The organism is Enterococcus sp. FZMF, from assembly GCF_030263915.1.
Taxonomy (GTDB): Bacteria; Bacillota; Bacilli; order Lactobacillales; family Enterococcaceae; genus Enterococcus_D; species Enterococcus_D casseliflavus.
In genome coordinates this window covers 749,731-807,401 of sequence record NZ_CP127160.1, presented here as the reverse complement: position 1 = coordinate 807,401, position 57,671 = coordinate 749,731, and the positions used below count along the sequence as shown (strand labels likewise).

Annotated in this window: 61 protein-coding genes and 11 pseudogenes (1 of these 72 running past the window's edge); 14 read left to right on the top strand and 58 right to left on the bottom strand. The window is 34.7% G+C overall.

The window, feature by feature from the left end; all coding sequences use genetic code 11:
• Positions 1-121, bottom strand: a pseudogene (locus QN079_RS03965) (GNAT family N-acetyltransferase) (its annotated part extends 92 nt beyond the left edge of the window); the annotation flags it as partial.
• Between the two features lie 132 nt (positions 122-253).
• On the opposite strand from QN079_RS03965, the gene QN079_RS03960 reads away from it, so the two are divergent.
• Positions 254-862 carry a recombinase family protein gene (locus QN079_RS03960; protein ID WP_284592622.1) on the top strand — a complete coding sequence of 203 codons (609 nt, stop codon included), beginning with the start codon at positions 254-256 and terminating at the stop codon, positions 860-862.
• On the opposite strand, the gene QN079_RS03955 is transcribed toward QN079_RS03960, so the two are convergent.
• On the bottom strand, positions 859-1,785 hold the full coding sequence (locus QN079_RS03955) for a toll/interleukin-1 receptor domain-containing protein (protein WP_284592623.1): 927 nt from the start codon (positions 1,783-1,785) through the stop codon (positions 859-861). The genes QN079_RS03960 and QN079_RS03955 overlap by 4 nt on opposite strands.
• Positions 1,786-2,506: 721 nt before the next feature.
• Between QN079_RS03955 and QN079_RS03950 the strand changes: the two genes are divergently transcribed.
• A complete protein-coding gene (locus QN079_RS03950; RefSeq protein ID WP_002337512.1) occupies positions 2,507-3,496 on the top strand; it encodes an IS30 family transposase in 990 nt (329 codons plus the stop codon).
• 240 nt (positions 3,497-3,736) lie between these two features.
• Here QN079_RS03950 and QN079_RS03945 read toward each other — a convergent pair whose 3' ends face one another.
• From QN079_RS03945 to QN079_RS03915, 7 genes and pseudogenes are all read right to left on the bottom strand, one after another.
• A complete protein-coding gene (locus tag QN079_RS03945; protein WP_198764190.1) occupies positions 3,737-4,150 on the bottom strand; it encodes a type II toxin-antitoxin system death-on-curing family toxin in 414 nt (137 codons plus the stop codon).
• Entirely contained in the window at positions 4,147-4,383 is a 237-nt protein-coding gene (locus QN079_RS03940; protein ID WP_002287931.1) for an AbrB/MazE/SpoVT family DNA-binding domain-containing protein, read from the bottom strand. Before QN079_RS03940 ends, QN079_RS03945 begins: the two co-directional genes overlap by 4 nt.
• Positions 4,384-4,683: 300 nt before the next feature.
• A complete protein-coding gene (locus QN079_RS03935) occupies positions 4,684-5,265 on the bottom strand; it encodes a hypothetical protein (RefSeq protein WP_289230402.1) in 582 nt (193 codons plus the stop codon).
• A gap of 156 nt (positions 5,266-5,421) precedes the next feature.
• A pseudogene (locus QN079_RS03930) lies at positions 5,422-6,012 on the bottom strand (site-specific integrase).
• Positions 6,013-6,033: 21 nt separating this feature from the next.
• Positions 6,034-6,936 (bottom strand): EcsC family protein, encoded by a 903-nt coding sequence (locus QN079_RS03925; protein ID WP_208786346.1) that lies wholly within the window; start codon positions 6,934-6,936, stop codon positions 6,034-6,036.
• 31 nt (positions 6,937-6,967) lie between these two features.
• The gene (locus tag QN079_RS03920) at positions 6,968-7,756 is read right to left on the bottom strand and encodes an EbhA (protein ID WP_244319701.1); all 789 of its coding nucleotides are present in this window, start codon (positions 7,754-7,756) and stop codon (positions 6,968-6,970) included.
• Positions 7,757-7,946: 190 nt separating this feature from the next.
• A complete protein-coding gene (locus tag QN079_RS03915; protein WP_001015311.1) occupies positions 7,947-8,627 on the bottom strand; it encodes an IS6-like element IS1216 family transposase in 681 nt (226 codons plus the stop codon).
• Positions 8,628-8,710: 83 nt separating this feature from the next.
• Between QN079_RS03915 and QN079_RS03910 the strand changes: the two genes are divergently transcribed.
• A complete protein-coding gene (locus QN079_RS03910) occupies positions 8,711-8,914 on the top strand; it encodes a conjugal transfer protein (RefSeq protein WP_017370349.1) in 204 nt (67 codons plus the stop codon).
• Positions 8,915-9,216: 302 nt separating this feature from the next.
• Complete coding sequence (locus QN079_RS03905) at positions 9,217-10,407, top strand: IS256-like element ISLgar5 family transposase (RefSeq protein ID WP_289230399.1); 1,191 nt, start codon at positions 9,217-9,219, stop codon at positions 10,405-10,407.
• Between the two features lie 569 nt (positions 10,408-10,976).
• On the opposite strand, the gene QN079_RS16605 is transcribed toward QN079_RS03905, so the two are convergent.
• A complete protein-coding gene (locus QN079_RS16605; RefSeq protein ID WP_193393255.1) occupies positions 10,977-11,102 on the bottom strand; it encodes a hypothetical protein in 126 nt (41 codons plus the stop codon).
• Between QN079_RS16605 and tet(S) (QN079_RS03900) the strand changes: the two genes are divergently transcribed.
• Together tet(S) (QN079_RS03900) and QN079_RS03895 are read left to right on the top strand one after the other, a co-directional pair.
• Positions 11,087-13,027: a tetracycline resistance ribosomal protection protein Tet(S) gene (gene tet(S), locus QN079_RS03900; RefSeq protein WP_002405437.1), complete on the top strand. Its 1,941-nt coding sequence runs from the start codon at positions 11,087-11,089 to the stop codon at positions 13,025-13,027. The genes QN079_RS16605 and tet(S) (QN079_RS03900) overlap by 16 nt on opposite strands.
• Before the next feature lie 60 nt (positions 13,028-13,087).
• Positions 13,088-13,282, top strand: a complete 195-nt coding sequence (locus QN079_RS03895) for a cysteine-rich KTR domain-containing protein (RefSeq protein WP_425268363.1) — start codon at positions 13,088-13,090, stop codon at positions 13,280-13,282.
• 324 nt (positions 13,283-13,606) lie between these two features.
• On the opposite strand, the gene QN079_RS03890 is transcribed toward QN079_RS03895, so the two are convergent.
• The 10 genes and pseudogenes from QN079_RS03890 to QN079_RS03845 form a co-directional block, all read right to left on the bottom strand.
• The gene (locus QN079_RS03890; RefSeq protein WP_001015311.1) at positions 13,607-14,287 is read right to left on the bottom strand and encodes an IS6-like element IS1216 family transposase; all 681 of its coding nucleotides are present in this window, start codon (positions 14,285-14,287) and stop codon (positions 13,607-13,609) included.
• A gap of 74 nt (positions 14,288-14,361) precedes the next feature.
• Positions 14,362-14,472, bottom strand: a pseudogene (locus QN079_RS03885) (zeta toxin family protein); the annotation flags it as partial.
• Between the two features lies 1 nt (position 14,473).
• Positions 14,474-14,746 carry an antitoxin gene (locus tag QN079_RS03880; protein WP_002326825.1) on the bottom strand — a complete coding sequence of 91 codons (273 nt, stop codon included), beginning with the start codon at positions 14,744-14,746 and terminating at the stop codon, positions 14,474-14,476.
• 17 nt (positions 14,747-14,763) lie between these two features.
• Complete coding sequence (locus tag QN079_RS03875) at positions 14,764-14,979, bottom strand: peptide-binding protein (RefSeq protein ID WP_001835296.1); 216 nt, start codon at positions 14,977-14,979, stop codon at positions 14,764-14,766.
• A gap of 91 nt (positions 14,980-15,070) precedes the next feature.
• Positions 15,071-15,967, bottom strand: a complete 897-nt coding sequence (locus tag QN079_RS03870; protein ID WP_289230400.1) for a ParA family protein — start codon at positions 15,965-15,967, stop codon at positions 15,071-15,073.
• Between the two features lie 102 nt (positions 15,968-16,069).
• Positions 16,070-16,330 (bottom strand): annotated as a pseudogene (locus tag QN079_RS03865) (topoisomerase C-terminal repeat-containing protein); the annotation flags it as partial.
• A gap of 169 nt (positions 16,331-16,499) precedes the next feature.
• Entirely contained in the window at positions 16,500-17,237 is a 738-nt protein-coding gene (gene erm(B), locus QN079_RS03860; protein ID WP_001038795.1) for a 23S rRNA (adenine(2058)-N(6))-methyltransferase Erm(B), read from the bottom strand.
• A gap of 124 nt (positions 17,238-17,361) precedes the next feature.
• Positions 17,362-17,445 (bottom strand): 23S rRNA methyltransferase attenuation leader peptide, encoded by an 84-nt coding sequence (locus tag QN079_RS03855; RefSeq protein ID WP_001814874.1) that lies wholly within the window; start codon positions 17,443-17,445, stop codon positions 17,362-17,364.
• 48 nt (positions 17,446-17,493) lie between these two features.
• Positions 17,494-17,733 (bottom strand): peptide-binding protein, encoded by a 240-nt coding sequence (locus QN079_RS03850; protein WP_000635249.1) that lies wholly within the window; start codon positions 17,731-17,733, stop codon positions 17,494-17,496.
• A gap of 133 nt (positions 17,734-17,866) precedes the next feature.
• Positions 17,867-18,385: pseudogene (locus QN079_RS03845) on the bottom strand (topoisomerase C-terminal repeat-containing protein); the annotation flags it as partial.
• A gap of 47 nt (positions 18,386-18,432) precedes the next feature.
• Here QN079_RS03845 and QN079_RS03840 point away from each other — a divergent pair.
• The 5 genes and pseudogenes from QN079_RS03840 (at position 18,433) to QN079_RS03825 (ending at position 23,020) form a co-directional block, all read left to right on the top strand.
• The gene (locus tag QN079_RS03840) at positions 18,433-18,834 is read left to right on the top strand and encodes a protein rep (protein ID WP_160160814.1); all 402 of its coding nucleotides are present in this window, start codon (positions 18,433-18,435) and stop codon (positions 18,832-18,834) included.
• A 103-nt stretch (positions 18,835-18,937) separates the two neighbouring features.
• Positions 18,938-19,000, top strand: a pseudogene (locus QN079_RS16600) (tetracycline resistance efflux system leader peptide).
• A 33-nt stretch (positions 19,001-19,033) separates the two neighbouring features.
• Positions 19,034-20,410, top strand: coding sequence for a tetracycline efflux MFS transporter Tet(L) (tet(L), locus tag QN079_RS03835; protein WP_002294500.1), 1,377 nt, complete (start codon positions 19,034-19,036; stop codon positions 20,408-20,410).
• A 563-nt stretch (positions 20,411-20,973) separates the two neighbouring features.
• The gene (gene mobV / locus QN079_RS03830; protein ID WP_000119405.1) at positions 20,974-22,236 is read left to right on the top strand and encodes a MobV family relaxase; all 1,263 of its coding nucleotides are present in this window, start codon (positions 20,974-20,976) and stop codon (positions 22,234-22,236) included.
• Between the two features lie 223 nt (positions 22,237-22,459).
• Entirely contained in the window at positions 22,460-23,020 is a 561-nt protein-coding gene (locus tag QN079_RS03825; RefSeq protein WP_080112870.1) for a protein rep, read from the top strand.
• Here the strand turns inward: QN079_RS03825 and QN079_RS03820 are convergent.
• The 3 genes and pseudogenes from QN079_RS03820 to QN079_RS03810 all read right to left on the bottom strand — a co-directional run.
• Positions 23,013-24,023, bottom strand: a pseudogene (locus QN079_RS03820) (DNA topoisomerase); the annotation flags it as partial. The gene QN079_RS03825 and the pseudogene QN079_RS03820 overlap by 8 nt on opposite strands.
• A 151-nt stretch (positions 24,024-24,174) precedes the next feature.
• Complete coding sequence (locus tag QN079_RS03815) at positions 24,175-25,494, bottom strand: IS1380-like element ISSsu5 family transposase (RefSeq protein ID WP_002338419.1); 1,320 nt, start codon at positions 25,492-25,494, stop codon at positions 24,175-24,177.
• Positions 25,495-25,721: 227 nt separating this feature from the next.
• Positions 25,722-26,249, bottom strand: a complete 528-nt coding sequence (locus QN079_RS03810; protein ID WP_002294507.1) for a phosphoribosyltransferase family protein — start codon at positions 26,247-26,249, stop codon at positions 25,722-25,724.
• Positions 26,250-26,359: 110 nt separating this feature from the next.
• On the opposite strand from QN079_RS03810, the gene QN079_RS03805 reads away from it, so the two are divergent.
• A complete protein-coding gene (locus QN079_RS03805) occupies positions 26,360-27,550 on the top strand; it encodes an IS256-like element ISLgar5 family transposase (RefSeq protein ID WP_289230399.1) in 1,191 nt (396 codons plus the stop codon).
• 86 nt (positions 27,551-27,636) lie between these two features.
• On the opposite strand, the gene QN079_RS03800 is transcribed toward QN079_RS03805, so the two are convergent.
• The 22 genes and pseudogenes from QN079_RS03800 to QN079_RS16595 form a co-directional block, all read right to left on the bottom strand.
• On the bottom strand, positions 27,637-28,500 hold the full coding sequence (locus QN079_RS03800) for an aminoglycoside nucleotidyltransferase ANT(6)-Ia (protein ID WP_002294505.1): 864 nt from the start codon (positions 28,498-28,500) through the stop codon (positions 27,637-27,639).
• Positions 28,501-28,532: 32 nt separating this feature from the next.
• Positions 28,533-29,267, bottom strand: a complete 735-nt coding sequence (locus QN079_RS03795) for a class I SAM-dependent methyltransferase (protein WP_000662263.1) — start codon at positions 29,265-29,267, stop codon at positions 28,533-28,535.
• Complete coding sequence (locus tag QN079_RS03790; protein WP_000233000.1) at positions 29,248-30,117, bottom strand: nucleotidyltransferase domain-containing protein; 870 nt, start codon at positions 30,115-30,117, stop codon at positions 29,248-29,250. The genes QN079_RS03795 and QN079_RS03790 overlap by 20 nt, the downstream gene beginning before the upstream one ends.
• A gap of 14 nt (positions 30,118-30,131) precedes the next feature.
• Positions 30,132-30,356 carry a helix-turn-helix domain-containing protein gene (locus tag QN079_RS03785; protein WP_000205227.1) on the bottom strand — a complete coding sequence of 75 codons (225 nt, stop codon included), beginning with the start codon at positions 30,354-30,356 and terminating at the stop codon, positions 30,132-30,134.
• Positions 30,357-30,498: 142 nt separating this feature from the next.
• The gene (locus QN079_RS03780; protein ID WP_445971464.1) at positions 30,499-31,167 is read right to left on the bottom strand and encodes a recombinase zinc ribbon domain-containing protein; all 669 of its coding nucleotides are present in this window, start codon (positions 31,165-31,167) and stop codon (positions 30,499-30,501) included.
• Positions 31,168-31,945: 778 nt separating this feature from the next.
• Positions 31,946-32,698, bottom strand: a complete 753-nt coding sequence (locus QN079_RS03775) for a hypothetical protein (RefSeq protein ID WP_289230398.1) — start codon at positions 32,696-32,698, stop codon at positions 31,946-31,948.
• 315 nt (positions 32,699-33,013) lie between these two features.
• Positions 33,014-33,461 (bottom strand): annotated as a pseudogene (locus QN079_RS03770) (CatB-related O-acetyltransferase); the annotation flags it as partial.
• Between the two features lie 33 nt (positions 33,462-33,494).
• On the bottom strand, positions 33,495-34,028 hold the full coding sequence (locus tag QN079_RS03765; RefSeq protein ID WP_289230397.1) for a GrpB family protein: 534 nt from the start codon (positions 34,026-34,028) through the stop codon (positions 33,495-33,497).
• A gap of 124 nt (positions 34,029-34,152) precedes the next feature.
• Positions 34,153-35,616 carry an ABC-F type ribosomal protection protein Msr(D) gene (gene msr(D) / locus QN079_RS03760; protein WP_193809671.1) on the bottom strand — a complete coding sequence of 488 codons (1,464 nt, stop codon included), beginning with the start codon at positions 35,614-35,616 and terminating at the stop codon, positions 34,153-34,155.
• Positions 35,617-35,735: 119 nt separating this feature from the next.
• Positions 35,736-36,953 (bottom strand): macrolide efflux MFS transporter Mef(A), encoded by a 1,218-nt coding sequence (gene mef(A) / locus QN079_RS03755; protein WP_289230396.1) that lies wholly within the window; start codon positions 36,951-36,953, stop codon positions 35,736-35,738.
• A 385-nt stretch (positions 36,954-37,338) separates the two neighbouring features.
• Positions 37,339-37,425: pseudogene (locus QN079_RS16660) on the bottom strand (site-specific recombinase); the annotation flags it as partial.
• 288 nt (positions 37,426-37,713) lie between these two features.
• Positions 37,714-37,892: pseudogene (locus QN079_RS03745) on the bottom strand (YdbC family protein).
• A gap of 424 nt (positions 37,893-38,316) precedes the next feature.
• Positions 38,317-39,195, bottom strand: coding sequence for an AraC family transcriptional regulator (locus QN079_RS03740; protein ID WP_128470135.1), 879 nt, complete (start codon positions 39,193-39,195; stop codon positions 38,317-38,319).
• A 138-nt stretch (positions 39,196-39,333) separates the two neighbouring features.
• The gene (locus QN079_RS03735; protein ID WP_128470136.1) at positions 39,334-39,828 is read right to left on the bottom strand and encodes a nucleotidyltransferase domain-containing protein; all 495 of its coding nucleotides are present in this window, start codon (positions 39,826-39,828) and stop codon (positions 39,334-39,336) included.
• Between the two features lie 295 nt (positions 39,829-40,123).
• Positions 40,124-40,570: an aminoglycoside 6'-N-acetyltransferase AAC(6')-E526 gene (locus tag QN079_RS03730; protein ID WP_128470137.1), complete on the bottom strand. Its 447-nt coding sequence runs from the start codon at positions 40,568-40,570 to the stop codon at positions 40,124-40,126.
• A 189-nt stretch (positions 40,571-40,759) separates the two neighbouring features.
• A complete protein-coding gene (locus QN079_RS03725) occupies positions 40,760-41,452 on the bottom strand; it encodes an MBL fold metallo-hydrolase (protein ID WP_067424365.1) in 693 nt (230 codons plus the stop codon).
• Complete coding sequence (locus QN079_RS03720) at positions 41,443-41,832, bottom strand: cytidine deaminase family protein (protein WP_001041171.1); 390 nt, start codon at positions 41,830-41,832, stop codon at positions 41,443-41,445. The genes QN079_RS03725 and QN079_RS03720 overlap by 10 nt, the downstream gene beginning before the upstream one ends.
• Before the next feature lie 45 nt (positions 41,833-41,877).
• Complete coding sequence (locus QN079_RS03715; RefSeq protein WP_083204127.1) at positions 41,878-42,822, bottom strand: aminoglycoside phosphotransferase family protein; 945 nt, start codon at positions 42,820-42,822, stop codon at positions 41,878-41,880.
• 38 nt (positions 42,823-42,860) lie between these two features.
• Complete coding sequence (locus QN079_RS03710; RefSeq protein WP_289230395.1) at positions 42,861-43,451, bottom strand: GrpB family protein; 591 nt, start codon at positions 43,449-43,451, stop codon at positions 42,861-42,863.
• Between the two features lie 19 nt (positions 43,452-43,470).
• Complete coding sequence (locus tag QN079_RS03705) at positions 43,471-44,139, bottom strand: aminoglycoside phosphotransferase family protein (protein WP_289230394.1); 669 nt, start codon at positions 44,137-44,139, stop codon at positions 43,471-43,473.
• Between the two features lie 41 nt (positions 44,140-44,180).
• Positions 44,181-44,861, bottom strand: a complete 681-nt coding sequence (locus tag QN079_RS03700) for an IS6-like element IS1216 family transposase (protein WP_001015311.1) — start codon at positions 44,859-44,861, stop codon at positions 44,181-44,183.
• A 568-nt stretch (positions 44,862-45,429) separates the two neighbouring features.
• The gene (locus QN079_RS16595) at positions 45,430-45,555 is read right to left on the bottom strand and encodes a hypothetical protein (RefSeq protein ID WP_193393255.1); all 126 of its coding nucleotides are present in this window, start codon (positions 45,553-45,555) and stop codon (positions 45,430-45,432) included.
• On the opposite strand from QN079_RS16595, the gene tet(S) (QN079_RS03695) reads away from it, so the two are divergent.
• Together tet(S) (QN079_RS03695) and QN079_RS03690 are read left to right on the top strand one after the other, a co-directional pair.
• Positions 45,540-47,480 carry a tetracycline resistance ribosomal protection protein Tet(S) gene (gene tet(S) / locus QN079_RS03695; RefSeq protein WP_002405437.1) on the top strand — a complete coding sequence of 647 codons (1,941 nt, stop codon included), beginning with the start codon at positions 45,540-45,542 and terminating at the stop codon, positions 47,478-47,480. The two genes, QN079_RS16595 and tet(S) (QN079_RS03695), sit on opposite strands and share 16 nt — an antisense overlap.
• Positions 47,481-47,540: 60 nt before the next feature.
• On the top strand, positions 47,541-47,735 hold the full coding sequence (locus tag QN079_RS03690; protein ID WP_425268363.1) for a cysteine-rich KTR domain-containing protein: 195 nt from the start codon (positions 47,541-47,543) through the stop codon (positions 47,733-47,735).
• Between the two features lie 420 nt (positions 47,736-48,155).
• Here QN079_RS03690 and QN079_RS03685 read toward each other — a convergent pair whose 3' ends face one another.
• From QN079_RS03685 to mobL, 13 genes and pseudogenes are all read right to left on the bottom strand, one after another.
• Entirely contained in the window at positions 48,156-48,836 is a 681-nt protein-coding gene (locus QN079_RS03685; protein WP_001015311.1) for an IS6-like element IS1216 family transposase, read from the bottom strand.
• 40 nt (positions 48,837-48,876) lie between these two features.
• Positions 48,877-48,987 (bottom strand): annotated as a pseudogene (locus tag QN079_RS16655) (IS982 family transposase); the annotation flags it as partial.
• 413 nt (positions 48,988-49,400) lie between these two features.
• The gene (locus tag QN079_RS03680; protein WP_225582134.1) at positions 49,401-49,757 is read right to left on the bottom strand and encodes a hypothetical protein; all 357 of its coding nucleotides are present in this window, start codon (positions 49,755-49,757) and stop codon (positions 49,401-49,403) included.
• Positions 49,758-49,878: 121 nt separating this feature from the next.
• Positions 49,879-51,546, bottom strand: a complete 1,668-nt coding sequence (locus QN079_RS03675) for an FAD-dependent oxidoreductase (protein WP_213337177.1) — start codon at positions 51,544-51,546, stop codon at positions 49,879-49,881.
• A gap of 17 nt (positions 51,547-51,563) precedes the next feature.
• Positions 51,564-52,643 carry an ACR3 family arsenite efflux transporter gene (gene arsB / locus QN079_RS03670; protein WP_289230393.1) on the bottom strand — a complete coding sequence of 360 codons (1,080 nt, stop codon included), beginning with the start codon at positions 52,641-52,643 and terminating at the stop codon, positions 51,564-51,566.
• Between the two features lie 13 nt (positions 52,644-52,656).
• Positions 52,657-52,971 carry an ArsR/SmtB family transcription factor gene (locus tag QN079_RS03665; protein WP_289230392.1) on the bottom strand — a complete coding sequence of 105 codons (315 nt, stop codon included), beginning with the start codon at positions 52,969-52,971 and terminating at the stop codon, positions 52,657-52,659.
• Positions 52,972-53,618: 647 nt separating this feature from the next.
• Positions 53,619-54,044: a thioredoxin family protein gene (locus QN079_RS03660; protein ID WP_118214683.1), complete on the bottom strand. Its 426-nt coding sequence runs from the start codon at positions 54,042-54,044 to the stop codon at positions 53,619-53,621.
• Entirely contained in the window at positions 54,044-54,325 is a 282-nt protein-coding gene (locus QN079_RS03655; RefSeq protein ID WP_118214682.1) for a DUF2599 domain-containing protein, read from the bottom strand. The genes QN079_RS03660 and QN079_RS03655 overlap by 1 nt, the downstream gene beginning before the upstream one ends.
• Positions 54,326-54,696: 371 nt before the next feature.
• Complete coding sequence (locus QN079_RS03650) at positions 54,697-54,789, bottom strand: hypothetical protein (RefSeq protein WP_139016457.1); 93 nt, start codon at positions 54,787-54,789, stop codon at positions 54,697-54,699.
• Between the two features lie 426 nt (positions 54,790-55,215).
• Entirely contained in the window at positions 55,216-55,359 is a 144-nt protein-coding gene (locus QN079_RS03645; protein ID WP_221928441.1) for a putative holin-like toxin, read from the bottom strand.
• Positions 55,360-55,705: 346 nt separating this feature from the next.
• Positions 55,706-56,065: a transcriptional regulator gene (locus QN079_RS03640; protein WP_225582132.1), complete on the bottom strand. Its 360-nt coding sequence runs from the start codon at positions 56,063-56,065 to the stop codon at positions 55,706-55,708.
• A 795-nt stretch (positions 56,066-56,860) separates the two neighbouring features.
• Positions 56,861-57,052 (bottom strand): hypothetical protein, encoded by a 192-nt coding sequence (locus QN079_RS03635; protein ID WP_118214680.1) that lies wholly within the window; start codon positions 57,050-57,052, stop codon positions 56,861-56,863.
• Between the two features lie 16 nt (positions 57,053-57,068).
• Entirely contained in the window at positions 57,069-57,617 is a 549-nt protein-coding gene (gene mobL / locus QN079_RS03630) for a relaxase MobL (RefSeq protein WP_225582131.1), read from the bottom strand.
• Between the last annotated feature and the right edge of the window lie 54 nt (positions 57,618-57,671).

Below are 57,671 nucleotides of genomic sequence, written 5' to 3'. Positions count from 1 at the left end.
AATTTAATAGAATGCCTTGCATTCCTCGCTGTCGGGCTTCTTCTTCAATTGCCGACAGTAGTTTCCCGCCAACGCCTTGCTTTTGCACTTGATCATCCACTACCAAACCTAGGACATTAAAAAATTGCCCAGCAGAATAAACTGTTGAATACGGCTGTACCCTAAATACACATTGATATTATGTTGAAAAATCTAGCGTTCTGACGTATGATTAGGGTGTATTTTAAATGTTTAAGAAAAGTAGGAAATAAATTTGAAAATTGCTTATATTCGAGTTTCATCCATCGATCAAAATGAACAACGCCAAATTGAAGAAATGGAAAAGTTTGGCGCTGAAAAAATTTTTATAGAAAAGCAATCTGGAGCAACTATCAGTCATCGGCCAATTTTTCAGGAAGCTTTAGATTTTGTCAGAGAGCAAGATATTTTTATTGTAGAAGCCATTGATCGACTTGGACGAAATTATGACGAAATTATCGATTCAGTTAATTATCTAAAGAAGAAGAATGTGCGACTTATTATCACCAGTTTACCAATCATGGCTGAAGCAATCGGAAATCCTCTCCTGGATAAATTCATTAAAGACTTAATCATTCAAATCTTAGCCATGATTGCCGAACAAGAGCGTACTGAATCTAAACGACGCCAGGCACAAGGAATTAAGATTGCTAAAGCAAACGGCGTCTATAAAGGTCGTCCTAAGTTATACAGTGCAGAAACAAAAGATCCTCAGCGACGCCTTGTTTATAAAAGCATCGTTCAGGATCTGGAGAATGGAGTTGCTATCTCAAAGATTGCAACAGACTACAATGTGACTAGGCAAACTGTGTATCGAATTAAGAAAGAACTGACTATCAACTAGAACTCTAATTCATCTGCTAATTTCTGAACACTTTCTTTATGTGATCTGACTCGCTCATTCTCTCTCTCTTTTTTTTGTTCCTCCTCTAGCAATATTTTTTTTTCTTGAGTATTACTTTCTTCAATGCAAAGTTTTAAAGTTTCCCGATGATATTCCCGGACTTCCTCAATAGTTGTTCCATTAAGTAAAATTTCATCGTCTACAACAGAAGCAATTCTTGGTCTATGCATTGTTGTATATCGTGGTGGTGAATTCCAATTTCTAACAAACAACTCTTTCCAAAGCTGACTTGGTACTCTATTTAATCTAAATGGAATTTTATATAATGCAGAACCCCTTGAGCCATCCATTTTAGGTACAGTTACTTTATCAGTGATAATTCCTAAGATTTCAATATCTTTATTTTCATTATGTTCTATAGGTAGTAAAGGACTGCCTTTAATATGCCTAGGTATATCACCTAATGCTGGTTTTCTCTTAACAGCAAATATAGTTGTAATTAAATCATCTAAGTTTTCATCATAATGCTGGCTATCTGATAAATCAATTCCAAGCTTTCCAGCAAGAAAAGTAGGAAGTACTTCGCTTGCACGTCCTTCTTTAATTATTGGGATAAATTTACGTTCATTTTTTCCAGAAAGCAATTCTGCTGAGATAATATGACCTTCATACCCAACACCACTTGTACGATTATTTGCCTTTTTTTTATACTCTGGTGTACATATAATTAGAACATAATCTGAATCGGATATTTGTTGCTCCATAAACTGAGGTAATCTATCACCTAAACTTAAATCATACTGATCTATATATGCATCAATACCGTTTTCAAGTAATTTGTCTGCTAGTTCTCTAGCCCATTCTTTATTTTCCTTATTCTCCCATGAATATGATATAAATACTTTGGGATTTCTACCAGTCATCTTGTTCTCACTATTCCTTTCCATCACTAATCTAAGTGCTAACTATTTGGTAATACATTACAATTATATCACTCAACAAGTTAGTAAATTTTAATTCAGGAAAATTCATCAAAATTATTTTCAAGCGTATTCTCAGCTAAAATGAACTTGGATAAACTCTTAATTTAGTGATTTTCACCGAATTAAAAAAAATGAATCCGAAGTTGAAAATAAGTCTTCCTACTTTATCGTGTACAGTACGTTAGACATTAATTGATTAAAAGAAGAGTAGTAGACCAGGAATTAAATATAAATTATCATTGGATCAGATAATCATTCTAGGTTCTTTGAAAATAGATAGTCATTAGTTTTGGAGAGAGTAGAGTATTACATAACATGCTTGCTTAAGCGATTAAGGTCATTGGTTTACATAAATAAATTGGTATTATAAAAAAGCTTATTATTTAAGCTTTTAAAATAATGAACTCCTGAATAGTAAAATAAAGCGCAACAAACCTCCACAAACTTATATTGATGCTCGTTATTTAATATGATACGATTTGCCTGCATACTGCAGGGAGTACGATTTGATTATGAACACAGATATGATAGCCTTGTATCGGCTGAGCTGACTTGTCTTAAGTTAGCTCCTAGTTGGAAGCGGATCTCATATCTGTGAAGGTTCATTGTCAAATCATTCGTTGCCGTAGTAATTAATAGAGCAAGGGAGCTAGTTTGATACATGGTATATAAACATTTAACCGCTGAAGAGCGTGGAAAAATTGAAGCCTATCTTGACGAAGGATTACGACCAGCTGAAATAGCACGTAGATTAGATCGCCATCGTTCAACAATCACTCGGGAGATTCAACGGGGGACTGAAGCTAGAAAAGCCAACAGTATCGCACGGTTGCCTTATCAAGCTTCAAGTGCACAAAATATCGCTAAATTGCGGAAAAAAAACTGTGGAGTTACTAAAAAAGCCACGATTCACAATACCAAAACTATTTTAAAATATCTGAATCTAAAATATTCTCCAGAACAAATTGCACATTCCATTAAAAGCGTAAAGGTATGTACATCCACGATCTATAACTGGATTTACTCAAAAACCATTGATTTCAACATCAAAAAGCTTAGGAGACATGGAAAAAGATATAAAGTAAAGTCATCTGGATCGAAGATTCGCATTGATCGAGCTTTCTTTGAAAATAGAACCATTGATTTGCGCCCAGAAGCTGTTCAGCTTCGTACAGAATTTGGTCATTGGGAAGCTGATACAGTAGTTTCAAAACGAGGCATATCAACCTGTCTAGCAACTTTTATCGAAAGAAAGACACGACAATACGTAGCAATTAAACTCCCTAATAAAACAGGCCGCGCTATGATGGCAGCGATTAAAAAACTAATAGAAATGTATCCTCAAGGGGTAAAATCTATTACTTGTGATCGAGGAACTGAATTTGTAAATCAATTTCAAGTCGGTCTTATTGAAGACACCTTCGGGTGCAAAATTTACTATGCAAATCCGTATGCACCTCATGAACGTGGTTCTAACGAAAATCATAATGGATTACTTAGAGAATATTTCCCTAAACCGTTTAATTTTAAGAATGTCTCGCAACGTATCGTCGATGACGCTGTAGAAAACTTAAATACTAGACCAAGAAAAATTCTAAATTGGAAAACACCAGCTCAAAAGTTTAAACTAGAATACGCGAGAATTACATGATATTTTCAAGAGATTATTTCATTTGTTATAAAATGTTTTTGTCGAACAATCGTATCAATTTAAGTTTACCGACAGGGTTTAAAAGAGCAAAAGACGAACTATATTTATATAAAAGTAATGTATAGTTGCGCTTAATCTTAACATTCGCCTAAAATAATGAACTTCGCATAATGTATCTTATGTAAACTAAAATAAAAAGCAAACTAAAAATCCAGTTTTAACTAAATCCTTAGTTTGCTTCTATTTTTTTGTATCAATCTTCGTTGAATTATTTTTTAATACATCTGTTGTTGCCTCTTTTAGCTCATCAAATTCACCCTGATAAGTGGCAATTCTAACTACAAATTCTACGACTTCCTGATTTTCCATTTTTAGTGAGTAGCCGTTTAGCTTGAGAAAAATATATGCCGCTAGAAATGCAGTACGTTTGTTTGCATTATGGAATGGATGTTTTTTGATCAGATTTATTAAGAGAACTGCTGCTTTGCTGAACACATCAGGATAGAGATCTTTTCCAAAAATATGCTGTTTCGGTTGATTTACAGCCATACTCAAAGCATTTTTATCAATAACGCCAATTGTTTCCTTTGGTGAATATCTTTTTATTTGAATAACATTCAATTTTACAATGTCTCTTTCGCTCAAATAAATCATCGATCAACTAATTCCTTGAACGCCGCATCATATTCAGATAGAGCTTGATTCACATACATATCAATTTCGAGATCTAAATTGCTTTCTTCTTTCACGATTGCATCCATCATTTTGTCTTCATCAATAAAAATAGTATCTCCAGGTTTCAATCCTTTTTGTAATAAACTCTCTTTTGATAAAGTGACAACTATTGAGTTACCTACTTCTCTAATTTTTCGTTTTTTTATATTCATAAAATCAACTCCTATAATTAAGTATATACCGTATATCCATATTATTCAATATCTCTTATATTTAATTTAATTATGATTTTTTACAATGCATATGCATTGTAAAAATAGTATTAGTTTTGAACAATTATTCTTTCACGAACATACTCTTCATTATTTTGGAGGATTATTCAGCAATTTTATTCCCAAATAAGGTTCTGTTGCAAAGTTTTAAATCTACTATCAAATAAGGTAGAATAATAGAAAAAGATAGCAGGAGGAATTTTTATGATTTAACATAAATAACATTATACAAATCTAAAATTAATCTTTAAAAACATGATAATATATTTTTATAATTGATTGTTCATCAAAGTAATCATCTTTTTTAAAGTCATTATCTCCATTGATAGTGACTTCTTTTACATCACCTTCACTTGATAAAATTCCAAATTTTAAATCTGCTACTTTTTCAGTATTTATATTTTTAAATCCCATATCTGTCAACTTTTCTTTTACGATTTTATAATTCTCACCTTTAAAATCACTTTGTTCTACAGTAATTTTAACTCCCATTGGGTTGGACTCAAAATATGCTCCTACACTTAGCGCTAACATACTGATACCTATAAAAATGGCAAGACCTAAAAGAATTTTAGTATTAAGTTTTCTTTCTTCTTGTTTATCCTTAAATTCCCATTCCGCTTTAGAGGACTCTTTTTTTTGTAATTCTTTTACACGCTCTAATTCTACTTCTCGTAGTGCTCCAATTATAGAATGTTCTGCGTTAGCGATATAGGTAGCACCGCAATATGCACAAGAAACTTCTTGATTATTAATATGAGATAAATTGTTAATCTCTATATTCCCTCCACAATTTTCACACACAACTTTAGTTAGTTTCACCTTACTGCCTCTTTTCTCTAATAAAATCATTTATCTATCAAGGTATCAAAAATATACTAAAATAGTTATTTAATCTCTTAGTTCACATAATCCCTATTACACCAAGTAGCGCCTGTATCTTCAACTGGTTAGTAGTTATAGTGATAATATGGCACGCTAACCAAAATCAATTTGATCGAGCACGGTTTCTCGACTGGCTTGATCTAATCCAAGATACGTTAAGGTCATTGCCTCACTTGAGTCATTCAATAAGTGCATGACTAACCCAATATTATAATTTGACTGCGTATAGACCCGATAAGCACCTGTTTTACGCATGGTATGCGTTCCTAGATAGTTAATTCCTAGAAGCTCACCAACTCGTGTCATGATCTTATAAAACTGTTTCTCCGTGATATGACGGTCAGGACGAGCAGTTGAAGGAAATAGCCACTCAGAATTCATATTTTGTTGGACCAGCCAATCATGATACATCAATAAATCTTGTTGGACAGGTTTTAAATACAAAGTATTCGCTTTACCTGTCTTTTAATCATGAATGAAAGCAGTCTGTTTGACTGTTCCATCAGGATTGAAAATATCTGATTTCTTTAATTTCATGACATCACTTACTCTTAGCAAGGTCGCTTTCCCAACCTGAAAGATTGTATAGTTACGACGACCAGCACGAAAGCTATCAAGTAAGGTGTCTTGCACCATCTTTAAGACATTAGAATCTTTGATGGGAAGAACGATTTGTTGAGCCATAAACTGAGTCCTTTTTAAATATTATAATTTATCTATAATTGATTTTTTCATTTTTTGAAATTCTTGTTCAGTAATAATGTTTTTTTCCAATAAGTCACTTAACTTCTCTAGTTGTTTAAGATAATTTTCATCATCATACTCGACATCAGAATTAGTAATGATTACATCTTCGTCATTTAAAATTTTTATATCTTGCTCAAAGTCTTTTGTCGTATAATTTATATTTTTTCCTAACTCATCTTTTAACCTATTAGCCATAGGTTTTAAAGAAATGTAATTCATAGTTCCTGACACCGCTCCACCAAATAAAGGAATAAATTTTGATACTCCTTTAGCGAAAGTAGCTTTAGTAAGTTTCGTACCGAATATTGCCATTACTTTTTTTATTATTGGATAATAAATAGTTTTAGTTAATGCTTTTTGAGGGATTTTTTTAAGTGCTTGTAAAGCCATTTTGTTAGATAAAATTCGAACAGCTGCCCCCGCTGAAGTGACACCTAACATTACGCCTAAATAAAGAATTAGTGTGTTTTTTGCATCTTCAGTTAGTTCCCCTTGGTCACTCCACATATTATTATATCCATAAATATAAGATATTTCTTGAGCTAGTTTTAAAGAGTAACCATAAAACTGAGCAATATCCGCAGGGATTGTTGCAGCCATAGCAAATCCTCCAGGCAGACCACTAGCAAATGATAAACTACTCGATTGTAGTACATTAGCGTTTATAACTTTTTTTGCGCTTTCATCAAGCTCTTCTTTTGAAAAAAACACTTGTGGTCCTTCATCTATTAACTTTTGAATATCATCTACTTGTTCACCGAATGTTTTAATTAAAAATTCTGAACGATCAATTTTGATAAATGGTAATTTTAATGATTCATTAACTACTTTTAATGCTAAACTCTCGTTATTTTGTTCCATATTCTCACAATCCTATGCTTTATATTATTTTTTATAATTGAGTTAGACTCTCAACTATTTTTTTTGTCAATTCTTTTTGTTGGGTTGCAGTTAGTTTACTTGAGGTTCTAATTACACATGTACCACAAACTTCATGAGACCCAGAGTTGAATAATCCTGCCCCATCGAATGCTGATAAATAAGTATTGCGTTTTTGTGCTTCTTCAGGTGATTTGTAGACTTCAATTTGTCCTCCTGCATCAGTACCTTTAGCAATAATATCTGATCCATCTATTTGATCTTGTACTTCGGAGTCCGTAAAATAAATAGCAGAGGTGTATCCCCCAGGTTTATTCAATGAACCATTGGGATCATTGCTTTCGGTTACCGCTTCAACTCCTGTAATAGTAGGTACAGATTTCAATTTTTTTATTACAAAATCTGAAGTTGGATTAGTCACCAACTTATTTTTATTGATTGATTCTTTAAAATTAGATAAAGCCAATTTCAATTCCTTTTGGTTATCACTATATTCAACTGTTTTTGGCAAAGCCTTTATTGATTTGTTAATATCAGAAGTTTTATTTGGGATTTTTGGAACTCTGACCATATCATTCTGAGATTGTTTTAAAACATTTTCAAGGTTCGCTTTAGTTGTCTTATCCAGTGGTGATTCGTTAGTTTTTAGACTTTTTTCTGCATCTTGAATAATTTTATTCAAAGAGTTATTTTTTTCTTTGATAGGTTTATAAGCACTATTAAAATTATCAACAGCTTCCTGATGTGGTTTTGAAATTCCAAAGCAGTATCCTAATCCTATACCTACAAAAACAACTATCATAGAAAATATAGTAATTCTTTTTTTTATTTGTCTCGCTTAATTATACAAACGGCGTCTAAAGAATAGTTCATATAAACTGGATAAATTATTAAAAAAAATAGATAGCTTATTTATTAATACTCATGCTAACTATAACGGTTCTGTTGCAAAGTTTTAAATAAAGAATAAAATCCCTTACGGTATCTATGATTTAAGCTGGGATTCCCAATAATACCTTGATTTCAGTACAGACCGAAAACCCGAAGAGAGTGCCTTCTTTTCGGGTTTTCTTATATAATCCTCGGATGGCTTCCATGCCTTTAATCGTGGTAGAGGCAGTGCGTAAACTTCGATAGAATTTATTGCGTCTCTTTACTGGACGATGGTCTTGTTCAATCAAATTATTCAGGTATTTAATGGTACGATGTTCTGTCCCTTGATAAAAGCCGTATTCTTTTAGTTTCTTAAAGGCACTTGTAATAGAGGGGGCTTTATCTGTGACTACAACCTTCGGTTCATCAAACTGCTTCACTAACCGCTTAAGAAAAGCATAGGCTGCTTGTGTGTCCCGTTTTTTACGTAACCAAATATCCAAGGTTAAACCATCTGCATCGATGGCTCGATACAAATAATGCCATTTTCCTTTAATTTTGATGTACGTTTCATCCATTTTCCATGAATAAAAGGATTTTTTATTTTTCTTTTTCCAAATTTGATAGAGTAGTTTGCCATATTCTTGCACCCAACGATAAATCGTCGTATGAGAAACGTTAATGCCACGATCATATAAGATTTCTTGAACTTCACGATAGCTAAGGTTATAACGAAGATAGTAGCCCACGGCTACAATAATCACATCCTGCTGAAATTGCTTTCCTTTAAAATGATTCATCGTCATTCCTCCTGCTATCTTTTTCTATTATTCTACCTTATTTGATAGTAGATTTAAAACTTTGCAACAGAACCGATTATTATATGATGGAAGATGTTTTACCAATAATCAGTCAAAACTTTATTTACTCTGAGTTGGTGAATCCAATTATTCAGAAGAAAGAGAAACAGTATCTAGTAAAAATAGCCGTTCGATATTTAGACAATGAAACAAAGATTGAAAATATTTCCCAATACCAATTAACTTTAGAGAAGAAGGATAACTGGAAAATAATAATGAATGAATAAAGAATATTAAGATGAAAACAATACTTGAATATTTAGTATAAGCAAAAAAAATTGTATGTCACTATAGCAAACTTATAATGATTTAGCATAAATAATCCAAAATATAGCGTGAAATCAACCTTCTATGAGAAGTATAAGCAAATTCACCTTTATTCTAACTTATAACTATTTTCATTACATTACTTAAAAAGGTCTCTCCAATTTTTTCGAGAGTGTAAAATATTTTGTGTAAATAGAAAAAAGGAAGTCCCTTCTGTAGAATAGAGTTACCACAACACATTCACAGAAGAGAGGACTTCCCTATGAACGATTTTACTACAGAAATTCTAAAGACTCTAGCGAACAAAGGCGATTTGAATGAATTATTCCGTGTCCATTTGGAGAAAGCAGTCAATACGCTTCTCAAAACGGAGTTAACGGCTTTCCTAGATTACGAAAAGTATGATCGCATTGGTTTTAACACGGGTAATTCTCGTAACGGCTCCTATGACCGTACGGTCAAGACCGAGTATGGGGAACTTTATCTCCAGATTCCGCGCGACCGCAATGGTGAGTTCAAGCAACAGACTGTTCCTGCTTATAGACGGACGAATGACACGTTAGAGGAGACCGTCATTCACCTCTTCCGAAAAGGTATTACCATGTCGGAAATCGCAGACTTGATTGAGAAAATGTATGGGCATTACTACACGCCCCAAACCATGTCCAATATAACAAAATCATTTACAGAAGAGGTAACGGCGTTTAAAGGGCGGGAGCTTCATGACCGTTATGCTGCTATTTATATGGACGCAACGTATATTCCGTTAAAGCGGAAAACCGTCGCCAAGGAAGCTATTCATATCGCAGTTGGCATTCGCCCGGACGGATCAAAGGAAGTATTGAGCTATGCGATTGCACCGACTGAATCTATCACGATTTGGGAGGAAATTTTATTGGACCTTCAAGAGCGCGGTTTGAAAAATGTCCTCCTGTTCATCACGGATGGCTTAAAGGGGATGGTAGGAGCGATTAGTCGGTTCTATCCCAAAGCTCGTTTTCAACATTGTTGTGTACACGTTTCCCGTAATATCAGTCACAAAGTGCGTGTCGATGATCGTAAGGAAGTCTGTGATGATTTTAAAATGGTGTATCAAGCCTCATCTAAAGAGGTGGCGTTGGAAGCACGTGGTGCTTTTGCGGAAAAATGGAAAACCAGCTATCCAAAAGTGGTTGAATCGATTCTTTCGAACGATCACTTGCTCACTTTCTATGATTTCCCCTTGGCCATACGCAAGAGTATTTATTCTACGAACTTGATTGAATCCTTTAATAAGCAAATCAAGAAATACAGCCACCGCAAGGAACAGTTCCAAAACGAAGAGTCGATGGAACGTTTCTTAGTCTCGTCTTTTGATACTTACAACCAAAAATTCCTAGGTCGCAGTCATAAAGGCTTTCAACAGGCCGAAGGCGAACTTGAACAAATGCTAAGCCAACTGATTGAGAATTAGAAACAATCTGCAGTAGGGAAGAATCATTTACACAAAATTATTGACGCTCCCATTTTTTCCAAATAAACAGTATAACTTTTAATGATATTTTCCAAGTCAAACTTAATATTAACAATTCAAAACTATTGGAACCACTGCAAAATATTTTGTTAAGCAGTATATATTTCAAAAATTATACGTAATATATTTGTAGAAAGGTTGTGGACAGTTGTCCTATTGACCTGAAAAGTAATATAATAGCTGGATGAATAAAGAATCCCTTATGAACTTGTAAATCGTTATTAAATCGCTGAATTTTGATAGCCATTCTGAAGAGTTATCTTCAACTACTACACTAACTTCCATTAATTTCTCATTAATTTCCCTTTCGTTCAAAAAATATGGTTGGCTTTACAAGCATTCTATCATATGATAGAATTAAGATAACATTCAAAAGGAGATAATAAAAATGCGGCAAGGTATTCTTAAATAAACTGTCAATTAGATAGCGGGAATAATTAATTAAGCATCCTTATTTAAAATAAGGACTGGTTTTTTGTGCCCAGTTTAAGAATACTTTTATCATTTTATCATAAAGCATCTGTGGCTATCAGTGTGTAGTATACAGCTATTTTTGTATTAAAATCCCAGTGATAAGAGTATTTATCACTGGGATTTTTTCTGCTTTTTGAGCTTTTGAATGGAGGAAATAAAATTGAAAATTATTAATATCGGTATCTTAGCACATGTTGATGCAGGAAAAACTACTTTGACAGAAAGCTTACTATACAGTAGCGGAGCAATTAAAGAGTTAGGAAGTGTAGATAGCGGTACAACGAAAACGGATACTATGTTTTTGGAACGCCAGAGAGGTATTACTATTCAGACCGCAATAACATCTTTTCAACGGGAAAATGTTAAAGTAAATATTGTAGATACTCCTGGACACATGGATTTTTTGGCAGATGTATACCGTTCATTATCTGTTTTGGATGGAGCTATTTTGCTAATCTCTGCAAAAGATGGAGTACAGTCACAAACTCGTATACTATTCCATGCACTTAGAAAGATGAACATACCTATAATATTTTTTATTAACAAAATTGATCAAAATGGAATAAATTTGCCAGATGTTTATCAAGATATTAAGGACAAACTTTCTGACGACATCATAATTAAGCAGACTGTGAATCTAAATTTGAAACCTTATGTAATAGATTATACTGAACCAGAACAATGGGAGACAGTAATTGTGGGAAATGATTATTTATTAGAAAAATATACCATTGGGAAAACATTGAATATTGCAGAACTTGAAAAGGAGGAAAACGAAAGAATTCAAAGTTGCTCCTTATATCCTGTTTATCACGGAAGTGCAAAGAATAATATTGGAATTAAACAACTTATAGAGGTAATTACTAGCAAATTATTTTCACCCACACAACTCAATTCAGATAAACTTTGTGGAAATGTTTTTAAAGTAGAATATTCAGATGATGGTCAACGGCTTGTCTATGTACGTCTTTATAGTGGAACGCTACATTTGCGAGACTCAGTCAATATATCAGAAAAGGAAAAAATAAAAGTTACAGAAATGTATACTTCAATAAATGGAGAATTACGCCAGATAGATAAGGCAGAGCCTGGTGAGATTATTATTTTAAAAAATGAGCTTTTAAAACTAAATAACGTACTTGGAGATAAAAAAAGATTACCACATAGAGAAATTCTTGAGAATCCTCTTCCTATGTTACAAACAACAATTGAACCATGTAAATCAGTACAAAGAGAAAAGTTACTAGATGCACTTTTTGAAATATCCGATAGTGATCCCCTTCTACAATATTATGTAGATACAGTAACTCACGAAATTGTGCTATCTTTTTTAGGTGAGGTCCAAATGGAGGTAACTTGTACTCTGATTCAAGAAAAATATCATATTGAGATAGAAACAAGAAAACCAACTGTCATTTATATGGAAAGACCATTAAAAAAATCTGAATTTACCATTGATATCGAAGTACCTCCAAATCCTTTCTGGGCTTCTATTGGTTTATCTGTAACACCACTTCCTTTGGGTAGTGGCATTCAGTATGAGAGCCTGGTTTCTCTAGGTTATTTAAATCAATCATTTCAAAATGCAGTTATGGAAGGTATACGCTATGGGTGTGAACAAGGATTGTACGGTTGGAAATTAACAGACTGTAAGATCTGTTTTAAGTATGGTCTATATTACAGCCCTGTCAGTACGCCAGCAGATTTCCGAATGCTTGCGCCTATTGTACTAGAGCAGGCTTTTAGAAAGAGTGGTACAGAGTTATTAGAGCCATATCTTAGCTTCGAAATTTATGTACCACAAGAATATCTTTCGAGAGCATATAATGATGCTTCCAAATATTGTGCAAATATTTTAAATACTAAGTTAAAAGGTAACGAGGTCATTCTCATTGGTGAAATTCCAGCCCGTTGTATTCAAGAGTATCGAAACAGTTTAACTTTCTTTACAAATGGACGCAGTGTCTGTTTAACAGAGTTAAAAGGTTATCAGGTTACTAACATTAAGTCTGCTTTCCAACCACGTCGTCCAAATAATAGAATAGACAAAGTAAGGCATATGTTTAATAAAATCAACTTACATTGATAGTGAACTAAAGAGAAATTTTTAAAATGAATATTGAGTTGTTAATTAGAACAGGAGGATATAGATATTGTAAATACTAGGTGGATACTGTGCCCTATATGTGGCAATAAGACCCGTTTAAAAATGAGGGAAGATACTGAATTAAAAAATTTCCCTCTATTTTGTCCTAAATGCAGACAAGAAATTTTAATTGAAATAACGAAGTTTAGAATAACTGTAATTACAGAGCCAGACGCAAAGACGCAGAGCCGATAATTCGAGATATCAAAATCTCATTTTATCGGCTTTTTCTTTTCTATGCATACCATTGAGCTTAGTTCTTGATATCCTTTATAAGAAAATAAGTGTACTGATTTTTTTTGCAGTAGCTGTATTACAGTAGACATCCCTCAAGCATAAAAAGTATACAATTAAAATTCAATACTTGATTATTGATGAAGTACAGAGTTACTCGTCATTTCAAAACTAGTATATCAGTCAAGTTTTTCCTAAGGAACAAAAACGAACTTCGCTATGGGAATCAAAGGTTCTGTTGCAAAGTTTTAAATAAAGAATAAAATCCCTTACGGTATCTATGATTTAAGCTGGGATTCCCAATAATACCTTGATTTCAGTACAGACCGAAAACCCGAAGAGAGTGCCTTCTTTTCGGGTTTTCTTATATAATCCTCGGATGGCTTCCATGCCTTTAATCGTGGTAGAGGCAGTGCGTAAACTTCGATAGAATTTATTGCGTCTCTTTACTGGACGATGGTCTTGTTCAATCAAATTATTCAGGTATTTAATGGTACGATGTTCTGTCCCTTGATAAAAGCCGTATTCTTTTAGTTTCTTAAAGGCACTTGTAATAGAGGGGGCTTTATCTGTGACTACAACCTTCGGTTCATCAAACTGCTTCACTAACCGCTTAAGAAAAGCATAGGCTGCTTGTGTGTCCCGTTTTTTACGTAACCAAATATCCAAGGTTAAACCATCTGCATCGATGGCTCGATACAAATAATGCCATTTTCCTTTAATTTTGATGTACGTTTCATCCATTTTCCATGAATAAAAGGATTTTTTATTTTTCTTTTTCCAAATTTGATAGAGTAGTTTGCCATATTCTTGCACCCAACGATAAATCGTCGTATGAGAAACGTTAATGCCACGATCATATAAGATTTCTTGAACTTCACGATAGCTAAGGTTATAACGAAGATAGTAGCCCACGGCTACAATAATCACATCCTGCTGAAATTGCTTTCCTTTAAAATGATTCATCGTCATTCCTCCTGCTATCTTTTTCTATTATTCTACCTTATTTGATAGTAGATTTAAAACTTTGCAACAGAACCTAAAAAAGCGGTTGGCGATTCAACCGCTAGTCTATTTTTAGTTAGTCGTTCAACATTCTTTTCTAAACGATCTTCAAATTGCTTTTCGGTGAAGTCAGTAATATTCGCCATGTTAAGCCACTTTCTCTTTTGTCAAAATTTGTTTTGAATATTGATTCATTGACCGCCAATACTCATGAATAGCTTGTAATTCTTCAAATGGTTGTTGAAATAAATCAACTTCTTGTGCCACTTCTAATTGATTTAAAAGATTCACTTCTAGTAAACGAGTATTTTTAGTATCTAGTTCATGGTTCAAAACATAGTTTAATACTCGATTATAAACGCTTGCCGATAATTCGTTAATGATCTCTATTTCAAATGTTTTTTCATACGTAACTGCCATTTCATTTTCACTCCTTTTTAAAGTTTATCAGGTAAATATTTCCGTATATATTCTTCTAAGGCTTGATCCATAACTTCTTTTACGTTTCCGCCATTTTTTGCTGTTTCAATTTTTATAATATGGTGTAAGTCAGCACGAACACGAACCGTCTTATCTCCCATTATATCTTTTTTTGCACTGATTGGTGTATCATTTCGTTTTGCTTTTTGTGCGCCTAAATTTCCCACAATCACTCACTTCTTTCTATTTCTTCTTATTCTTATTTTATCATCAACAATCACAAATCACAAGTGATTTGTGATTAATCACTTGTGATTTGTGATTCTATTCTTTTTCGTTTTCTAATTGAATAATTCGCTCAAGCATTTCAAAAAATACGTTCTCATACATGGATAAAACTTTTTTGTCATAGCCTTTGTGTTCTGTAATTCCATTTTTAGACCAGGTACTTACTTTATTACTTCGCTTGATAATATTTTGGAAAACCAAGTTATCTTCTTTATGTTGCTTGTACAGTTCTTCCAGGTTTGATTTTATCGTTGCGCTGTCCGTATCAACTAAATAAGGAACAAAACCGATCATATCTAGTCCAGGGTTAAATTGTTCTTGTAAATCAATCAAATAGGAAATATAGTTTTGAATGTTGTTTGTACTTTCTTCTTCTGCTTGTAAAGGGATCATAACGTAATCACTCGCCACGATTGCATTATTTGTATAAACGCTTGGCGTTGGTACAGTATCAATAATAATGAGATCATAGTCACTTTTTAAAGGTGCTAAAAGAGTAGCAAGCAATCTACTTTCATTTTCAAAAGTCCATGAGCAAGTTAATTTTGGCAGTAACATCAAATCAAACGTGCCAGGGATCAAGTCTAAATTATCAGTCAAATGAACAATAGAAGAAGCCAAGTTTCCATTTTTCAAGCCTTCATAAAAATTGACACGTGGCAATTCTACCTCAAAAGTTTTTGCTAAGTCTTTTGTCAATGTTGCCTGTAAGTCCTTATCGATCATTAAAACTTTTAAATTCAATTTGTCTGTCAAGTAAGCAAACATAGTCGATAATTTGGACTTTCCAACACCACCTTTAAAGTAATTATTCAAGATAATAATTGCTTCATTTTTATTGTTTAAAATACGTCTTAATTCTTCAAGTATTTTTAGTTTTTCCTTCTCCATAACTACGCCCCATTCTTTTTTTGTATAGTAATATTGTATCATTAAGAATCACAAATCACAAGTGATTTGTGATTAATCACTTGTGATTTGTGATAAGTGATTTGTGATTAATATATAAAAGCCCTCTTTAAAGGGCTTTTATGTTTATTTTGAAAAAGAGATAAAATCAATATATCCCTTTTCCCCAATTTTTACAACGGCATTGTAGGGCTTTTTCTCTTTGTTTTTGATTCCTTTTACCAGGGTTTCTTTTCCCTCCAGTAATTCTTTTACATTCGTTTTGGTTAGTTTTTTCTTTCTAAAATGTTCAGCTAAAGTAAACTTACATTCAGGATAATTTGAACAACCATAAAACGATTTTTTTAATACAATATTGTTGCCACACTTAGGACATTTTCCTACAAGGGGTCCCGAGCGCTTAGTGGGAATTTGTACCCCTTATCGATACAAATTCCCCGTAGGCGCTAGGGACCTCTTTAGCTTCTTGGAAGCTGTCAGTAGTATATCTAATAATTTATCTCCATTCCCTTTAGTAACGTGTAACTTTCCAAATTTAAAAAAGCGACTCATAGAATTATTTCCTCCCGTTAAATAATAGATAACTATTAAAAATAGACAATACTTGCTCATAAGTAATGGTACTTAAATTGTTTACTTTGGCGTGTTTCATTGCTTGATGAAACTGATTTTTAGTAAACAGTTGACGATATTCTCGATTGACCCATTTTGAAACAAAGTACGTATATAGCTTCCAATATTTATCTGGAACATCTGTGGTATGGCGGGTAAGTTTTATTAAGACACTGTTTACTTTTGGTTTAGGATGAAAGCATTCCGCTGGCAGCTTAAGCAATTGCTGAATCGAGACTTGAGTGTGCAAGAGCAACCCTAGTGTTCGGTGAATATCCAAGGTACGCTTGTAGAATCCTTCTTCAACAATCAGATAGATGTCAGACGCACGGCTTTCAAAAACCACTTTTTTAATAATTTGTGTGCTTAAATGGTAAGGAATATTCCCAACAATTTTATACCTCTGTTTGTTAGGGAATTGAAACTGTAGAATATCTTGGTGAATTAAAGTGACACGAGTATTCAGTTTTAATTTTTCTGACGATAAGTTGAATAGATGACTGTCTAATTCAATAGACGTTACCTGTTTACTTATTTTAGCCAGTTTCGTCGTTAAATGCCCTTTACCTGTTCCAATTTCGTAAACGGTATCGGTTTCTTTTAAATTCAATTGTTTTATTATTTGGTTGAGTACTTTTTCACTCGTTAAAAAGTTTTGAGAATATTTTATATTTTTGTTCATGTAATCTCTCCTGAAGTGATTACATCTATAAACAAATACAGAAGTTAAACGATTTGTTTGTAATTTTAGTTATCTGTTTAAAAAGTCATAAGATTAGTCACTGGTAGGAATTAATCTAACGTATTTATTTATCTGCGTAATCACTGTTTTTAGTCTGTTTCAAAACAGTAGATGTTTTATCTACATTACGCATTTGGAATACCAACATGACGAATCCCTCCTTCTTAATTACAAATTTTTAGCATCTAATTTAACTTCAATTCCTATTATACAAAATTTTAAGATAATGCACTATCAACACACTCTTAAGTTTGCTTCTAAGTCTTATTTCCATAACTTCTTTTACGTTTCCGCCATTCTTTGCTGTTTCGATTTTTATGATATGGTGCAAGTCAGCACGAACACGAACCGTCTTATCTCCCATTATATCTTTTTTTGCACTGATTGGTGTATCATTTCGTTTTTCTTTTTGTGCGCCTAAATTTCCCACAATCACTCACTTCTTTCTATTTCTTCTTATTCTTATTTTATCATCAACAATCACAAATCACTTGTGATTTGTGATAAGTGATTTGTGATAAGTGATTTGTGATTAATATATAAAAGCCCTGTTTAAAGGGCTTTTATGTTTATTTTGAGAAAGAGATAAAATCAATATATCCCTTTTCTCCGATTTTTACAACGGCATTGTAGGGCTTTTTCTCTTTGTTTTTGATTCCTTTTACCAGGGTTTCTTTTCCCTCCAGTAATTCTTTTACATTCGTTTTGGTTAGTTTTTTCTTTCTAAAATGTTCAGCTAAAGTAAACTTACATTCAGGATAATTTGAACAACCATAAAACGATTTTTTTAATACAATATTGTTACCACACTTAGGACATTTTCCTACAATACTTTTTTCAGCTTCTTTTTCTTTCTGTACCTGGTAATCAGAAAAATTTAGTTTTTCTATATCGTTAGGTACAGCTTCCAGTAAATGAACGATAAACTTCTTGATATTATTAATAAAGTTTTCTTGATTGCCTTCTCTTTTACCGATTTTTTTTAAATACGTTTCCCATTTAGCCGTCATTTCAGCACTCGTTAAAAGGTGCTGACTTTCAACTGCCTGGCACAATAATTTTCCTTTTTCAGTTACAACAAGCTTATGTATTGGTATGTGTGGAACCAACTTATTTTAAGAATACAGAAAACTACGTGAATCAAAAACAATGGATTCAATTTTGGAAAAAGGCAATGAAATTAGACTATGATCCAAATGTAAAAGTTCAAATGATTCGACCGAAAAATAAATATAAATCGGATATACAATCGGCAATTGACGAAACTGCAAAATATCCTGTAAAGGATACGGATTTTATGACCGATGATGAAGAAAAGAATTTGAAACGTTTGTCTGATTTGGAGGAAGGTTTACACCGTAAAAGGTTAATCTCCTATGGTGGTTTGTTAAAAGAAATACATAAAAAATTAAACCTTGATGACACAGAAGAAGGCGATTTGATTCATACAGATGATGACGAAAAAGCCGATGAAGATGGATTTTCTATTATTGCAATGTGGAATTGGGAACGGAAAAATTATTTTATTAAAGAGTAGTTCAACAAACGGGCCATATTGTTGTATAAGTGATGAAATACTGAATTTAAAACTTAGTTTATATGTGGTAAAATGTTTTAATCAAGTTTAGGAGGAATTAATTATGAAGTGTAATTAATGTAACAGGGTTCAATTAAAAGAGGGAAGCGTATCATTAACCCTATAAACTACGTCTGCCCTCATTATTGGAGGGTGAAATGTGAATACATCCTATTCACAATCGAATTTACGACACAACCAAATTTTAATTTGGCTTTGCATTTTATCTTTTTTTAGCGTATTAAATGAAATGGTTTTGAACGTCTCATTACCTGATATTGCAAATGATTTTAATAAACCACCTGCGAGTACAAACTGGGTGAACACAGCCTTTATGTTAACCTTTTCCATTGGAACAGCTGTATATGGAAAGCTATCTGATCAATTAGGCATCAAAAGGTTACTCCTATTTGGAATTATAATAAATTGTTTCGGGTCGTTAATTGGGTTTGTTGGCCATTCTTTCTTTTCCTTACTTATTATGGCTCGTTTTATTCAAGGGGCTGGTGCAGCTGCATTTCCAGCACTCGTAATGGTTGTAGTTGCGCGCTATATTCCAAAGGAAAATAGGGGTAAAGCATTTGGTCTTATTGGATCGATAGTAGCCATGGGAGAAGGAGTCGGTCCAGCGATTGGTGGAATGATAGCCCATTATATTCATTGGTCCTATCTTCTACTCATTCCTATGATAACAATTATCACTGTTCCGTTTCTTATGAAATTATTAAAGAAAGAAGTAAGGATAAAAGGTCATTTTGATATCAAAGGAATTATACTAATGTCTGTAGGCATTGTATTTTTTATGTTGTTTACAACATCATATAGCATTTCTTTTCTTATCGTTAGCGTGCTGTCATTCCTGATATTTGTAAAACATATCAGGAAAGTAACAGATCCTTTTGTTGATCCCGGATTAGGGAAAAATATACCTTTTATGATTGGAGTTCTTTGTGGGGGAATTATATTTGGAACAGTAGCAGGGTTTGTCTCTATGGTTCCTTATATGATGAAAGATGTTCACCAGCTAAGTACTGCCGAAATCGGAAGTGTAATTATTTTCCCTGGAACAATGAGTGTCATTATTTTCGGCTACATTGGTGGGATACTTGTTGATAGAAGAGGTCCTTTATACGTGTTAAACATCGGAGTTACATTTCTTTCTGTTAGCTTTTTAACTGCTTCCTTTCTTTTAGAAACAACATCATGGTTCATGACAATTATAATCGTATTTGTTTTAGGTGGGCTTTCGTTCACCAAAACAGTTATATCAACAATTGTTTCAAGTAGCTTGAAACAGCAGGAAGCTGGTGCTGGAATGAGTTTGCTTAACTTTACCAGCTTTTTATCAGAGGGAACAGGTATTGCAATTGTAGGTGGTTTATTATCCATACCCTTACTTGATCAAAGGTTGTTACCTATGGAAGTTGATCAGTCAACTTATCTGTATAGTAATTTGTTATTACTTTTTTCAGGAATCATTGTCATTAGTTGGCTGGTTACCTTGAATGTATATAAACATTCTCAAAGGGATTTCTAAATCGTTAAGGGATCAACTTTGGGAGAGAGTTCAAAATTGATCCTTTTTTTATAACAGGAATTCAAATCTTTTTGTTCCATTAAAGGGCGCGATTGCTGAATAAAAGATACGAGAGACCTCTCTTGTATCTTTTTTATTTTGAGTGGTTTTGTCCGTTACACTAGAAAACCGAAAGACAATAAAAATTTTATTCTTGCTGAGTCTGGCTTTCGGTAAGCTAGACAAAACGGACAAAATAAAAATTGGCAAGGGTTTAAAGGTGGAGATTTTTTGAGTGATCTTCTCAAAAAATACTACCTGTCCCTTGCTGATTTTTAAACGAGCACGAGAGCAAAACCCCCCTTTGCTGAGGTGGCAGAGGGCAGGTTTTTTTGTTTCTTTTTTCTCGTAAAAAAAAGAAAGGTCTTAAAGGTTTTATGGTTTTGGTCGGCACTGCCGACAGCCTCGCAGAGCACACACTTTATGAATATAAAGTATAGTGTGTTATACTTTACTTGGAAGTGGTTGCCGGAAAGAGCGAAAATGCCTCACATTTGTGCCACCTAAAAAGGAGCGATTTACATATGAGTTATGCAGTTTGTAGAATGCAAAAAGTGAAATCAGCTGGACTAAAAGGCATGCAATTTCATAATCAAAGAGAGCGAAAAAGTAGAACGAATGATGATATTGACCATGAGCGAACACGTGAAAATTATGATTTGAAAAATGATAAAAATATTGATTACAACGAACGTGTCAAAGAAATTATTGAATCACAAAAAACAGGTACAAGAAAAACGAGGAAAGATGCTGTTCTTGTAAATGAGTTGCTAGTAACATCTGACCGAGATTTTTTTGAGCAACTGGATCCAGGAGAACAAAAACGATTTTTTGAGGAAAGTTATAAATTATTTTCCGAACGATATGGCAAGCAAAATATTGCTTATGCAACAGTTCATAATGATGAGCAAACCCCTCACATGCATTTAGGTGTTGTGCCTATGCGTGATGGAAAACTGCAAGGAAAAAATGTGTTTAATCGTCAAGAACTGTTATGGCTACAAGATAAATTCCCCGAGCATATGAAAAAACAGGGTTTTGAGTTGAAGCGTGGTGAACGTGGCTCTGACCGTAAACATATTGAGACAGCTAAATTTAAAAAACAAACTTTGGAAAAAGAGATTGATTTTCTAGAAAAAAATTTAGCAGTTAAAAAAGATGAATGGACTGCTTATAGCGATAAAGTTAAATCAGATTTAGAAGTACCAGCGAAACGACACATGAAAAGTGTTGAAGTGCCAACGGGTGAAAAGTCCATGTTTGGTTTGGGAAAAGAAATAATGAAAACAGAAAAGAAACCAACCAAAAATGTTGTTATATCGGAGCGTGATTATAAAAACTTAGTGACTGCTGCGAGAGATAACGATAGGTTAAAACAGCATGTTAGAAATCTCATGAGTACTGATATGGCGAGAGAATATAAAAAATTAAGTAAAGAACATGGGCAAGTTAAAGAAAAATATAGTGGTCTTGTAGAGCGATTTAATGAAAATGTAAATGATTATAATGAGTTGCTTGAAGAAAACAAGTCTTTAAAGTCTAAAATAAGCGATTTAAAGCGTGATGTGAGTTTAATCTATGAAAGCACTAAGGAATTCCTTAAGGAACGTACAGACGGCTTAAAAGCCTTTAAAAACGTTTTTAAGGGGTTTGTAGACAAGGTAAAGGATAAAACAGCACAATTCCAAGAAAAACACGATTTAGAACCTAAAAAGAACGAATTTGAACTAACTCATAACCGAGAGGTAAAAAAAGAACGAAGTCGAGATCAGGGAATGAGTTTATAAAATAAAAAAAGCACCTGAAAAGGTGTCTTTTTTTGATGGTTTTGAACTTGTTCTTTCTTATCTTGATACATATAGAAATAACGTCATTTTTATTTTAGTTGCTGAAAGGTGCGTTGAAGTGTTGGTATGTATGTGTTTTAAAGTATTGAAAACCCTTAAAATTGGTTGCACAGAAAAACCCCATCTGTTAAAGTTATAAGTGACCAAACAAATAACTAAATAGATGGGGGTTTCTTTTAATATTATGTGTCCTAATAGTAGCATTTATTCAGATGAAAAATCAAGGGTTTTAGTGGACAAGACAAAAAGTGGAAAAGTGAGACCATGGAGAGAAAAGAAAATCGCTAATGTTGATTACTTTGAACTTCTGCATATTCTTGAATTTAAAAAGGCTGAAAGAGTAAAAGATTGTGCTGAAATATTAGAGTATAAACAAAATCGTGAAACAGGCGAAAGAAAGTTGTATCGAGTGTGGTTTTGTAAATCCAGGCTTTGTCCAATGTGCAACTGGAGGAGAGCAATGAAACATGGCATTCAGTCACAAAAGGTTGTTGCTGAAGTTATTAAACAAAAGCCAACAGTTCGTTGGTTGTTTCTCACATTAACAGTTAAAAATGTTTATGATGGCGAAGAATTAAATAAGAGTTTGTCAGATATGGCTCAAGGATTTCGCCGAATGATGCAATATAAAAAAATTAATAAAAATCTTGTTGGTTTTATGCGTGCAACGGAAGTGACAATAAATAATAAAGATAATTCTTATAATCAGCACATGCATTCTTAATCACTTGGATATATTCTTTTTGTTTTAACGCTTCAATAATACTTGCTCTTGTCGCTTCTGTTCCGATCCCCTCGACTTCTTGTAAAATCTTGATTGCTTCTTCATCATCAACCGTTTTATTAGCGGTTTTCATAGCAGTTAATAATGTACCCTCTGTAAAAGCTTTCAGTGGTTGTGTTTCTTTTTCGGCACTCTTAACGTCAACCTCGGCATGTTCTCCAATGATAACCAAGGGTAACGTTTGAACGTCCTCTTTTTCTTCTTTGGTTTGTTGTTTGAAAAGAATTTTCCAACCTTCTTGTTTTGGTGTCTTTCCGATCGATTGAAACAGCAAATCAGCTACTTTCGTTTGTATCTTGGTTTCTTCATACAAGTAATCAGGTAAAAACATGGCAACGGTCGTTTTAACGACTAAAGCATATATTTTTCGTTGTAAATCGTCCATTTTTGCTAATGCAGATTCGGTAGGTACTTGTTTTGTTGGGATAATGGCGTGGTGTTCCTGTACCTTACTACCGTCCACATAACGCTTTCTAGGCTCTGTTTGAACCATTTCGAGATCAAGTCCTAAAAAACCGCTATATTTGCCAAAATTTGCTTTTAAATAAGCAAATTCGTTCTCTGTAATAAATGGTGTATCTGTTCTTGGATAACTCAATAATTTTGCTTCATACAGTCCTTGCATAGCTTTTAAAGTTTGGCTTGCTGTCGCTTTATAAAGCTGATTGACTTTTGATTGTAAACTACTTAAAGAAAACAAACTCGGACTATTCGTTTTCTTCTCTTTGGTTTGAACATCAGCAATTATCCCCTCTTGATTGCCTATTTTAGCTTGTTTAGAAGAAACAAAGGATAAAAGTTCCTCTTGGCTCTTAAAACGCTGTGTGGGGCTTAGAACGCCCTTAAACGACCCTTGGTTTACTTTTATACTAGCTTCCACCTCGAAAAAACCTGAATAATTCATAGCTCTAAATTTAACCTGTTTTTTTGAACAAATTGCCAATTTTTAAATTAGGCAGATACTTTCTTCCAAAATAATGTGTTTTCGAACAGGATGCCTACGGAAGAAGATCATAATAAAAATTATTTGTCTATTTAAGGGCAGACGAATCCCTTGAAAAAGAATCGGTTAAAAAATTTGTGTGATAACTAGTCTAAATCCATTGTTTGGATCGCCGCAGGCGTTCAAAAACCTTATAAAATTCAGTTTGATACACATGATAACTTGACAGTTTGAGATAGACCTGTCTCCCAGTCTGAACAAGTTTACCGGCTACTTTAAGCAATATCAGCCGGATGGAATGAATCGTCATGCCCTGGTTCACTTTATCAAAACCAATGCTTTTTAAAAAATTAACGAGGTTGTATGCAAGGACACTGATCATCATTCTGACATGATTTTCTAAGAAACGCGGGCTATCTGTTTTATCGAAGTAAAAGCCACCTTTCGCTTCTTTGATGAAATTTTCCATTGTTCCTCGCTTGCCGTAAAGAGAAAATATGACTTCAGGCGAGACATTGTCGGATAGATTAGTCACAATAAACGCATGATGAAATAGCAATTCTCCTCCTTCACGGACGGAGCGTATACAGACACGACGAGGTTTCGACCAGGATTGTGCTTGATAAGGTAGTGAAAAATACTGCACTTCTCGCTCTTCCCATTCTTGATTGTCCCCGTAAAGAACAGAATGTTCAGCTAACTGACTTAACCTCCGATTGCTCTTTAATCGGATAACGTACTGGCTTTCAGTTGCTTCACAAGACTCATACACCTCTGGTGTGGCGAAGCCGCTGTCACCCCGAACCAATATCTCGGTATGAGGTAACGTGCTCTTGTAGTGGTGTAAAAGCGGGTTGATAAAGGCTTTTACCCCTTTAGATGTGTACTGATTGCCTGAACGCAGTTCAGCTTTTAAGAAATCTCCGGTCAGTCCATCAAAGGCAACTAATGGGTGATAGCCGTAGGTTTGATAATGGGCATTATAATCTGTTTGTTCTTGGCGTCCAAAGGTATCCGAATGTGTGGAATCGACATCAATGATTAACTCGGTGTCATTGCGAATTAAACGTGCTTTATCAATCAATGACTGATTTAATGCTTGGAGTTGATCGATGTTCTCCTCGGTGAAACGATCCAGAAACCGTGAGATTGAGGATTGTGATGCCAACTGTTTTTTACCGAGTACAGCTTGAAAGACAGGATCCCGTCTTAATAGATTAGCTGATGAGTCTGCCGAGTAACCAGCAATTAATTGCATAATAAGCTGTTCCAATATCGCTAAGTTATCATGGGTAAAATAAGCCCGATGATCTGTAATATGGAGCCATTGTTTAGCTAAGTGCGAAAAGCCGAAGGTATTCATTAATTCTTTAACCAGGACTAACCCCGAATCACTTGATAGACGACCACCGGTATGTGAAATAGTGATATTTGAATTGAATTTAACTTGATTTTTGTGTAAGCTAGTCATGAGAAGAACTCCTTTCTTATGGTTGGTTTCGTCACCTTTACCATAGCAGAATGGGGTTCTTTTTTCATCACTTAAGGGGTGAAACTAAAAAAGTAATTATCAGACTGCCGTTAGGCAGTTTCAGACGGTTTCAATTAAAAAGTATGAATTATTCAGGGTAAACATCTTTCGTTGTATTGTAAATTAACGCCATCCAAAATTTTGATTCAAGATTTTCTTTCGGTTTATTATATGTTTGAGCCAATATAAGCTACAAAACTGCTGTCTATCCATTTTTGAGTAACCTCATTTATATCAATCCCAATAGTAGCCAACCCAATAATGCTGCAATCCAATTTCTCTAACAAAGCTATTAAAGCCTTCATTTGAGAACCTGTCTCTATCCAATCATCTACAATCAAAACTCTTTTGTTCCTCACAATAGAACTCTTAGATATTTCAAAGCTTTTATCTTGACCTGAATAGTCGGTAAAATGTGTCGAAATAATCTCTTCTTTTGCGTATGGCAGCTTATCACCTTTTCTTACTCCAATAAACCCCACTCCAAGTTCTTTGGCTATGGCAGTGCCTAGTATCCATCCAATTGCTTCTGGGGCAGCCACATAATCTACTTTATTTTGAAAATCCAATGATAGTACTTTTACAATTTTATCAAAAACGGTTTTATGTGTAAAAATAGTTAGTAAATCATATTTTCCAATTGAGTTACGAGGTAATATACCTCTAATTTCATTTATAACATCAGTACTTTCCATACATTTACACCCCTTGGAGAGTGTAAAATATTTTGTGTAAATAGAAAAAAGGAAGTCCCTTCTGTAGAATAGAGTTACCACAACACATTCACAGAAGAGAGGACTTCCCTATGAACGATTTTACTACAGAAATTCTAAAGACTCTAGCGAACAAAGGCGATTTGAATGAATTATTCCGTGTCCATTTGGAGAAAGCAGTCAATACGCTTCTCAAAACGGAGTTAACGGCTTTCCTAGATTACGAAAAGTATGATCGCATTGGTTTTAACACGGGTAATTCTCGTAACGGCTCCTATGACCGTACGGTCAAGACCGAGTATGGGGAACTTTATCTCCAGATTCCGCGCGACCGCAATGGTGAGTTCAAGCAACAGACTGTTCCTGCTTATAGACGGACGAATGACACGTTAGAGGAGACCGTCATTCACCTCTTCCGAAAAGGTATTACCATGTCGGAAATCGCAGACTTGATTGAGAAAATGTATGGGCATTACTACACGCCCCAAACCATGTCCAATATAACAAAATCATTTACAGAAGAGGTAACGGCGTTTAAAGGGCGGGAGCTTCATGACCGTTATGCTGCTATTTATATGGACGCAACGTATATTCCGTTAAAGCGGAAAACCGTCGCCAAGGAAGCTATTCATATCGCAGTTGGCATTCGCCCGGACGGATCAAAGGAAGTATTGAGCTATGCGATTGCACCGACTGAATCTATCACGATTTGGGAGGAAATTTTATTGGACCTTCAAGAGCGCGGTTTGAAAAATGTCCTCCTGTTCATCACGGATGGCTTAAAGGGGATGGTAGGAGCGATTAGTCGGTTCTATCCCAAAGCTCGTTTTCAACATTGTTGTGTACACGTTTCCCGTAATATCAGTCACAAAGTGCGTGTCGATGATCGTAAGGAAGTCTGTGATGATTTTAAAATGGTGTATCAAGCCTCATCTAAAGAGGTGGCGTTGGAAGCACGTGGTGCTTTTGCGGAAAAATGGAAAACCAGCTATCCAAAAGTGGTTGAATCGATTCTTTCGAACGATCACTTGCTCACTTTCTATGATTTCCCCTTGGCCATACGCAAGAGTATTTATTCTACGAACTTGATTGAATCCTTTAATAAGCAAATCAAGAAATACAGCCACCGCAAGGAACAGTTCCAAAACGAAGAGTCGATGGAACGTTTCTTAGTCTCGTCTTTTGATACTTACAACCAAAAATTCCTAGGTCGCAGTCATAAAGGCTTTCAACAGGCCGAAGGCGAACTTGAACAAATGCTAAGCCAACTGATTGAGAATTAGAAACAATCTGCAGTAGGGAAGAATCATTTACACAAAATTATTGACGCTCCCACCCCTTGCTTATGGTTAATAATCTTTGCTAATCTTTAAAAATAGTCATTTTCAACATATTTTTTATACATGTCCTCGGTATATCTTGTTATGTTCTTACCATACTCTGGATAATCAAACCCCAGTAGTTCTGCTACCTCTTTGGACACTTCCCTGAACAATTGGTGGCATATAAATAATGACTTCCAAATATTTTCATAGGAATCCATGCGATATGTAGATAATAATCTATTCCATAGATCTTCATCAATGTATTTGTTAATATACTTATAATTTTTCCCAACACTTAATGAAAATTCTGTCTTTATCCCAACCTTCCACGACATCATCCTAAGTAGTTCAAACCGTAGAATCTGGTTCAGATGATCGATTGCAAACAGTATCTCTTTGCGGCACAATCCTTTAATAACATAAGGTGTTACATTCCAAAATTCATTGCAGCAATCATCATACTCCCTTGCGCTTGGCTTTCTTACATGATAATCTATATCAGTCGGAACTATGTCCCTTTTAATTCTACAATCTTTATCAATTAGAACCTTTATTAATTTATCGCCCTTTAGGTAATTATCTAACTCTTCCAAGGGCAATAAGGTAAGATCAATTTTATTGTAATCATCAAATAGCATAAGATAGGAAAATCCCTTTTCTTCAGGTGGGAATAATTCCATATCCTCCGGCTTTTGCATCATTATTATATTCCCAAATTGATTAAGCCAGTCATCATTAGATATAAACGGTTCTATATCACTTACAAAATATGTAATATCATAATCCTGAAATTCATCTTTAGGTATATTAATATTTGCGCGTGACCCCTCAAGGGTCACAATTCGAATACGTTCATCCTGTTCTGCTAAAGAAAGTACTAAATCCATCATTTCTTTTTCTGATCTCATTTACATACTCCTCGTTTATTTTTTCTATATTATTACATCTTCTTTTTTGCCGATACAATCAGCATCATTGGGCGTCGCATTTCATCCGCCATCCCCGGAATATCCATCATGTTCTCTGGCGGCTGTGGCTCCACAATCTGATTTATTATAAAACTATTTGAAAGCAGTGTATTTAGATATGTGGTCAGTGTTCTATGATATTTTGTAACCTTTTCTTCCAAAAACATAGCTGTCCGTTTGCCCTCATAATAATAATTGTCCACCGGGAAATGCAGTATTTCTCCTTTTTCGTTATAATACCAGTCTTGTGTTCCATGAGCAGTAAAAACAGGATGTTCAACTGTAAAAACTAAATTGCCACCAGCCTTCAGCATCCTATATATCTTTTTTATTAAATTCTCATAGTCTGCTACATAATGAAACGCAAGCGAACTTAGTATTACATCAAAGCTCTCCTCTGGGAAATCCACATCTTCTATGGCACAGCATTCATATTCAATCTGTGGAAAATGGGTTTTTCCTTTTGCTACTTCGAGCATTTTATGAGAAATATCAACACCTACTACAGAGGAAGCACCGTTTTCCATCGCATATATACAGTGCCATCCATAGCCGCATCCTAAATCAAGCACACGCTTACCCTTAAAATCAGGTAGCATCTTTTTCAAAGTCTCCCATTCTCCCGCACCAGCCAGTCCTTTCTGCGAGCGACTCATTTGACTGTATTTTTGAAAAAATATATTATCATCATATTTGTTTTCTTTCATCTGAACTCTCCTCGTTTAAAAAGTTATTTATCTCCGATACAATTTCATTCACTTCTTTATAAAGTTTCTCGGTCATATCGTAGCATTCAAAAAGAGAAAGACCGAGTACTTCAAAAATATGATTAACTCTTTCGGCATATTTTTCAGGTTTATATTCAAAAGTTTCAAGCAGTTTTATAGCTTTCTTTTCGTTAATGCAATAAGCATTATTACATGCAAATAGTACTTGATTTAAGCATGAAATAATACGAAAAACATGGCCTGCAATATAATATTTATCCTCTACCCCCGCATTTGCTTTTACAAACATTAAAGAGAATTCAGCTTCAAATATAAAAAAGTTCATCAAGCTTTTCTTTAGAGCAGTAGGGTAAATTTCTGCCTGCTTTTTTAATTCGCATAAGCTTTCGTTCTTAGCATATAGTATTTTACTAATCGCTAATTCTCCACGATACATTGCACTTATATAACCATGGGGATGCCCGGTCTGATAATTGGCAGTAACAATTCCTTGCTCCGTATCTTTGATTATTTGTTCTACCCGTTTTATATCACGTAAAATCAAGTCAACATGATACCCATTTATAAATAACCATCCGCCGCCATTAATCCAATCACCCCACGCTCCGGGAGGCACAACAAGGTTGTTTCTATTTTTATCATCCAATTCTGTAGCAATTTGATTAATCGCTGTCAGGTCAAATGAGTCTGAATTGTAATAGATTCCGATATCTATATCAGAATTTTCTGTATGGGTGCCTCTTGCACGTGAGCCCCCTAATACGATGCCTTCTATAAAAGGCAAAGATGATAATTTCTCTGTTACTATTTGAATAACATTACCTACCATATAAACATCCTCCTTTATTCGTTAGATATTTTTATTTCTTCTCCATCTGGTAAAATAAATGCCTGCACAAACTTGACACCTAGCACATCAGCAATGGCCTTCAACTCATCCAAGGTTACTGTTTCTCGTTGTAATTTTTTATTGAAATTCTGTGGAGTCTGGCCAATACGTCTAGCAAGTTCGGAAACACTTATATTCATTTGCTCACACAGTTCTTTAATCATTTCTGCCGTAGTCATACAGCACCTCCAAGTTTACGCTAAGAATATTATAAACCATTTGGTTGATAAACACAATAGTTATTAAAATATTATTATAATCAGCAAGCAAAAGAAAACCCACAACTCTACTGTAGAGTCATGGGCTATTTACTTCTGGTTTTCATATTTCCATTTCGATGCCAGATTTGAAGGCTATGACGAAGTGGCCTTCATAGACTGTAACGCTCTGGATTATCTTCCTTACAAGCTTATCATCATATTCTAAGGTGCGGAATTTGTTCTTGCGGATAAATTCAATCAGCTCATTGATTCGCTCGTTCTCGCCACTGAGGGAGGCATCTTCTACTAAAAGGATCTGTCGCTTGTCTCTCAGCTCATCAATCTCATCTGCTAAGTGGTCATAGTCTTGACCCTTGTTCGCCAGCTTGATTAGTTCTTTTTGTTTTTCCTCTAGTGAGTTGTTAATCTCTGAAATTTGGTATTCTGTGGTTTCGCCAATCACAGCATGAATATTCTCTTCCAGTGTCTTTATCATATTGTTCCCACCTGCAAGTAGCTTATTAATCGCAGTCATTACTGCACCATAAAGTTCATCTTCTTTTACGGTTCGGTTCTTACAAACTTCAGGACCTTGCTCGATTCTAGTCACGCATCGCCAGACAAATTCTTTTCTTCCGTGGATATTCCAATAGACCCGTCTATAAATATCGCCACAATCTCCACAGAAGGTGATGGCACTTAAAGCGTACTTGCTACTATAAATTCGTTTGTTCTTGCTTGCTCCTGTGTAGATATTGCTTCTCCGATAAATTTCTTCTTGAGGCTGCAAAAATAACTCTTTAGAAATAATCGCTTCATGGCTATTTTCAACATAATACTGGGGAAAATGAGATTAACTACAGTCTCACTTACTGGCTAGTGACAGTAAGCAGACACACTCAACGTTTAGTACTCAGGCGATTTAGGGATCAAGTCAACAAACACTAAAAACTATTGATTGCATAGGATTTTTAAGCATCTCCTAACAACCCAACATCTAATCTATCACTTCATTTAAGTAGGGTATTTTAGTTTCGCTGTTAAAATCAAGCCTATTTTTATCTGTGGATGTAAATCCTACTAATATCCGATTCTCCACTCCCTTAAGCCATGCAAAGAAATTCTAAACCATATTTGCACCAAAAAGAGATTAACCACTAGCGGATCGAAGAAAAACACCTTGTCTCAGCTACGTCAAAAGATGAAATGTGAGTGACGCTAGATTCGTGCTTCAGCAATTCTAGGATCGAAGCGGTCTCGCAGCCCCTCACACAAGGCGGTTTTCCATAGGATAGCGCGAGATTCAATCACCACTATTTGCCAAAGAGCCCAAAAAACCGCTAGCCAAAAATCGGCTACCGGTTCTAAAAATGATGTTTATCCTTGTCGAGTCTAACAACTCGTCAGGACGAACAATGATTATTTTCTTGTTAACAGACATACTGCTTCCACATGTTTTGAGATGAGGGGATAGCTGTCAAAGGGGAATTCCCATTTTCCTTTTTTACTGAATTCTCTATGAGGGAAGATATCCACTGAGGGTTTTCGTATGCGGGAACATATCAACACTAATAGCCAATAACTTCAGAAGATATAGTCTCAATTAAATCCTTATTAATCAGTTTCATATCTAAAGTATATACTATATTAAGTCTTGGATTATAAATTCCTAGTTTTTTAATATTTTCAAATTCTTTATGAATCGATTTTTTGCCCATAATACTGTAAATTAAAAGTTGCAAGGTATGATCTTTAGTCGGTTTACTTTTTGAAACTTTAAAATCCCACAATGTCTCGGTTGTTAAGAAATCACCATCTCCAGTATTAATCGTGTTTGTGTATCCATCTTCAAATGTAAAACCATCCAAAATTATTGGACCAAATAGTTCTATAAAACTTAAACTTCTTTCCACCATAATTTTAATATTCTCAATTGTTGACTTATCTGGAAGTATTTCTTCTACTGGTCTATAACCCATAACGCCTGCTCTATAACAAACATCATAACCAACTAATTTACATGCACTAATAATTGAATTATCATCTAAACCTTTAATCGTGTTTAAAAGATTATTTGCGTTTGATAGTTGATTTATGATATTTGCACCCATTAAAGATATTCTGAAAGAATCTTCAACTTTTGTTCCATTCATAAATCTTGTTAAATAATCAACAGCAAGACCAATTAGACTAGCATGTATATTTTCTGTATCATTCAAATTATTAAGGGAATCCATCTTAACAATTGTAAACATATTAGGATTGATGTACCCACCTCTAGGTTGCTTAATTTGCTTAATCCTCTGTGTAACTGAAGCCATTTAATTATCCTCCTTTTAATTTTTTTATATTCTGTTTTCACTTATAAGCATTTTATGATTTTATCCCACAAATAACAGTAAGAACATTGATGCCTTATATATCAAGCCTTTTATAACCCTTCCCTACTTCTTCCTTGACATCAAGACTACCGTCTCAACATGTTTTGAGATGAGTGGATAGCTGTCAAAGGACAATTTCCATTTTCCTTTTTTACTGAATTCTCTTTGAGGGAACATATCCACTGCGGGCTTGCGTATGTGGGAAGATATCGAAATTCTCTATTGCTGTTAAAGAAAAAAGATTCTAACAAGGACTACTGTTGAGTTAGCAGTAATAATTGCACCTTCTCCATTTTTAACACCCGGCATTATGATTACATTTTGACCTATCCACACATCATTGCCAATCACTGTGTCACCCTGAAAAGGAAGTTGTTCTATTGCAGGGGTTACTTTTTCCCATCCACCGGTAGAGATATTAAAGGGGATAGGTTGTAATTTCATACATCCTATGAGTTGCTCCATTCATGATAAACCTAACACCCTCTGCAATAGCGCAAAATTTACCGATGATTAGCTTATCTCCAAGAAATTCATAGTGGTGCTCTATATTATTGTAAAATTCCTCAGGAGACTTTTTCATCATCACTATAGTAAGTGTATTCACCAATCTCTACATTGGGTTTTTCGATAGGTTACTTATAGAAAAAACCGTTTTGATATTTTTATTTGGGTATAATTTTTTCTTATCTGATCCTAACATAGGATATAACTCACTCTCATATTTTTATATATTTTATTGTGTTTTATATGATTTATTATTTTGATACCACAGCAAAGCATCCTTTTCTAGTTGCTTTACAAATGCATTCTTACCAGCGCAGTAGCCTTCAATATCCTCCGGGAACCGATTAGCCAGTTTCATCTTTAATTTACCATACTCTAAAGCGATGTCAGGATGTGTACGCAGAAAGTTCCTTACTGCTATGTGCCTAGTAATATTTTTGTGACTGTTTTGCTCAAATATATGAATTTGGTGTGTCCTGTTATCGCCACCTTTACGGAAATATCTCCGCCCTTTAATACCAAACTCACCCATACACTCATACCCACTGGCTACAAATTCTTCGTTATGCTTATCAACCAAACTAATATTTGTCACTACGGGCATTATATCTATGATTGGTTTAGCATGTAACCCCTTAACTGCTGTACTGCCAATATGGTAAATCTCCACCAATATATCCTTCAATATGTTACTTATCTTCTGTGATTCATTTTCATACTCTACTTCCCAAAAGGGGTCGTACGGAACAACTCGTATAAACAATAATAACCCTCCAATCTCTTTCTCAACAAATAACGTTACGACATTATTAGAAAAAGTCTTTATACTCTTTAACAATGGAGTCGCCAGCCAGAATAGACTATATTGACCAGCGACTACCTTAAATTTAATGTTTCAGATTTATTTTCTTATCACTAATTTCATAAACCACATCAGCCACATTATCGAGTAGCCGTTTGTCATGGGTGATAAACACTATAGTTCCAGAATACTCCTTCATTAATATTTCCAAAGCCTCTAAGCTTGGTATGTCAAGGAAGTTGCTGGGTTCATCCATTAGTAGGATGTTATATCTACCCATAAGCATTTTAGCTAACAATAATTTCATAATTTCACCACCGCTTAAAACAGCCAAGCTTTTTCCTATGTCGTTTTGTTTAATTCCCATTGATGCTAACACAGAACGAATTTCTGAAACATTGTAATCACAATCCTCCTGCATAAATTCCAAGACTTTTTGATTACTGTTGTACTTGTAACCATTTTGTGCAAAGTATCCTATTTTGGCCTTAGGTGAAATAGTAATTCCATCTTCATGATTTAAGATCATTTGGATTAAGGTTGTTTTTCCTGTTCCATTACCTCCAGTTATCGCTACTTTTGCTCCTAGCGGAATTTGAAAAGATGCATTTTCAAACAGTGCCTTATCCCCAAATATTTTATTAATTTCCGCACCGACTATAGGGTATGGATTATGGAGCTCCAATGCTTTACTTTGCCTGAAACGAATTCTGCGAATGTCTTCCGGAGCTTCTACTTTTCCTAAGGCCGCAATCCTGTGCTCTAGGGATTTAGCGGCATTATGCATCTTTTTTTCCTTACTTCCTATTGATTTTTGATGAGCTAAACGCCCTCCGCCTTCAGTACTTTTTTTCTTTGAAGCACCTTTTGCCTTCTGTTCTATTTTACGAGCCTGTTTTCGCTTTTCCTCCGCAGCCCTTTCCAATCGGGCACGTTCCGCAATAAATTGTTCGTATTCTGCAGCTTGGCTCTTACGTTCTTCCTCTTTCTGACGAAGATAATCAGAATAGTTTCCCCAATACTCAGTGATTTTGCCATCTTTCAGTTCCCATATTTTATCTACTATTTCATCAAGAAAATAGCGGTCATGGCTAATAACTAACAGTGCACCTGTAAAATATTTTAGCTGTCCTATTAGAAAATCAATTCCTTCACGGTCTAAATGGCTCGTAGGTTCATCCGCTAAAATACCATGAACCTGTGCCGATAAGGCCTGTGCTATTTTAAGCCTTGTTTCTTCACCACCGCTCATGGTCTGTATATTTAATTGCTCAACACCTAGCTTGCCTACAAGTGCAAAATCTTTTTCCTCCTGCAGAGTTACTTCGTCCAACTGGGGAATATAGGCAAGTTCACCCAGACGATTCATTTTACATCCTGGGGGAATTAATTCTCCTAAAAGTACCTTGAGTAAAGTGCTTTTTCCTGCACCATTTGCTCCTACTAAACCAATACGGTCATAATCATATACTTCTAATTCATTTATATCTAAAACATCGCGTCCTTTGAATTCCACACGAATGTCTTTTGCTTTTAATATTAATTCCATAACATTTCCTCCTGTCTATAATCGCATGCTTTCATTTGCTTGTACGCAGGGAAAACCCTGCGATTTTAGCAGGAAGAATTACATGAAAATAAGATACATAAATATCCCTCCAATATTGTTTATTTTAAATCTAATTTTCTAACCTCAGTTATCATTGGGCAAACTATAGCAATGCCAATAATTAAAATACCTGATAGTAAAAACCAATGATTTACACCGATTTTATCAGCAAAGAATCCAGAAAGAATTAACCCAATTGGCATAGCAAGTGACATGATACTTCCGGTCAAAGAAAATACACGTCCTAAATATTCAGGCTTAATTTTCTCCTGAAAAAGAGCTGTTTGCACACCGCTATAAAATGGCACCGAAAGCCCCATTATTGCACAGCAAACTACAAATATTACAAATCCATTTGGAGGAAGTATTCCCGAAACGGCTAAACTGGCCCCCATTATAAAAAATGAACTAGTTATTAGTAATACACGCTTTTCGAAGCTCCCTAATCTTCCTAACAATAAGCCTCCTGCTAGCATTCCAAATGCAAAGGAAATTTCCGTAATAGAAATATGCACAGGTGTTCCATTAAAGTATTCCATGCTTATTAAAGGAAATAGTGCATTAATTGGCATATAAACAAAAGTATATAGTGTTCCTAAGAGTAATAAGGCAAACAATCCTTTGTTTTGTCTCAGAACGACAATTCCTTCTTTCATTTCTCTTATGAAATTTGGTTCCAAACTTTGCACTTGATTACCCAGCTTAGGTATACGTACAATTGCTACCGTAATAGATGCAATCACAGCACCCAATACGTCGATGGCAATAATAGCATTTAAATCCCAAACGGAGTATAAGAGTGCTGCAACTGCCGGACTAACAATATAGCTTATAGACTGCAAAGACTGACTATAGCCTGCGCATTTCGTTAGCTGTTCTTGTGGTACTAAAAGTGGTGTAACCGCATTGAGCGCTGGGGTATGAAAAGCTGTTCCAATGCTACGGATAAACAATACTATCATAACCATCCAGACAGGTAGCTCCATATAGAATGCAACAATAGCAAGCACTGCACCAGCTGCTGCGATAATTAAATCGGCACCAATCATTATCTTCTTCCTATCATGACGATCCACTAGCACACCAATGGCAGGCCCCAAAATCGCATAGGGTAAAAAACCTACTAATGAAGCCATGGACAAGACCATCGCAGATCCTGTTTTTTCTGTAAGGTAAAAAATAATCGCCATTTGCAGGATGGCACTAGTGATTAATGATACTGCTTGCCCTGCCCATATTGCATAAAATTTTCGTTTCCAATTGTTGTATTTTTCCATTTATATTATCTCCTGCATATTATTTTGCTTGAATTTCTATTTTGAATAGCATTCTAGGCAATAAAAAATGCAGGCCAAACCCCACAATGTGGCTTTTGGTCTGCATACATACAATTTGGAAACATTCATATTAAAGACATAGTTAAATAAAGGTATAGTTAAATAACCAATATCCTCACCGTAACTAATGAATGCTCAATATCGTATAAATAAGCACAACAAAAAAGCCTATCATCGGGGATAGATTCTGCTTTTTTTATTGCCAGCTTATCTTAAACGCATTGAGGCTGTCATAGTTTCGGTTCCTCCTACATCTTTGTTTATACCAATTTATAGAATAACACAACAAGATGATATGTTCAATATAAAAATTATGGAATGAGTCTCATACTTCCAATTCGATGCCAGATTTAAAGGATATGACGAAGTGTTCTTCATAGACTGTAACGCTCTGGATTATCTTCCTTACAAGCTTATCATCGTACTCTAAGGTACGGAATTTGTTCTTGCGGATAAATTCAATCAGCTCATTGATTCGCTCGTTCTCGCCACTGAGGGAGGCATCTTCTACTAAAAGGAGCTGTCGCTTATTTCGCAGTTCATCAATCTCATCTGCTATGCTTAATCATTAGACTCAGAGCATCTACAGTCTAGCTTGTAAGGGTTCTCTTCTATATAAAATGATAGGTCCTTGTATATTTCATAATAAAATAGAGCTTTTACGACATCCCTAAAAGAGTTTTTTCCCATTCCTCCAACTCTAAAGTTCCATTTCATTCAGTATCTCCCTAAGCTTTTTAAGTTCTTCTACGCTTAAGGTTACACCTTTGCCCATCTTCTCATGTTCAGGTCCCAATCTCTGATGTCATATTTAGGTTCCCTGTCATGCCAGCTGATTAAATTCAGCTCCTTTGACCAACCTTTGCGGTACCAAAACATCTCATAGTTTTGCTAAACGGTTGAACCCTTAAAGCAAAACTGCATTACCATGGGTGAGCTCAATTCAGAATCTAAACCATATTCCCTTAAAGCACACCCAAAATCTATAACTTTACCCGCCATCAAAAATAAAGAAACCCCTGAAAACACCGTAAATACGCCATTTCCAAGGGCAACTACATTTATTTTCTTGTTAACAGACATACTGCTTCCACATGTTTTGAGAGGTCTTAATAGCTGTCAAAACGGCATTTTAGTTCTATTTTTACCCACCCTCGAACTTGGGAAAATATCCACGCTCGTAAATGGAAACATATCCAATATTGGCTCTCGTTTGTGGGAAAATATCGACTTTCTCTATACCGCTGTTAAAGAAAAGGGCACTCTAACTAAGGAGCACCCTCAACCATTAACATTGATATAATTAATAGTCTTTTTTCTTTACTGGAATCCAGATTTCGCTTCGATACTTTGGATTTCCGGTATCTGGACTCTCGTTCCACAAAATTTCAGGACCTGGGGCTGCCTCATATCCTGAAGATGGAAACCACTCTGAGTATATCCTACCCCACACATTTTGAAGTGTTTCCGGAAATGGTCCAATTGATTCAAATACAGCCCAGGTACTAGCATCAATTTTTAATACATCAAAATCTGCAGTATCATTACTTGATGTTGCTACTCCAATGTAATGATCTAATTCTCCTTTCTCTTCCATTCTACCTTCTGAAAAATTAGTAGAAGCACTAATGATACCTCTTGGTTCCATATCTGAAATTGCTTTTAAATGTTTAATAACCTCCGGTGTTAAAAGTTCGGTCATTTTTGCAATCTCTGGATTGACACCTTCAAAAATAACTGGAACTCTCTTCTTAAATCCTACTAACTTAAATGACTCTTTTTCAACAATACGATAGTTCATTTCGCATCCTCCTTTAATTGATAATTGAAAGGTCATTCGAGGATAAGCTTTTAATTGTGTATTCTCACTTCTTGCCTCAGAAGGGAGAATGCCATGCAGGGAATGAAAAGCACGGGAAAATGAATCAGCCGAATTATAGCCATATTTGACGGCTACATCAATTATTCTCAAATCCCTATCTTTCAAATCTAGTACAGCCAATGTCAGTCTTCTTCTCCGAATATACTCTGATAAACTTATGCCTGCTAAGAAAGAAAACATCCGCTTAAAATGATACTCTGAACAGTAAGCAATTTTAGATACTTCACTATAATCAATTTCTTCTGTTAAGTGCTCTTCAATATATGCCAATGCATTATTCATACTTCTCAAAGAATCCATTGAACAACCTCCTTTCATCATCAATATTATCAAAGGGTGCGTTTACTCATCCGACATTCTGTGTACAGTTTAGTCGATTCTCTTTCATGTAGTTTTCTAATTTATTGAACTATTGATAGAGAAATTGGAATTTTTCAGTTACTTGTATTCACTAGGAACAGGAATATTAAATTTCTCGCACAATAGTTTTACATCATGCATATCATTTTCATCATGCTCATAGCCCAGATGAAATAATACTTGATTTTCAGCATCAATACATCTAACCATTTTATCGCCTATTTTCCCAATACCACTAAACACTTTTGGGGGATATGCTTCTCCTTCAAAAACAATGTATCCTTGTTCGTTGAATTTAAATATATGAAAATCAATTATCCTGTCTTGAGCGTCCTTCCAAATCGTGTGATTTGTAGTGGTATATGCTTCTGTAACTTCCGCAAAACCTTTTTCTTTTATTATTTCAATAAACTTTTTACTATTATTTTCTTCCACAAATAAATCAATATCGTTGTGGAGCCTTGTTTCTTCTTCTAAAAGAGCATCAACGCCCCAGCCACCATCTAACCAAATGGCAATTCCATTTTCTTCGGCGTATAAAATTATCTCAATGGCATCTTTTTTATTTACCATGCACCTTCTCCGTTCAAATTCTAATTTATCGTTACAATAGCAATGTTTTTTAGCCAACATCCAACCCGACCACACAACCTCAAAAGTTTCCGAAAAAACATCCAACCTGACCACTCGCGACCCCCGACATCTAACCCGACCACTTGCCAACGCCGACATCCAACCCGACCACTCACCGAGCTATGACATCTAATCTGACCACATGACTATCAAAAAGCGGCTTTATGGACTTGTTTCCTCAAACAGAAAAAGTACAGTCATTTGTGTTTTGTGTAGATTTGTCTTCCAGTGATTTCTAACTTTGTAGTGTGATATCCTTTTTAAAGCAAATGATACGATTGGCTTCTTGAAAGCCGAATTTCATATGAAAAACATAACTTTCTGCATTGCTAATTTCACAATCGCTGGCAAACTCAGTACAAGCATTTTCTTTAGACCACAGTTCACAGTGTTGGAGCAATTGCGTAGCAATACCCTTATTTCGATAATTCTCCATTACAAAAACACCTTCTAAATAGCCAACCGGACTGCTGTCTGTACCTTCAACATAATCATGTCGAAGCTGGCATTGTGCAAACCCGACAGGAATATCATTATCAAAATACAAAAAAAATACAGCCTCTTTATCTAAAATCAATTCTTTCATTTCCTGCCTTAGGTCATCAAATTCATTATCCGGCCATAGAAGGATTGCTAATTGCGTTATTGTATTCAAATCGGATATTATTGCTTTTCTTAACATAAGTTTTTCTCCTTATTTTTTTAGAAATAAAACAGCTTATATTACAGCCTCGACATCAATACTACCGTCTCAATGTGTTTTGAGAGGATAGAATGAATGTCATTTGAGTGTGTCCGTTCTCGGGAACATATCCACTGCGTTTTTGGGGCTATCGGTAGACGGGAACATATCAATACACCTCATGGATTATTATTTTAGAATGGATTTTAAGTAATCTAATAAATCTGATTTAGTTAGAGGCTCTGCATGACTTAAAATACAATACTTACAGTCGAAACTTTCTATCAAATTTGTTAATGACATTAATTTTTCTTTATCCATATACCCATCATTGTAGAAATCCTCGCTTGTTGAATCTCCCAAGAACAATATTTTTTCCTCAGGAATATAGATAAGCACCGTATCTTCCGAATGGGGTGAAACCGTATGAAAAATCTTTGCGGTTATTCCACCGAGATTAAGGGTAAGCTCTTTTTCAAATTGGATATCCGATAGAACGGCAATAATTCTTTTATTATCTACATATTCTCTAGCTAGGCACTCATCATCATTTATCAAAAATTTTATATATGCACTGTCAGATAGTTTGGCTCTTTCCTGTTTCAAAAACTCGTTGGTTTTATGGTGTGCAATGGACAATCCGTGAATTTTATGCATTCCAAAGGTATGGTCCCAGTGCCAATGAGTGATGACAGTAAAATCTGGCTTCTTTAGGTCCTCGATTTCTAGGGATTTATAAAATTCATCAACATGGTCTGCTGAATTTCCTGCATCAATGGCAAGTGCAATTTTATCTCCATTTAAGTATGCCAACATAGGCCGATCAGTTTCTGGTTGATGTGGATAATAAAAGACCCTGCTAGTTATCTTTTTCAGTTCCATTTGCCATCCCACCTTTCTGGTAATAAATCTTTCAGCAACACTTCTTCCATTTCAGGTAATACAATTTGGGTCTCTATATTTTGATTATCTATCTGTGCAATAAACTCTCTGCACCTTCCACATGGTGGAAGTATACTCCCATCTTCAAATACAGCGATAATCCTTTTGATTGCAGTTTCATTGTTCTTTACCATTTCAGCAATAGCTGACTGTTCAGCGCATAAGCCAATAGAACAGGGCAAGTCAATGCATATTCCTGTAAAGATGTTACCGCTATTTGTCTCCAACGCGCACGCAACATGCCCTGAAGTTCCAAAGTTCCGTAACTTTTTATGATTAATTATACTGAAAGCAATTTGATATAATTCTTGTTTATTCATTTTCTTCTCCAATATTATTTAGCTTAATAATACGTTATTCTTTTTTCAAAACACTAAGTTATTCAGTTCACCATCAAGAACTTTTATAGTTTCATTTCTTTCCTTATCCTCTTGATTGTCATATAAAAGTTGTTCAATAAACTCCCATATATCTTCTAGTTTACGTCTAATATGATAGAATAACAAAGCATCCGTATTGATTAAAAAATCTTTGTGTAATTTCAGGTATATGTTCATAAATACATCATAATATGGCTTATCAACAAAAAACATGAGATCAGCTTCTACTGGAGCCAATTTCAAGCCTTCCCAGTCAATTAGAACTAACTGCTCATCCCGTTGCATCAAGTTCCAATTATGAATATCTGTATGGCATAGGGCCATTTTAGGATTACTTCGTCTTAGAATCTCCGACAGTCCTTCAACTCTGTCAATAGATTGTTCAAGGGGTTTTATGTGTGCCCCAAGCAAGCATTTTAAGTCCATGGGAAGACTGGCGCATTCTTTACGCAATACTTGTTTTAGCTGTTTCAGAAATGGCAAGCTAAAATCTTCCCTGATAGACTTCGTATTGACAGGTATTTTATCATTATATAAATGAAGAGTTGCGATTATTTTTGCAAGCTGCTGCACCTGCTTCTCCGTCAATTCGTTGCTACCTACGGTTGTGCCATCAATATATTTGTAAAGCAAATATATTCCATTGTCATCTTCACACTTAGACTTGCCATCTTTGGTTAGCAATGGAACAGAAAGTTTTCCTTTCATATCCGTATTCTCATTCAGCCACATGGTAATTGGTACATAGGTATCAATAAGGGCTGTCAGTTTTGGTGTTGAAGCTCTACTTTTTTCGTAGACTTTTAGAAAATAGTCCTTCTCACCATCGAATACTTTATATGCAAGAGCCGACCAGCCACCTGCTTGAGCGGTAATATTGATACAATTTATACTATATTGTTTTTCTAATATATTATTAAACCTAATCATATCCTCTCCTCAGTAATATAAAAAGTATGTTTGTCGTACTACTTAATTGCATTCGCTCGTTCCATGATTTCCTGGACTATCGACGTTTTGGCATCCGCGTAGTGCTGAATATGTCGCCACTTATTCTTTGCCAAGCTTCGCTTGACTTGTGCATATTTCTCCTGGTCGTTTTCATTGGAACGTAACCAATCTCGAAAACGTAACATTCTATCAATCTCTGATGTGCCCGAACTGAACACATGCAGATTGATGTCGGTATCGGGTCCTTTAAACAGACGATGCTCGAACCAGTCAGACTCCCGAATCCGCAATATATAGCCGGCAGCTTCTAATGCTGGGACATATGATAGCTCGTCGGCAGAGTCCTTCACAACCAGCAGCATATCAATGATTGGCTTGGCACACAGCCCTGGTACCGAGGTCGAACCCACATGTTCAATATGCAGCGCTTTGTTGCCGAGTACGGAACGAATCCGAGCAGCCTCCTGCTCAAACAGCTCAGGCCAGTTCGGATCGTATTCGACGAGAGTAATGTATGCGTTATGGGGATTCAGCTTGCCCAACGTGAGTTTCTGAAGTTCTTCATCGCTCCTAGACCTGAAGCTGTGACTATCTTGTATTGATCGCATATGATTTACCTCCTTGTTGTCAAAAGCGTTTAGCCCATGATTCTGCAATATTAAGAAGCTTTATACCTTCTTGTTTTTGTCCTGTTTTCACCAATAATAACCCAGTGGCTACACATTGAATTAAACCCCACTCCCATATTAATTGACTTTCTACATTTGTCAGGTTACTTAAAAGTTCACAACGTTTTTCACCCAATATGATAGGATTATCGACCAATTCATCTGGCCATTCTCTCATAAGTATGCCTAAATCGTAGGCGGGCTCACAAAAAATACCATCTGGGTCGATTAGCTTAAACTCGTTGCTATATAAATCCTGTAATAAGTTTGCATTATGAGGATCACCGTGTACCAAAACAGATTTCTCTGGAATAAATGCATCCAAACGAGATTCACATACCATAAGCACTTTATCCATAGTTTTTCTAGAAATCAGGGTAGAAAATTCTTTGTACAGGCCATCAAAAAAATTGGAAAAGAAAGAGCAAATATCCTTTCCATCTTGGAGATTAGTACCATTCGGAATTTCAATCCAAGACTTTCTTAAAGTATTACAGATTATTTCTATTTGATTATTGACTGGAAAATTTAGGATTTTGAGCGGTTTACCGAGTTGTTCCAATAATGCTGCGCCACAACTTAAATCATACTGAAGTAATTGAACATAGCCATTTCGGTTCTGTTGCAAAGTTTTAAATAAAGAATAAAATCCCTTACGGTATCTATGATTTAAGCTGGGATTCCCAATAATACCTTGATTTCAGTACAGACCGAAAACCCGAAGAGAGTGCCTTCTTTTCGGGTTTTCTTATATAATCCTCGGATGGCTTCCATGCCTTTAATCGTGGTAGAGGCAGTGCGTAAACTTCGATAGAATTTATTGCGTCTCTTTACTGGACGATGGTCTTGTTCAATCAAATTATTCAGGTATTTAATGGTACGATGTTCTGTCCCTTGATAAAAGCCGTATTCTTTTAGTTTCTTAAAGGCACTTGTAATAGAGGGGGCTTTATCTGTGACTACAACCTTCGGTTCATCAAACTGCTTCACTAACCGCTTAAGAAAAGCATAGGCTGCTTGTGTGTCCCGTTTTTTACGTAACCAAATATCCAAGGTTAAACCATCTGCATCGATGGCTCGATACAAATAATGCCATTTTCCTTTAATTTTGATGTACGTTTCATCCATTTTCCATGAATAAAAGGATTTTTTATTTTTCTTTTTCCAAATTTGATAGAGTAGTTTGCCATATTCTTGCACCCAACGATAAATCGTCGTATGAGAAACGTTAATGCCACGATCATATAAGATTTCTTGAACTTCACGATAGCTAAGGTTATAACGAAGATAGTAGCCCACGGCTACAATAATCACATCCTGCTGAAATTGCTTTCCTTTAAAATGATTCATCGTCATTCCTCCTGCTATCTTTTTCTATTATTCTACCTTATTTGATAGTAGATTTAAAACTTTGCAACAGAACCCTTTTAATGATATTTTCCAAGTCAAACTTAATATTAACAATTCAAAACTATTGGAACCACTGCAAAATATTTTGTTAAGCAGTATATATTTCAAAAATTATACGTAATATATTTGTAGAAAGGTTGTGGACAGTTGTCCTATTGACCTGAAAAGTAATATAATAGCTGGATGAATAAAGAATCCCTTATGAACTTGTAAATCGTTATTAAATCGCTGAATTTTGATAGCCATTCTGAAGAGTTATCTTCAACTACTACACTAACTTCCATTAATTTCTCATTAATTTCCCTTTCGTTCAAAAAATATGGTTGGCTTTACAAGCATTCTATCATATGATAGAATTAAGATAACATTCAAAAGGAGATAATAAAAATGCGGCAAGGTATTCTTAAATAAACTGTCAATTAGATAGCGGGAATAATTAATTAAGCATCCTTATTTAAAATAAGGACTGGTTTTTTGTGCCCAGTTTAAGAATACTTTTATCATTTTATCATAAAGCATCTGTGGCTATCAGTGTGTAGTATACAGCTATTTTTGTATTAAAATCCCAGTGATAAGAGTATTTATCACTGGGATTTTTTCTGCTTTTTGAGCTTTTGAATGGAGGAAATAAAATTGAAAATTATTAATATCGGTATCTTAGCACATGTTGATGCAGGAAAAACTACTTTGACAGAAAGCTTACTATACAGTAGCGGAGCAATTAAAGAGTTAGGAAGTGTAGATAGCGGTACAACGAAAACGGATACTATGTTTTTGGAACGCCAGAGAGGTATTACTATTCAGACCGCAATAACATCTTTTCAACGGGAAAATGTTAAAGTAAATATTGTAGATACTCCTGGACACATGGATTTTTTGGCAGATGTATACCGTTCATTATCTGTTTTGGATGGAGCTATTTTGCTAATCTCTGCAAAAGATGGAGTACAGTCACAAACTCGTATACTATTCCATGCACTTAGAAAGATGAACATACCTATAATATTTTTTATTAACAAAATTGATCAAAATGGAATAAATTTGCCAGATGTTTATCAAGATATTAAGGACAAACTTTCTGACGACATCATAATTAAGCAGACTGTGAATCTAAATTTGAAACCTTATGTAATAGATTATACTGAACCAGAACAATGGGAGACAGTAATTGTGGGAAATGATTATTTATTAGAAAAATATACCATTGGGAAAACATTGAATATTGCAGAACTTGAAAAGGAGGAAAACGAAAGAATTCAAAGTTGCTCCTTATATCCTGTTTATCACGGAAGTGCAAAGAATAATATTGGAATTAAACAACTTATAGAGGTAATTACTAGCAAATTATTTTCACCCACACAACTCAATTCAGATAAACTTTGTGGAAATGTTTTTAAAGTAGAATATTCAGATGATGGTCAACGGCTTGTCTATGTACGTCTTTATAGTGGAACGCTACATTTGCGAGACTCAGTCAATATATCAGAAAAGGAAAAAATAAAAGTTACAGAAATGTATACTTCAATAAATGGAGAATTACGCCAGATAGATAAGGCAGAGCCTGGTGAGATTATTATTTTAAAAAATGAGCTTTTAAAACTAAATAACGTACTTGGAGATAAAAAAAGATTACCACATAGAGAAATTCTTGAGAATCCTCTTCCTATGTTACAAACAACAATTGAACCATGTAAATCAGTACAAAGAGAAAAGTTACTAGATGCACTTTTTGAAATATCCGATAGTGATCCCCTTCTACAATATTATGTAGATACAGTAACTCACGAAATTGTGCTATCTTTTTTAGGTGAGGTCCAAATGGAGGTAACTTGTACTCTGATTCAAGAAAAATATCATATTGAGATAGAAACAAGAAAACCAACTGTCATTTATATGGAAAGACCATTAAAAAAATCTGAATTTACCATTGATATCGAAGTACCTCCAAATCCTTTCTGGGCTTCTATTGGTTTATCTGTAACACCACTTCCTTTGGGTAGTGGCATTCAGTATGAGAGCCTGGTTTCTCTAGGTTATTTAAATCAATCATTTCAAAATGCAGTTATGGAAGGTATACGCTATGGGTGTGAACAAGGATTGTACGGTTGGAAATTAACAGACTGTAAGATCTGTTTTAAGTATGGTCTATATTACAGCCCTGTCAGTACGCCAGCAGATTTCCGAATGCTTGCGCCTATTGTACTAGAGCAGGCTTTTAGAAAGAGTGGTACAGAGTTATTAGAGCCATATCTTAGCTTCGAAATTTATGTACCACAAGAATATCTTTCGAGAGCATATAATGATGCTTCCAAATATTGTGCAAATATTTTAAATACTAAGTTAAAAGGTAACGAGGTCATTCTCATTGGTGAAATTCCAGCCCGTTGTATTCAAGAGTATCGAAACAGTTTAACTTTCTTTACAAATGGACGCAGTGTCTGTTTAACAGAGTTAAAAGGTTATCAGGTTACTAACATTAAGTCTGCTTTCCAACCACGTCGTCCAAATAATAGAATAGACAAAGTAAGGCATATGTTTAATAAAATCAACTTACATTGATAGTGAACTAAAGAGAAATTTTTAAAATGAATATTGAGTTGTTAATTAGAACAGGAGGATATAGATATTGTAAATACTAGGTGGATACTGTGCCCTATATGTGGCAATAAGACCCGTTTAAAAATGAGGGAAGATACTGAATTAAAAAATTTCCCTCTATTTTGTCCTAAATGCAGACAAGAAATTTTAATTGAAATAACGAAGTTTAGAATAACTGTAATTACAGAGCCAGACGCAAAGACGCAGAGCCGATAATTCGAGATATCAAAATCTCATTTTATCGGCTTTTTCTTTTCTATGCATACCATTGAGCTTAGTTCTTGATATCCTTTATAAGAAAATAAGTGTACTGATTTTTTTTGCAGTAGCTGTATTACAGTAGACATCCCTCAAGCATAAAAAGTATACAATTAAAATTCAATACTTGATTATTGATGAAGTACAGAGTTACTCGTCATTTCAAAACTAGTATATCAGTCAAGTTTTTCCTAAGGAACAAAAACGAACTTCGCTATGGGAATCAAAAATTTTTAGTCGGATGAAGTGATATGCAATAAATCCAGAAAATTTTCCCAACAACAAAAAATGAACTGTACTTTGCAGCGATAAGAGTAACCAAAGGGTTCTGTTGCAAAGTTTTAAATAAAGAATAAAATCCCTTACGGTATCTATGATTTAAGCTGGGATTCCCAATAATACCTTGATTTCAGTACAGACCGAAAACCCGAAGAGAGTGCCTTCTTTTCGGGTTTTCTTATATAATCCTCGGATGGCTTCCATGCCTTTAATCGTGGTAGAGGCAGTGCGTAAACTTCGATAGAATTTATTGCGTCTCTTTACTGGACGATGGTCTTGTTCAATCAAATTATTCAGGTATTTAATGGTACGATGTTCTGTCCCTTGATAAAAGCCGTATTCTTTTAGTTTCTTAAAGGCACTTGTAATAGAGGGGGCTTTATCTGTGACTACAACCTTCGGTTCATCAAACTGCTTCACTAACCGCTTAAGAAAAGCATAGGCTGCTTGTGTGTCCCGTTTTTTACGTAACCAAATATCCAAGGTTAAACCATCTGCATCGATGGCTCGATACAAATAATGCCATTTTCCTTTAATTTTGATGTACGTTTCATCCATTTTCCATGAATAAAAGGATTTTTTATTTTTCTTTTTCCAAATTTGATAGAGTAGTTTGCCATATTCTTGCACCCAACGATAAATCGTCGTATGAGAAACGTTAATGCCACGATCATATAAGATTTCTTGAACTTCACGATAGCTAAGGTTATAACGAAGATAGTAGCCCACGGCTACAATAATCACATCCTGCTGAAATTGCTTTCCTTTAAAATGATTCATCGTCATTCCTCCTGCTATCTTTTTCTATTATTCTACCTTATTTGATAGTAGATTTAAAACTTTGCAACAGAACCTTAGAAACAGTTCTCATAATTTCCTTGAATGTTATAAAAGTATCTGTATAATGTTCAGTATATTTTGATGAACGCATATGTAGTCCTCATTTCTTGGGAGTTTTGAGACTACTATATGCGTTTTTTTGTTGATTTACCAACATGTTTAGACATTTTCCTCTAGGAAAAAATTAACTAGCACCACGGGTAAAATACTTTAATTTTTTAGGTTCTATAATATTTAGTGTTGGTGGAAAATCTGAGAGTGTAAAATACATTTGCGATACAAATAATATTAAACCAATAATTATTTTAAAAGAATATCGTAAATGGAGTTTCTTAAAATTTTTTACAAATAAATCATAGGAAATAAGTAAGCTAATTACTATAATTGAATACAATATTACATAAAGCAAATGTAAAAGTCCCATAGACATTTCTCCATTTCTTTTTGACTGTATACTAAGACTATAAGTATGAGATTTTACCTTTTCATTCCAACTATATAAATTTATTTTGCATATCTTTTTTCTTCTCTTATTTTATCTAGAATAAAACTTGTTTGACTATAATCAGTTAGTTCACGTATTACTTTTTTCATCGTACGATCAACAGCGCAAATACCAAACATATCAGAATAGAAATCAGTTATTGATTTGATTGGACTAAACAATTTTTCTGATAATTCAGTTTTTTTTGAGTAATTCATTTCTAAGTACCCTTTGTCTACTAGCCGATCAATAACTAAATAAGCTGTATTCAGCTTAAATTCTGGGTATTTTTTTACAAAGTTACGTTTTGTTATCCCTCCCTCGCATTCATATAATGAAATCAAAACTCGGTATTCAATTTTAGTTAAATCTACCATCTTCAATTTCACCTCTAATAGTCCATAATATATAAAAAAATGAAGCTTGAAAAAAAATACAAATGTTACATCAAACCTCAAAATAAGTTTCTTCCTAATTATTCCAATATTTAGAATTCTATCATAATGTTTGTATCGTTTCACAAACTTCTTGATAGTTTTTATTTCCTCCGGATAAATTATAAACTTGTTTAAATCCTTTGTTCAGTAAAATATTTTGTGCTGCATTTCCAGTAACGCCTTTATTACAATAAGTTACTGTCACACATTCTTTATCCAATTCCTCATATCGATCTCTTAACTCAGCTAAAGGTATGTGAATTGCTCCCTCAACTTTCGAAGTTTCAAACTGTTTTCTTGATCTGGTATCAATAATTTGTAATTTTTCGCCGCCATCAATTCTTCTCAATAGCTCTATAGGGGTCATTAACGGGGTATCATTATTTATATCGTTGTTCAAAGCCATCCCAGTATAATGAATGGGATCTTTTGTTGTAGAAAAAGGTGGAGCATATGCTAAATCCAAGTGAAATAAATCTTCAGCAGTTGCGCCAAATGAAATAGCAGTAGCAAGCACATCGATCCGCTTATCTACCCCATCATAACCTATGATTTGAGCCCCAAGTATCTTCCCATTTTCTTTATTTGCGATTGCTTTGATCACCATTTCTTTACCATTCATATAGTCCGGCTTATTAGGTTTAATATTATATAAAGTAGTAATAGCTATATTATTTGCTAAAGCATCTTTTTCTGTGAGACCAGTTTGAGCAATTGTTAAATCAAAGAATCGTAAAATACCAGTTCCTAAGATTCCCTTGTGTCGTAGATTGCCACCTGTAATAACATCTCCTGCGATCCTTCCCATTTTATTGGCTGTTGAAGCTAAAGGTCGATAAATTGGTCGCCTAGTTATGCGATCAAAACTTTCTGCAACATCACCTACAGCATAAACATTTGGAAAATTGGTTTCTAACTTATCGTTTACTTCTATAGCTCCGGTAATTCCTAATTTAATTCCCATGGATTTTGCTAATGCGGTGTTCGGCTTTACTCCGGTAGCTAATACAAAAATATCTGCCGAAAAGATAGTTCCTTTAGCCGTTTCAATAGACTTCAGACTACCATCACCGTTAACTTTTCTGACGGTTTCTTCAGGGAAAAAGGCAATGTTTTTCCTTTTCATTTCATTAATGATTCTTGAAGACATGTCCCAGTCTAAATGGGACATGGGATATTTACTTCGTTGAAGTAACGAGACCTCAAGACCTAGTCTCTGTAACTGCTCGGCCATTTCTAAACCAATATATCCAGCACCAATGACAACTGCTTTTTTTGGCTCGTTTTCATCTACAAACTTCTTGATACTTTTCCCACTCGAAATATTTTTCACCTGAAAAACATTCTCAAAATGTCTATTAACAAATATTTCTGGGGTATTATAAACCGATCCTGTGGCCAATACTAAAACATCAAAATTATTGGTAAATGATTTTTTTGTAATTAGATTGATTCCGTGCACCAATTTTTTATCATAGTCAACCTGAGTTATTTCATGAGAGGTATGAATATCTACGTCGTACCTTTTTTTAAACCATTCAGCATTACGAGGCGTCAGTTCATCAAAGTTTTCCACTTCTCCCCCCACTGCATATGGAATCCCACAAACTGCGTAAGACACATCCATATCTTTATCATACAAAACAATCTCTGCATCTTCAGTATTTCTTCTTGCTTTTGCAGCGACACTTGTTCCAGCAGCGACAGATCCAATAATGATGATTTTCATTTCTCCACACCTATCCTTTATACGTTCTTGATTTCACTCAAAGATTCCGGATTTATGAACCAGTCTTTTGTTTTATTAGAAACCTTAACTAAAATTAACATAACTGGCACTTCCACAAGTACGCCTACGACTGTTGCTAAAGTTGCTCCCGACTGTAATCCAAAAAGTGATATTGATACCGCTACTGCCAACTCAAAAAAGTTACTTGCTCCTATCATTCCAGCAGGAGAAGCAATATTGTGTGGCAACTTCCAAAATCTTGACAAACTATAAGCAATTGTAAATATTAAAATCGTTTGAATCGTTAAAGGAATTGCGATCAATAAAATATGCAATGGATTGGAAATAATTCTTTCACCTTGGAAGGAGAAAATAATGATCAGAGTTAGTAATAAACCAATAATCGTCACTGAATCAAATTTCTTCAAGAAGACATTTTCAAAATAGGTTAAACCTCTTTTTTTTATGATCAACACTCGAGTAATGAAGCCTAAAAACAGTGGGACAACTACAAATAGAACAGTTGACAGTAATAAAGTGGCTAAAGGGACCCTTACATTATCAACGCCTAGCAAAAAAGCAACAATAGGTGCAAATAATACTAGGATAATTAAATCGTTGATTGCGACTTGAACAAAAGTATAGGCAGAGTCACCTTTTGTTAGGTAGCTCCACACAAAAACCATCGCTGTACATGGTGCAGCTCCTAGAATAACCGCACCAGCGACGTATTCTTTTGCTAGTTCTATTGGAATCAATTGTTGGAAAATCACATAAAAAAAGAGTGCTGAAATGCCATACATCGTAAACGGTTTAATAAGCCAATTAGTAACGCACGTGATAACTAATCCCTTAGGTTTTTTAGCAGCACGAACAATACTGGTAAAATCAATTTTTAACATCATAGGATAAATCATCAACCATATCAAAATAGCCGTTGGAATTGAGACCTGAAAATACTCAAATTGACTTAATGTATCAGGGATAGCTGGAGCAAACTGTCCAATCAATATTCCGATTATCATACACAAAATTACCCATAGAGTTAAATACTTTTCAAAAAAGCCTAACCCTTCAGCTTTAACTTTTGATTTCATTTTTACTTTCCTCCTACTTAGATTCTTCTTTTACTTTGCATACACAGTTGTCTTCATTATTTACAAGTAATTGTTGAATAGATTCCATAAATTCTACAACAAATTCTTCCCTCAATGAATAATGGTGCCATTGCCCTTTTTTACTTACACAAACGACACCCGCTTTTTCAAGTACTTTCATATGATGAGAAAGTGTAGGCTGCGTAAAATCAAAATATTCAAGTAAATCACATGCACACAAACTACTGCAAGAAAGCACATCTACTATTTTCATACGATTTGGATTCGCTAGAGATTTTAATACTAATGAAAGAGATTCATAATTCATTTTTCGACCCTCCTTATATAGATGGTTGTCTATATATGTAATATAGACAACCATCTATATAAGGTCAAGTTGTTTACTCATAATTTCTAAGTAAATAGGAATTAATAGCATAGTTAGTACTCTCACTGTAGGTTAATTTAGCATAGAAAAACTGTTAAAGAATATTCTATCTTGAACTCTTTTATAGTTATAGCAATCAAAGAGAGCTCATAAACCCTTAAGTTTCTGACCCTTTTGTATTAAACTTGAAAATAGAAAACCATATTATTCTCATCTATTTTTGTCTTAGCGGCACAATAAATCAACAATATCAAGAGCACCCTATCCTAACAAAAAAGAGAACAATAATTGTCCTCTTTATAATTAGATCTTTATAAATGTAATTAAAGCAGCGATTCCTGTTAGGACTGCAGGGACGAACATTACGTATGTTGATTCAATTACGTATGCATCTACAAGGTATCCTTGCATTACAGAAAATGCAAGAACTGAAATGATATTCAATATAGTAATTATATAAAGTAAGTAATTTTTATATTTTTCTCGATTATTATCCTTTTTATAGACTATAAGTAACAAAAACACTTGTAGCAAAAATGGGACAACAGTAAGAAAAAAAACGATATTTTCTAACATCAAATCAACCTCTATTCTAAAAAATTATTTATGCTACCAATTTGATCGGTATAAGATAAGCGCTCTTTAGTTTTCATATTTACTGTAGTTGGAACTTCGGTTATCTCTAACTCATTAATATACCATAAAGTAGAAGGATTAGTTTCTTTTGTGTCCGTATCTATAATCAAGAATTTTTTATCTTCATATTGAGAAGATAAAAATAGTTTAGGAGCAAATGCATTGCAATACGGACAAGATTCTCTTGTAAATAGTACATAGTCAAAGTTATTAATATCTGATTTAGTAGTCACTGAAGTTTTTGCAGAGATTTCTTTTTCATAATAACTATATGAAAATACTGATCCAGAGGTCAACTGATTTTTAAACAAAAATAATACAAGCAAAATCGAGATCAAAGCAAAAATACTTGAAATAACTTTAATTACTATTCTCATTAAGGATTACATGCCTTTGCAACAGTAGCAGCATAGCTAACATCTGGTCTCCACGGCTCAATATTCCATGGAGTTTTCATACCACTGGCCCATTGTGCATGACACAAATATTGATCTAGCATACCATTTGTGTTTTTCCAATTCTTATCATTTTTATGTTTAGGCAATAATTTGTTCCAAGCGTTACCAATATGTGCAGCTCCTCCATTTCCTGAAGGAAGGTTTTTGGTTAATATAGCCTTAGGAGTTATACTCAAAGATACTTTACCATCTCTAGTGATCCATTTTACCGAAGAAAAATAATCTGAATGACTGTAATCACTTACCGCTTTTGCTAATGCTTGAATTTGTACAGGTTGTGTATAATCTAAAGCCCATGAAACCTCCGATAATACATCATTGTTTTCGACTGCTATTTGAACTTGTTCCTACTTAGGAGATAGTTCCACGGTGTCCTCACTATTAGAGATAGAATCTGCTGATACGATTGATGTGCTACCAATAACAGAACCTAAAATAAGCATTGACCAAATAACTTTTTTCATTTAAAATCCTCCTTTTTTAAAAATATACCATTTCAAATAGTATCTGAAAAACCTTTTATTCCTTGAATAAATTCATCTGAAAGTTTTGTGATATCATGCATTTCTACCTACTGTTTTTTGTCAAAAATTGATTGATAACTTTTTCTGACATGGCCATCGATCTCACAATACCCAACACATCGGTAGCCACCTTGGTCCATCCCTAAACGAAATCCTTCGATTCCTGAAAAGATCTAAAAAGGTGCCCTTATTTTCTGTTGTACCATTTTTCATTGTTCACTCAGTTTCTTCATGCGTATGAAAGGTGTTTCAAGTACCTGATGGATTAAGAATACCGAGAAAATGGTTGTTTATATTTCGGAACAATGGTGGCAATTAGACCTTTTTTAAGAAAGAAAAGTGATCTTTTTTGCCCTCCATGTTCCAGCCGCCTCCACCACTTAAGAGGGCCAAAAAATAGACGTGCAAGGCACGTCTGTAGAGCAAAAGGTTGATATTTCACTGAAATCTTGCTATACTAAATATGTAAAGAGGAGTTGCGCGAACAACTCCCCTACAGCACCGTTTAAGACGGTGGCAGTACTATTATTTAAACGAAAATAACCGTGACCTGCTAAAGTAGACGGTTATTTTTTTTTGTCATTTTTCACTGCTGTTAGGATGCCAAAGATGATCGTTGCAATTAAAGAACCGAAACTAATCATTAGCCCTAATGCTTCAGCTACAGACAAAAAGCTTCTCCTTTCTAAAGAGTGAACACTTACTTTCATAAGCATCACCACCTTCCAAAAGATAGCCACCGTCACAAACTTTACTGTACTCATATTATACCATAACCCATGCTGAAAACCTATATTTATCAAGGTTTTTAGCGTTTTTTTATCAACATTATTTAAGCCAATAAGCTTGTTCCTTCAGTCGCTCCAGCTACCACCACCGCTCCTTCAGAAACCGTGTTGTGAACACAACCCGAAGTGATCAATAGAAAAAAGTACCAACATCAGGCAGAGATCTCTTGTTCTTTTAAAGCTAAAATAGACAAAGCATTCGCAAACTGCAGTAAGCTGGATTGAGAATCATCGACGATCACATTTTTCTGATAATGGATCCGATCGCTCACATGATTGATAATCCGTAGACAAAACGCATCAAAAAAATCTTTCGTCTCCGATCGGTGATTTCTGGTTTATATGGATGGCTAATGGCCGTCAGACCCAAAGAAAATAAGTGGTGAAAATAAAGAAACTCTTGTTTGAACTGCTGATTTTCTTGAACAAAGCTAGAGTGTTTGATTTCTGGTATATCTTGGTCTAAGAGCGAATACGTTGAATGGATCGGCGACATCCTCGTCAATCCCATCCTTTCTCTTGAAACAAGATAACTAGAGAACATCGATCCGATCTCTCTTTTGGTTTTATCCCAATCAATCACCTCTTTTTCAGGTAATTCAAATTGGTGAACATCAAATAATCGCACGTTTTTCCTCTTTTCATATTAAAGTAGTCACTGTTCGAGAGACTTTTTTCTTTGATGTTCGCCCTCGTTTACTTGATAGACCAGCTCGGCTGACCGTTTGTTTGTGCTTGATGGTCAAAGACTCTTGAAATTTGCGAACTGTAGTCTCTCTTCAGACGTTCCAACTTTCTTTTTGCTCTTGCTAATCGACTATTGTCTATTTCTTGTCGATTATTGTCCTATTCTTCCATCAAATTTCCCTCCAAAAAAAGACCGGCTTTCGCCGATCTTATTTTTTTTATTCTGCTATTTACTAATTGAAAGTAACTCTAACAATTTTTAAATTGTTCTATCAGTTTCCTTGAAGGTGGTTTACGATCAATTTTCTAAATACTTAGTTTATTTAGTATAAGAAAGTTTAAACTTTACATATATTTTTCTTGTACAAGGATTAGTTCTTCTTGTCTATGATAAAATTTATTAAACAGTTTGAAAGTAAAAACTATTCAAAGAAAGTGGGCGATAACAATGGGATTTTGGTATTTTTTAACGTTAGCTGTCGGTATAACTTTGTTGATCATAAGTGTTTCAAATAAAGAAGTATCTAGATCAACCAAATTCGTAATAGCCTGTTTTGTTTTAGGGATCTTGTTAGTCATAGGTAGTCTACTTTTATTTTTACCAGGCAGCTCTTCGATTATTGAGCAACTACTTCAACTAAATTAGCTTCGTTATTAAAAGCCGACTTTCTAAAAAAAGAAAATCGGTTTTTATTTGTACTGGTCGAAAAAAATTTTTCTACGGCTGATTTTGACTTTATTTTAGATCCAGCTGAACGATCAACGGCTCCCCTTCTTGCGTTGCTTCATCCAACATTAAAGAATAAACATCGACATCCTCTTTCGTGATACGTACCTGTTGCGCACTCATTTCGCCAGCACCCACTTCTTGAATACGCATCATTTGGTTCTCTGGATCCACGCTATTGATAAAGTAATAATTTTCCATGACTTTCCTCTTTCTCCTAATTGAATAGGTCTGACTCTTGACTCATTTTTGCTTGTTCGATTTCACGCTGCAGCTTTTCAAAAGCTACTTTATTTTTGAATTGATCAAATTCATTGCTCGTCACCCGTTCCAGGTGTTTGACTTGATTTGTGACCGACCGACGATACTTGAATGATTCCTTAAATGGTTTGATTCGCTCATTTGGATTTCGCTTTGGCGGTGATCGACTTTCATTCGTTTCTTTCCCCTTGAAGTACTCCTGTTTCATTCTATTGTATATTTCTTTGTTAGGGTTTTGTTTACCTGATAGCGAAGACGGACGGAAAGGGTTGTCTTGTTGGGAAGAATCATTTTCCTTTTTCAGTTCTTGGAGGATACTGTTTCCTAATCGATAATATATGCCATCCGGCCCGTACATTCGGCCCTCGTAAAATGATTTTTTCTCTTTGTTAGGATCTCCCTCACCATAAGTAGCTTTCTTGAAAATATCTTCCTCTTTTGCCAGCTGTTTGAATTCTTCAAAATGGCCATTGTCTTTCATGGTATTCAGTAATTCAACCAACATATCATAATCAATAAATAGATGAACGACTATTGGTAAATGACAATTCCTCACGAC

What these genes read in the sequence shown, in the direction of transcription:
- QN079_RS03955 (WP_284592623.1), bottom strand. Translation starts at nt 1,785, where the DNA reads ATGACTGGTAGAAATCCCAAAGTATTTATATCATATTCATGGGAGAAT.
- QN079_RS03950 (WP_002337512.1), top strand. Translation starts at nt 2,507, where the DNA reads ATGGTATATAAACATTTAACCGCTGAAGAGCGTGGAAAAATTGAAGCC.
- QN079_RS03945 (WP_198764190.1), bottom strand. Translation starts at nt 4,150, where the DNA reads ATGATTTATTTGAGCGAAAGAGACATTGTAAAATTGAATGTTATTCAA.
- QN079_RS03940 (WP_002287931.1), bottom strand. Translation starts at nt 4,383, where the DNA reads ATGAATATAAAAAAACGAAAAATTAGAGAAGTAGGTAACTCAATAGTT.
- QN079_RS03925 (WP_208786346.1), bottom strand. Translation starts at nt 6,936, where the DNA reads ATGGAACAAAATAACGAGAGTTTAGCATTAAAAGTAGTTAATGAATCA.
- QN079_RS03920 (WP_244319701.1), bottom strand. Translation starts at nt 7,756, where the DNA reads ATGATAGTTGTTTTTGTAGGTATAGGATTAGGATACTGCTTTGGAATT.
- QN079_RS03915 (WP_001015311.1), bottom strand. Translation starts at nt 8,627, where the DNA reads ATGAATCATTTTAAAGGAAAGCAATTTCAGCAGGATGTGATTATTGTA.
- QN079_RS03910 (WP_017370349.1), top strand. Translation starts at nt 8,711, where the DNA reads ATGATGGAAGATGTTTTACCAATAATCAGTCAAAACTTTATTTACTCT.
- QN079_RS03905 (WP_289230399.1), top strand. Translation starts at nt 9,217, where the DNA reads ATGAACGATTTTACTACAGAAATTCTAAAGACTCTAGCGAACAAAGGC.
- QN079_RS03890 (WP_001015311.1), bottom strand. Translation starts at nt 14,287, where the DNA reads ATGAATCATTTTAAAGGAAAGCAATTTCAGCAGGATGTGATTATTGTA.
- QN079_RS03880 (WP_002326825.1), bottom strand. Translation starts at nt 14,746, where the DNA reads ATGGCAGTTACGTATGAAAAAACATTTGAAATAGAGATCATTAACGAA.
- QN079_RS03870 (WP_289230400.1), bottom strand. Translation starts at nt 15,967, where the DNA reads ATGATACAATATTACTATACAAAAAAAGAATGGGGCGTAGTTATGGAG.
- QN079_RS03855 (WP_001814874.1), bottom strand. Translation starts at nt 17,445, where the DNA reads ATGTTGGTATTCCAAATGCGTAATGTAGATAAAACATCTACTGTTTTG.
- mobV (WP_000119405.1), top strand. Translation starts at nt 20,974, where the DNA reads ATGAGTTATGCAGTTTGTAGAATGCAAAAAGTGAAATCAGCTGGACTA.
- QN079_RS03825 (WP_080112870.1), top strand. Translation starts at nt 22,460, where the DNA reads ATGGGGGTTTCTTTTAATATTATGTGTCCTAATAGTAGCATTTATTCA.
- QN079_RS03815 (WP_002338419.1), bottom strand. Translation starts at nt 25,494, where the DNA reads ATGACTAGCTTACACAAAAATCAAGTTAAATTCAATTCAAATATCACT.
- QN079_RS03810 (WP_002294507.1), bottom strand. Translation starts at nt 26,249, where the DNA reads ATGGAAAGTACTGATGTTATAAATGAAATTAGAGGTATATTACCTCGT.
- QN079_RS03805 (WP_289230399.1), top strand. Translation starts at nt 26,360, where the DNA reads ATGAACGATTTTACTACAGAAATTCTAAAGACTCTAGCGAACAAAGGC.
- QN079_RS03800 (WP_002294505.1), bottom strand. Translation starts at nt 28,500, where the DNA reads ATGAGATCAGAAAAAGAAATGATGGATTTAGTACTTTCTTTAGCAGAA.
- QN079_RS03795 (WP_000662263.1), bottom strand. Translation starts at nt 29,267, where the DNA reads ATGAAAGAAAACAAATATGATGATAATATATTTTTTCAAAAATACAGT.
- QN079_RS03790 (WP_000233000.1), bottom strand. Translation starts at nt 30,117, where the DNA reads ATGGTAGGTAATGTTATTCAAATAGTAACAGAGAAATTATCATCTTTG.
- QN079_RS03785 (WP_000205227.1), bottom strand. Translation starts at nt 30,356, where the DNA reads ATGACTACGGCAGAAATGATTAAAGAACTGTGTGAGCAAATGAATATA.
- QN079_RS03775 (WP_289230398.1), bottom strand. Translation starts at nt 32,698, where the DNA reads ATGGCTTCAGTTACACAGAGGATTAAGCAAATTAAGCAACCTAGAGGT.
- QN079_RS03740 (WP_128470135.1), bottom strand. Translation starts at nt 39,195, where the DNA reads ATGGATTCTTTGAGAAGTATGAATAATGCATTGGCATATATTGAAGAG.
- QN079_RS03735 (WP_128470136.1), bottom strand. Translation starts at nt 39,828, where the DNA reads ATGGTAAATAAAAAAGATGCCATTGAGATAATTTTATACGCCGAAGAA.
- QN079_RS03730 (WP_128470137.1), bottom strand. Translation starts at nt 40,570, where the DNA reads ATGTTAAGAAAAGCAATAATATCCGATTTGAATACAATAACGCAATTA.
- QN079_RS03725 (WP_067424365.1), bottom strand. Translation starts at nt 41,452, where the DNA reads ATGGAACTGAAAAAGATAACTAGCAGGGTCTTTTATTATCCACATCAA.
- QN079_RS03720 (WP_001041171.1), bottom strand. Translation starts at nt 41,832, where the DNA reads ATGAATAAACAAGAATTATATCAAATTGCTTTCAGTATAATTAATCAT.
- QN079_RS03715 (WP_083204127.1), bottom strand. Translation starts at nt 42,822, where the DNA reads ATGATTAGGTTTAATAATATATTAGAAAAACAATATAGTATAAATTGT.
- QN079_RS03710 (WP_289230395.1), bottom strand. Translation starts at nt 43,451, where the DNA reads ATGCGATCAATACAAGATAGTCACAGCTTCAGGTCTAGGAGCGATGAA.
- QN079_RS03700 (WP_001015311.1), bottom strand. Translation starts at nt 44,861, where the DNA reads ATGAATCATTTTAAAGGAAAGCAATTTCAGCAGGATGTGATTATTGTA.
- QN079_RS03685 (WP_001015311.1), bottom strand. Translation starts at nt 48,836, where the DNA reads ATGAATCATTTTAAAGGAAAGCAATTTCAGCAGGATGTGATTATTGTA.
- QN079_RS03680 (WP_225582134.1), bottom strand. Translation starts at nt 49,757, where the DNA reads ATGGTAGATTTAACTAAAATTGAATACCGAGTTTTGATTTCATTATAT.
- QN079_RS03675 (WP_213337177.1), bottom strand. Translation starts at nt 51,546, where the DNA reads ATGAAAATCATCATTATTGGATCTGTCGCTGCTGGAACAAGTGTCGCT.
- arsB (WP_289230393.1), bottom strand. Translation starts at nt 52,643, where the DNA reads ATGAAATCAAAAGTTAAAGCTGAAGGGTTAGGCTTTTTTGAAAAGTAT.
- QN079_RS03665 (WP_289230392.1), bottom strand. Translation starts at nt 52,971, where the DNA reads ATGAATTATGAATCTCTTTCATTAGTATTAAAATCTCTAGCGAATCCA.
- QN079_RS03660 (WP_118214683.1), bottom strand. Translation starts at nt 54,044, where the DNA reads ATGAGAATAGTAATTAAAGTTATTTCAAGTATTTTTGCTTTGATCTCG.
- QN079_RS03650 (WP_139016457.1), bottom strand. Translation starts at nt 54,789, where the DNA reads ATGGACCAAGGTGGCTACCGATGTGTTGGGTATTGTGAGATCGATGGC.
- QN079_RS03645 (WP_221928441.1), bottom strand. Translation starts at nt 55,359, where the DNA reads ATGAAAGTAAGTGTTCACTCTTTAGAAAGGAGAAGCTTTTTGTCTGTA.
- QN079_RS03635 (WP_118214680.1), bottom strand. Translation starts at nt 57,052, where the DNA reads ATGGAAAATTATTACTTTATCAATAGCGTGGATCCAGAGAACCAAATG.
- mobL (WP_225582131.1), bottom strand. Translation starts at nt 57,617, where the DNA reads ATGTTGGTTGAATTACTGAATACCATGAAAGACAATGGCCATTTTGAA.